53 protein-coding genes and 1 pseudogene are annotated in these 50,176 nt (G+C 66.4%); 22 read left to right on the top strand and 32 right to left on the bottom strand.

Annotated features, from left to right (window positions below; translation table 11 throughout):
• The coding region (locus A5622_RS18935; protein WP_156748922.1) for an LLM class flavin-dependent oxidoreductase at positions 1-361 on the bottom strand (361 nt) is incomplete at its 3' end.
• Positions 362-503: 142 nt separating this feature from the next.
• Here A5622_RS18935 and A5622_RS18930 point away from each other — a divergent pair.
• Genes A5622_RS18930 through A5622_RS18920 form a run of 3 tightly spaced genes read left to right on the top strand, consistent with a single transcriptional unit; the run spans position 504 to position 3,278 of the window.
• Positions 504-1,712 (top strand): FAD-dependent monooxygenase, encoded by a 1,209-nt coding sequence (locus tag A5622_RS18930; protein WP_066880527.1) that lies wholly within the window; start codon positions 504-506, stop codon positions 1,710-1,712.
• A 60-nt stretch (positions 1,713-1,772) separates the two neighbouring features.
• Positions 1,773-2,633 (top strand): LLM class F420-dependent oxidoreductase, encoded by an 861-nt coding sequence (locus A5622_RS18925; protein ID WP_066880525.1) that lies wholly within the window; start codon positions 1,773-1,775, stop codon positions 2,631-2,633.
• A 36-nt stretch (positions 2,634-2,669) separates the two neighbouring features.
• Positions 2,670-3,278: a bifunctional 2-polyprenyl-6-hydroxyphenol methylase/3-demethylubiquinol 3-O-methyltransferase UbiG gene (locus A5622_RS18920; RefSeq protein ID WP_066864237.1), complete on the top strand. Its 609-nt coding sequence runs from the start codon at positions 2,670-2,672 to the stop codon at positions 3,276-3,278.
• 127 nt (positions 3,279-3,405) lie between these two features.
• On the opposite strand, the gene A5622_RS18915 is transcribed toward A5622_RS18920, so the two are convergent.
• On the bottom strand, positions 3,406-5,559 hold the full coding sequence (locus A5622_RS18915; protein WP_066864240.1) for a 3-hydroxyacyl-CoA dehydrogenase NAD-binding domain-containing protein: 2,154 nt from the start codon (positions 5,557-5,559) through the stop codon (positions 3,406-3,408).
• 4 nt (positions 5,560-5,563) lie between these two features.
• Positions 5,564-6,775 carry an acetyl-CoA C-acetyltransferase gene (locus A5622_RS18910; protein ID WP_066880523.1) on the bottom strand — a complete coding sequence of 404 codons (1,212 nt, stop codon included), beginning with the start codon at positions 6,773-6,775 and terminating at the stop codon, positions 5,564-5,566.
• 280 nt (positions 6,776-7,055) lie between these two features.
• Here A5622_RS18910 and A5622_RS18905 point away from each other — a divergent pair, with 280 nt between their 5' ends.
• Positions 7,056-8,237 (top strand): pyridoxal phosphate-dependent aminotransferase, encoded by a 1,182-nt coding sequence (locus A5622_RS18905; RefSeq protein ID WP_066864246.1) that lies wholly within the window; start codon positions 7,056-7,058, stop codon positions 8,235-8,237.
• Here the strand turns inward: A5622_RS18905 and A5622_RS18900 are convergent.
• From A5622_RS18900 to A5622_RS18885, 4 genes are read right to left on the bottom strand one after another with little or no spacing between them, the layout of a single operon-like run.
• A complete protein-coding gene (locus tag A5622_RS18900) occupies positions 8,234-8,674 on the bottom strand; it encodes an SRPBCC family protein (RefSeq protein WP_066864249.1) in 441 nt (146 codons plus the stop codon). The genes A5622_RS18905 and A5622_RS18900 overlap by 4 nt on opposite strands.
• Before the next feature lie 38 nt (positions 8,675-8,712).
• Positions 8,713-9,168 carry an SRPBCC family protein gene (locus A5622_RS18895; protein ID WP_066864252.1) on the bottom strand — a complete coding sequence of 152 codons (456 nt, stop codon included), beginning with the start codon at positions 9,166-9,168 and terminating at the stop codon, positions 8,713-8,715.
• A 58-nt stretch (positions 9,169-9,226) separates the two neighbouring features.
• Positions 9,227-10,414: a CaiB/BaiF CoA-transferase family protein gene (locus A5622_RS18890; protein ID WP_197508046.1), complete on the bottom strand. Its 1,188-nt coding sequence runs from the start codon at positions 10,412-10,414 to the stop codon at positions 9,227-9,229.
• Positions 10,415-10,419: 5 nt separating this feature from the next.
• The gene (locus A5622_RS18885) at positions 10,420-10,863 is read right to left on the bottom strand and encodes an SRPBCC family protein (protein WP_066880521.1); all 444 of its coding nucleotides are present in this window, start codon (positions 10,861-10,863) and stop codon (positions 10,420-10,422) included.
• Positions 10,864-10,930: 67 nt separating this feature from the next.
• On the opposite strand from A5622_RS18885, the gene A5622_RS18880 reads away from it, so the two are divergent.
• A complete protein-coding gene (locus A5622_RS18880; RefSeq protein ID WP_066880536.1) occupies positions 10,931-12,616 on the top strand; it encodes an alpha-keto acid decarboxylase family protein in 1,686 nt (561 codons plus the stop codon).
• A gap of 4 nt (positions 12,617-12,620) precedes the next feature.
• Here A5622_RS18880 and A5622_RS18875 read toward each other — a convergent pair whose 3' ends face one another.
• From A5622_RS18875 to A5622_RS18855, 5 genes are all read right to left on the bottom strand, one after another.
• Positions 12,621-12,806: a bacterioferritin-associated ferredoxin gene (locus tag A5622_RS18875; protein ID WP_066880519.1), complete on the bottom strand. Its 186-nt coding sequence runs from the start codon at positions 12,804-12,806 to the stop codon at positions 12,621-12,623.
• Between the two features lie 10 nt (positions 12,807-12,816).
• On the bottom strand, positions 12,817-13,443 hold the full coding sequence (locus A5622_RS18870) for a fatty-acid--CoA ligase (RefSeq protein WP_066864258.1): 627 nt from the start codon (positions 13,441-13,443) through the stop codon (positions 12,817-12,819).
• Positions 13,440-14,843 carry a FadD3 family acyl-CoA ligase gene (locus A5622_RS18865; protein ID WP_066880534.1) on the bottom strand — a complete coding sequence of 468 codons (1,404 nt, stop codon included), beginning with the start codon at positions 14,841-14,843 and terminating at the stop codon, positions 13,440-13,442. Before A5622_RS18865 ends, A5622_RS18870 begins: the two co-directional genes overlap by 4 nt.
• Positions 14,844-14,881: 38 nt before the next feature.
• The gene (locus A5622_RS18860) at positions 14,882-16,072 is read right to left on the bottom strand and encodes an amidohydrolase family protein (RefSeq protein WP_066864260.1); all 1,191 of its coding nucleotides are present in this window, start codon (positions 16,070-16,072) and stop codon (positions 14,882-14,884) included.
• A gap of 87 nt (positions 16,073-16,159) precedes the next feature.
• A complete protein-coding gene (locus tag A5622_RS18855; protein ID WP_066864263.1) occupies positions 16,160-16,579 on the bottom strand; it encodes a lipoprotein LpqH in 420 nt (139 codons plus the stop codon).
• Between the two features lie 111 nt (positions 16,580-16,690).
• Here A5622_RS18855 and A5622_RS18850 point away from each other — a divergent pair, with 111 nt between their 5' ends.
• On the top strand, positions 16,691-17,446 hold the full coding sequence (locus A5622_RS18850) for an enoyl-CoA hydratase/isomerase family protein (RefSeq protein ID WP_066880517.1): 756 nt from the start codon (positions 16,691-16,693) through the stop codon (positions 17,444-17,446).
• Between the two features lie 71 nt (positions 17,447-17,517).
• Positions 17,518-17,883, top strand: a complete 366-nt coding sequence (locus A5622_RS18845; RefSeq protein ID WP_066880532.1) for a hypothetical protein — start codon at positions 17,518-17,520, stop codon at positions 17,881-17,883.
• Here the strand turns inward: A5622_RS18845 and A5622_RS18840 are convergent.
• Positions 17,799-18,518: a TetR/AcrR family transcriptional regulator gene (locus A5622_RS18840; RefSeq protein ID WP_066864271.1), complete on the bottom strand. Its 720-nt coding sequence runs from the start codon at positions 18,516-18,518 to the stop codon at positions 17,799-17,801. The two genes, A5622_RS18845 and A5622_RS18840, sit on opposite strands and share 85 nt — an antisense overlap.
• Before the next feature lie 194 nt (positions 18,519-18,712).
• On the opposite strand from A5622_RS18840, the gene A5622_RS18835 reads away from it, so the two are divergent.
• Positions 18,713-20,008 (top strand): cytochrome P450, encoded by a 1,296-nt coding sequence (locus A5622_RS18835; RefSeq protein WP_066864275.1) that lies wholly within the window; start codon positions 18,713-18,715, stop codon positions 20,006-20,008.
• Positions 20,009-20,028: 20 nt separating this feature from the next.
• Here A5622_RS18835 and A5622_RS18830 read toward each other — a convergent pair whose 3' ends face one another.
• The 4 genes from A5622_RS18830 to A5622_RS18815 are packed head-to-tail and all read right to left on the bottom strand — an operon-like array spanning position 20,029 to position 22,487.
• Complete coding sequence (locus A5622_RS18830; RefSeq protein WP_066864277.1) at positions 20,029-20,310, bottom strand: cytochrome C oxidase subunit IV family protein; 282 nt, start codon at positions 20,308-20,310, stop codon at positions 20,029-20,031.
• A 4-nt stretch (positions 20,311-20,314) separates the two neighbouring features.
• Positions 20,315-20,893 carry a cytochrome c oxidase subunit 3 family protein gene (locus A5622_RS18825; RefSeq protein ID WP_066880515.1) on the bottom strand — a complete coding sequence of 193 codons (579 nt, stop codon included), beginning with the start codon at positions 20,891-20,893 and terminating at the stop codon, positions 20,315-20,317.
• Positions 20,890-21,705, bottom strand: a complete 816-nt coding sequence (locus tag A5622_RS18820; protein ID WP_066880513.1) for a hypothetical protein — start codon at positions 21,703-21,705, stop codon at positions 20,890-20,892. Before A5622_RS18820 ends, A5622_RS18825 begins: the two co-directional genes overlap by 4 nt.
• The gene (locus A5622_RS18815; RefSeq protein ID WP_066880511.1) at positions 21,702-22,487 is read right to left on the bottom strand and encodes a hypothetical protein; all 786 of its coding nucleotides are present in this window, start codon (positions 22,485-22,487) and stop codon (positions 21,702-21,704) included. Before A5622_RS18815 ends, A5622_RS18820 begins: the two co-directional genes overlap by 4 nt.
• 101 nt (positions 22,488-22,588) lie before the next feature.
• Here A5622_RS18815 and A5622_RS18810 point away from each other — a divergent pair, with 101 nt between their 5' ends.
• Positions 22,589-23,191, top strand: a complete 603-nt coding sequence (locus A5622_RS18810) for a TetR/AcrR family transcriptional regulator (protein ID WP_066864287.1) — start codon at positions 22,589-22,591, stop codon at positions 23,189-23,191.
• A gap of 11 nt (positions 23,192-23,202) precedes the next feature.
• Here A5622_RS18810 and A5622_RS18805 read toward each other — a convergent pair whose 3' ends face one another.
• Entirely contained in the window at positions 23,203-23,586 is a 384-nt protein-coding gene (locus A5622_RS18805) for a hypothetical protein (protein ID WP_197497979.1), read from the bottom strand.
• Positions 23,587-23,806: 220 nt separating this feature from the next.
• On the opposite strand from A5622_RS18805, the gene A5622_RS18800 reads away from it, so the two are divergent.
• The 3 genes from A5622_RS18800 (at position 23,807) to A5622_RS18790 (ending at position 25,818) form a co-directional block, all read left to right on the top strand.
• Positions 23,807-24,529, top strand: coding sequence for a hypothetical protein (locus tag A5622_RS18800; protein WP_066864293.1), 723 nt, complete (start codon positions 23,807-23,809; stop codon positions 24,527-24,529).
• Positions 24,526-25,164 carry a hypothetical protein gene (locus A5622_RS18795; RefSeq protein ID WP_066880510.1) on the top strand — a complete coding sequence of 213 codons (639 nt, stop codon included), beginning with the start codon at positions 24,526-24,528 and terminating at the stop codon, positions 25,162-25,164. Before A5622_RS18800 ends, A5622_RS18795 begins: the two co-directional genes overlap by 4 nt.
• Before the next feature lie 132 nt (positions 25,165-25,296).
• The gene (locus A5622_RS18790) at positions 25,297-25,818 is read left to right on the top strand and encodes a hypothetical protein (protein ID WP_066864299.1); all 522 of its coding nucleotides are present in this window, start codon (positions 25,297-25,299) and stop codon (positions 25,816-25,818) included.
• Between the two features lie 54 nt (positions 25,819-25,872).
• Here A5622_RS18790 and A5622_RS18785 read toward each other — a convergent pair whose 3' ends face one another.
• From A5622_RS18785 to A5622_RS18740, 11 genes are all read right to left on the bottom strand, one after another.
• The gene (locus A5622_RS18785; protein ID WP_066880508.1) at positions 25,873-27,660 is read right to left on the bottom strand and encodes an MCE family protein; all 1,788 of its coding nucleotides are present in this window, start codon (positions 27,658-27,660) and stop codon (positions 25,873-25,875) included.
• Positions 27,661-29,040, bottom strand: a complete 1,380-nt coding sequence (locus A5622_RS18780; RefSeq protein WP_066880506.1) for an MCE family protein — start codon at positions 29,038-29,040, stop codon at positions 27,661-27,663.
• Positions 29,037-30,464 carry an MCE family protein gene (locus tag A5622_RS18775; RefSeq protein WP_066880504.1) on the bottom strand — a complete coding sequence of 476 codons (1,428 nt, stop codon included), beginning with the start codon at positions 30,462-30,464 and terminating at the stop codon, positions 29,037-29,039. Before A5622_RS18775 ends, A5622_RS18780 begins: the two co-directional genes overlap by 4 nt.
• The gene (locus tag A5622_RS18770; protein ID WP_066864312.1) at positions 30,461-31,579 is read right to left on the bottom strand and encodes an MCE family protein; all 1,119 of its coding nucleotides are present in this window, start codon (positions 31,577-31,579) and stop codon (positions 30,461-30,463) included. Before A5622_RS18770 ends, A5622_RS18775 begins: the two co-directional genes overlap by 4 nt.
• Positions 31,579-32,601 carry an MCE family protein gene (locus A5622_RS18765; protein WP_066864316.1) on the bottom strand — a complete coding sequence of 341 codons (1,023 nt, stop codon included), beginning with the start codon at positions 32,599-32,601 and terminating at the stop codon, positions 31,579-31,581. The genes A5622_RS18770 and A5622_RS18765 overlap by 1 nt, the downstream gene beginning before the upstream one ends.
• Entirely contained in the window at positions 32,598-33,860 is a 1,263-nt protein-coding gene (locus A5622_RS18760; protein ID WP_066880503.1) for an MCE family protein, read from the bottom strand. The genes A5622_RS18765 and A5622_RS18760 overlap by 4 nt, the downstream gene beginning before the upstream one ends.
• Positions 33,861-33,879: 19 nt before the next feature.
• Positions 33,880-34,725 carry an ABC transporter permease gene (locus A5622_RS18755; protein ID WP_066864323.1) on the bottom strand — a complete coding sequence of 282 codons (846 nt, stop codon included), beginning with the start codon at positions 34,723-34,725 and terminating at the stop codon, positions 33,880-33,882.
• Positions 34,726-34,732: 7 nt separating this feature from the next.
• Positions 34,733-35,551 carry an ABC transporter permease gene (locus tag A5622_RS18750; RefSeq protein ID WP_066864326.1) on the bottom strand — a complete coding sequence of 273 codons (819 nt, stop codon included), beginning with the start codon at positions 35,549-35,551 and terminating at the stop codon, positions 34,733-34,735.
• Positions 35,541-35,723: a hypothetical protein gene (locus A5622_RS29300; protein ID WP_156748926.1), complete on the bottom strand. Its 183-nt coding sequence runs from the start codon at positions 35,721-35,723 to the stop codon at positions 35,541-35,543. Before A5622_RS29300 ends, A5622_RS18750 begins: the two co-directional genes overlap by 11 nt.
• A gap of 222 nt (positions 35,724-35,945) precedes the next feature.
• On the bottom strand, positions 35,946-37,151 hold the full coding sequence (locus A5622_RS18745; RefSeq protein ID WP_066864329.1) for a CaiB/BaiF CoA-transferase family protein: 1,206 nt from the start codon (positions 37,149-37,151) through the stop codon (positions 35,946-35,948).
• Positions 37,148-38,683, bottom strand: coding sequence for an aldehyde dehydrogenase family protein (locus A5622_RS18740; RefSeq protein ID WP_066880502.1), 1,536 nt, complete (start codon positions 38,681-38,683; stop codon positions 37,148-37,150). The genes A5622_RS18745 and A5622_RS18740 overlap by 4 nt, the downstream gene beginning before the upstream one ends.
• Before the next feature lie 281 nt (positions 38,684-38,964).
• Between A5622_RS18740 and A5622_RS18735 the strand changes: the two genes are divergently transcribed.
• The 7 genes from A5622_RS18735 to A5622_RS18705 all read left to right on the top strand — a co-directional run bounded on the left by A5622_RS18735 (position 38,965) and on the right by A5622_RS18705 (position 45,016).
• Positions 38,965-39,666, top strand: coding sequence for an SDR family NAD(P)-dependent oxidoreductase (locus A5622_RS18735; protein WP_066880500.1), 702 nt, complete (start codon positions 38,965-38,967; stop codon positions 39,664-39,666).
• Positions 39,667-39,719: 53 nt separating this feature from the next.
• The gene (locus A5622_RS18730; protein WP_066864338.1) at positions 39,720-39,920 is read left to right on the top strand and encodes a ferredoxin; all 201 of its coding nucleotides are present in this window, start codon (positions 39,720-39,722) and stop codon (positions 39,918-39,920) included.
• Positions 39,921-39,968: 48 nt separating this feature from the next.
• Positions 39,969-41,333, top strand: coding sequence for a cytochrome P450 (locus tag A5622_RS18725; protein WP_066880498.1), 1,365 nt, complete (start codon positions 39,969-39,971; stop codon positions 41,331-41,333).
• A 121-nt stretch (positions 41,334-41,454) separates the two neighbouring features.
• Entirely contained in the window at positions 41,455-41,850 is a 396-nt protein-coding gene (locus A5622_RS18720) for a hypothetical protein (protein ID WP_066864344.1), read from the top strand.
• 55 nt (positions 41,851-41,905) lie between these two features.
• Positions 41,906-42,790, top strand: coding sequence for a hypothetical protein (locus tag A5622_RS18715; RefSeq protein ID WP_066864347.1), 885 nt, complete (start codon positions 41,906-41,908; stop codon positions 42,788-42,790).
• Positions 42,791-42,807: 17 nt separating this feature from the next.
• Complete coding sequence (locus A5622_RS18710; protein ID WP_369829246.1) at positions 42,808-43,386, top strand: hypothetical protein; 579 nt, start codon at positions 42,808-42,810, stop codon at positions 43,384-43,386.
• A 214-nt stretch (positions 43,387-43,600) separates the two neighbouring features.
• The gene (locus tag A5622_RS18705) at positions 43,601-45,016 is read left to right on the top strand and encodes an alpha/beta hydrolase family protein (protein WP_232003000.1); all 1,416 of its coding nucleotides are present in this window, start codon (positions 43,601-43,603) and stop codon (positions 45,014-45,016) included.
• Positions 45,017-45,021: 5 nt separating this feature from the next.
• Here A5622_RS18705 and A5622_RS18700 read toward each other — a convergent pair whose 3' ends face one another.
• The 3 genes from A5622_RS18700 to A5622_RS18690 all read right to left on the bottom strand — a co-directional run bounded on the left by A5622_RS18700 (position 45,022) and on the right by A5622_RS18690 (position 47,954).
• The gene (locus A5622_RS18700) at positions 45,022-46,197 is read right to left on the bottom strand and encodes an acyl-CoA dehydrogenase family protein (protein WP_066880492.1); all 1,176 of its coding nucleotides are present in this window, start codon (positions 46,195-46,197) and stop codon (positions 45,022-45,024) included.
• Positions 46,181-47,179: an acyl-CoA dehydrogenase family protein gene (locus tag A5622_RS18695; RefSeq protein WP_066880530.1), complete on the bottom strand. Its 999-nt coding sequence runs from the start codon at positions 47,177-47,179 to the stop codon at positions 46,181-46,183. The genes A5622_RS18700 and A5622_RS18695 overlap by 17 nt, the downstream gene beginning before the upstream one ends.
• 145 nt (positions 47,180-47,324) lie before the next feature.
• Positions 47,325-47,954, bottom strand: a complete 630-nt coding sequence (locus A5622_RS18690) for a nitroreductase family protein (RefSeq protein ID WP_066880490.1) — start codon at positions 47,952-47,954, stop codon at positions 47,325-47,327.
• A gap of 293 nt (positions 47,955-48,247) precedes the next feature.
• Here A5622_RS18690 and A5622_RS18685 point away from each other — a divergent pair, with 293 nt between their 5' ends.
• The 3 genes and pseudogenes from A5622_RS18685 to A5622_RS18675 all read left to right on the top strand — a co-directional run.
• Complete coding sequence (locus tag A5622_RS18685; RefSeq protein ID WP_008253716.1) at positions 48,248-48,640, top strand: carboxymuconolactone decarboxylase family protein; 393 nt, start codon at positions 48,248-48,250, stop codon at positions 48,638-48,640.
• Between the two features lie 76 nt (positions 48,641-48,716).
• A complete protein-coding gene (locus A5622_RS18680; protein WP_066880488.1) occupies positions 48,717-49,610 on the top strand; it encodes an NAD(P)-dependent oxidoreductase in 894 nt (297 codons plus the stop codon).
• Between the two features lie 247 nt (positions 49,611-49,857).
• Positions 49,858-50,176: pseudogene (locus A5622_RS18675) on the top strand (amidohydrolase); the annotation flags it as partial.

Below are 50,176 nucleotides of genomic sequence, written 5' to 3'. Positions count from 1 at the left end.
ATTCGTGTTCGTACCAGCCGCCGCCGATACCCATCTGGATGCGGCCACCGGAGATGATGTCGGCCGTCGCGGCGACCTTGGCCAGGTAGACGGGGTTGCGGTAGCTCATCGCCGTGCACATCTGGCCGAGCTTGATCCGCGAGGTGGTCGCCGCGTAGGCGGCCATCAGCGACCAGGCCTCGTGCGTGGCTTCCCCGGTCGGCACGGGCACGGTGTGGAAATGGTCGTAGACCCAGAGTGAATCCCAGCTGCCCTTGTCCGCGTGGTCGGCCAGCTCGCGCATCACCGCCCAGTGGTTCTCCGGTTCGATGCCGACCAGATCCATTCGCCAGCCCTGCGGGATGAAGAGACCAAAGCGCATACCCGGACTGTAGCCGCAACCCCGCGGCCGTCACCCGCCCAGCGCGTCGAGCGCGGCCGCGACCGACTTCGCTCGCGACACCTCGTGCGGAGCATCGGGGGACTTACGCTTACCGAACGTTAAGTAAGTATGGGAGATCGTCATGCGGATCCTCGTCTCGGGTGCCAGCATCGCGGGCCCGGTCCTGGCCTACTGGCTGACCCGTCACGGCTTCGACGTCACCGTGGTGGAGCGCGCACCGACACTGCGCAAAACCGGCGGCCACGCCGTCGACTTGTTCCGTCCGGCAATGGAGATCTCGGCGAAGATGGGCGTCCTGCCACGCATCGAGGCGCGGGCCACCGGAACGGACCGGCTGACGATGCACCGGGAAGGCCGGACGAAGCCCACCCGGATCGACCTCACCAAGATCTACGCGGCCACCTCCGACCGGCACGTGGAGATCATGCGCGACGACCTCAGCGAGATCTACTACGACGCCGCGCGCGACGACGTCGAGTACCTGTTCGGTGACTCCATCACCGGGATCGAGCACGACGGCACCGTGACCTTCGAGCACGGCCCAGCGCGCACCTTCGACGTGATCGTGGGCGCCGACGGGCTGCACTCCAATGTGCGGCGCCTGACCTTCGGTGAAGACGCCGAGCTCACCCGCTTCCTCGGCGGCTACCTGTCGGTGGTCTCGGCGCCCAAGGCGCTGGTCGCGCCCGGCGAGATGGTCGCCCACATCGGGGTCGGGCGCTTCGCCGGCATCTACACCGCCGATCACCTGGACGACGCGCGGGCGGTGTTCATGTTCCGCAGCACGGCCGAATTGGATTACGACCACCGCGATGCGTTGCGGCAGAAGCGATTACTGCACGAGGCGTTTACCGGGATGCACGAGCAGGTGGACGGCTGGCTAAGCGAACTGGAGCGCACCCCCACCTTCTACTTCGACTCCATCACCCAGCTGCGCACCGATCGGTGGTCGCGCCGCCGGGTCACCCTGGTCGGGGACGCCGGATACTGTCCGGGGCCCGCGGTGGGCGGCAGCACCAGCCTCGCCGTCCTCGGCGCCTACGTGCTGGCCGGCGAGCTCGCCGAGGCCGACGGGGACCACCTGCGCGCCTTCGCCGCCTACGAACTCCGGATGCGCGAACCGGTGCACCGCAGCCGGTCGTTTGCCCGCGGTGCGGCCAAGGGCGTCATCCCCGGTTCACGAATCGGCCTGTGGGCGTTGACCCGTGGGGCCCAGCTGGTCTCGGCGATGCCCGGACCGCTGTCGCGGTCCTTGGCGAAGCTCAACACCAAGGGCGTGCGGATGCACGACTCGATGCCGGTCCCCGAGTACACCTTCAGCGACGTCTGACAGCATGTTGCGTAGAGCCGCGGACCCGAGTCACCGCGCGCCACCACGGGAAGGCTGCAGATGGAACTGACCGGTGTTGGGATCTGGAGCAGTCAACTGCGCTACGGCGACCCGGCCGAATCCGCCGACGCCGCAGCGGAACTCGACGACCTGGGCTTCCCCGCGCTGTGGATACCGGATGTCGGCGGTCCGGTGTTCGACGCGGTGGGTCATCTGCTCGGCGCGACCAAGCGAACCGTGATCGCCACCGGGATCCTGAACCTGTGGATGCATTCGCCCTCCGAGGTCGCCGACTCCTACGCGGCCCTGACCGCCGAGCACGGTGACCGCTTCCTGCTGGGCATCGGCGTCAGCCACGCGCCGCTGATCGATGCCGGCCAACCCGGTCGCTACCGCAAACCGCTGGCGGCAACGGCGGCGTTCCTGGACGGCTTGGATGCCGCGCCGCGGCCGGTGCCCATCGAGCGCCGGGTCCTTGCCGCGCTCGGCCCCAAGATGCTGACCCTGTCGGCGACCCGCGCCGGGGGCGCCCACCCGTACCTGGTCACCCCCGAACACACCGCCTCCGCCCGTGCGACTTTGGGCCAGGGCCCATTGCTGCTGCCCGAACAGACGGTGATCCTGACCGACAGCGCCGAGGAGGCCCGCCAGATCGGAACCGATTGGCTGCGCGCGTATTTGGCCTTGCCCAACTACGCCAACAACCTGTTGCGCAGCGGCTTCTCCGAGGACGACCTGTCGCAGGTGAGCGACCGGCTCTTCAACGCGATCATCGCGTGGGGCGACGAAGAGGCCATCATGCGCCGCGTCGCCGAACATCGTTCCGCTGGCGCCGACCACGTCTGCGTCCAGGTGCTGCTGGCCGATCCCCGCGCCTTCCCGCGCGAGGAATGGCGCCGGATCGCCGCCGCCTCTCGGTAGGGTGACCGGCCGCGTCGACGCGGCCTAGGGTGAGCTATGGCTTCCAAACAGACGCTGTTTCGGATCTTTTACCGCATCGGTTTCACCCCGTGGGACGGTCATCCGCTCGCCCAGAGCGTGCGCGATCTCGTCGAGGGCACCCCCGACGCCGCCGCGCTCCCCGCAGGGTCGGCCCTGGAGGTCGGCTGCGGCACCGGCGACTGCTCCATCTACCTCGCCCAGCACGGCTGGAAGGTCACCGCGGTCGACTTCGTGGCCAAACCGCTCGAGCGCGCCCGCGCGAAGGCACAGGCTGCGGGCGCCACGGTCGACTTCGTCCAGGCCGACGTCACGCAGTTGAGCCGGACGGGCATCGGCACCAACTTCGGGTTGATCGTCGACAACGGGTGCCTGCACAACATGAGCGACGCGGATCGCGACGCCTATGTCCGCGAGATCAGCGCCCTTGCCGCACCCGACGCCCGCCTGCTGATCGTCGCGTTCGTGCCCGGTGGCCGGGTCGGCGTGCGCGGGATCGACCGCGCCGAGATGGAACGTCGATTCACCCAGAGCTGGACGCTGCTGTCGGCCGGCGCCGAACGCGAGCTGGACCGCGCCGAGAAGACGCCGGCGTGGTACTACCTATTCGCGCGCCGCGACACGTAACCTGTTGCGACGACACGCCGTGGCGCTTCGCAATGGCTTAAGTCTCGGCGCAGCGGCCGAGCCGCCGTACGCATAAGCCCCCGAAACCACGAGGTTTCGGGGGCTTATGCGCTTGCGTTGGTGCGGGCTAGGTCAGCGACGCCGGCGGCAGGAACCGGTCGCCGTAGCGGGCCGCAAGCTCCTTGGCCCGGGCCACGAAGGCTTCCTTGCCGATGCCGTGCTTGCCCTCGTAGCCGACGATGAACTGGGCGCTACCACCGGTGTAGGGCGGGAAGCCGATGCCCATGATCGACCCGATGTTGGCGTCGGCGGTCGACGTCAGCACGCCCTCGTCCAGGCACTTCTGCGTCTCGAGCGCCTCGGCGAACAACATGCGATCGATCATGTCCTGCAACGGAATATCGGCGCTGCCGGACTTGAACGTCTCGCGCAGGCCCGGCCATAGCCGGGTGCGCTTGCCGTCGACGTACTCGTAGAAACCCGCGCCCTTCAGCCGCGACGGGCGGCCCAGCTCGATCATCTTCTCGACGACGGCCTCGGCCGGGTGCGGCTCGTAGGTGCCGCCCGCGTCCTCGACACCCTTGCGGGTGGCCGTGGCGATCTTGTGCATCAGCTCCAGGTTGAGCTCGTCGGACAGCTGCAGCGGCGGCGCCGGGTAGCCGGCCTGCGAACCGGCGTGCTCGACGCTGGCCGGCTCCACGCCCTCACCGAGCATGGCGAGCGCCTCGTTGACGAACGTGCCGATGACGCGGCTGGTGAAGAAGCCGCGGCTGTCGTTGACGACGATCGGGGTCTTGCCAATGGCCAGCGTGTAGTCGAACACCCGGGCCAGCGCCTCGTCGGAAGTCTTTTCGCCCCTGATGATTTCGACCAGCGGCATCTTGTCGACCGGCGAGAAGAAGTGGATCCCGATGAAGTCCTCCTGGCGCTTCACGCCGGTCGCCAGACCGGTGATCGGCAGCGTCGAGGTGTTCGACCCCAGCAGTGCGTTGGGCTCGACGATGTCCTCGATCTCCTGGAACACCTTGTGTTTGAGTTCCTGGTTCTCGAACACCGCCTCGATCACGAAGTCGACGCCCTTGAAGGCCTCGGGGTCGGCGGCCGGGGTGATCCGGTCCAGCAGCGCCTTGCTCTTCTCCTCGGTGGTCTTGCCACGCTGAAGCGCCTTGGCCTCAAGCTTTTCCGAGTAGCCCTTGCCCTTCTCGGCGGCCTCGAGGCTGACGTCCTTGAGCACCACCTCGAAGCCGGCCTTGGCCGAGACGTAGGCGATACCGGCGCCCATCATGCCCGCACCCAGCACACCGATCTTGTTGATCTTGACCGGTTCGATGCCGTCGGGCCGCGACCCACCGCCGTTGATGTGCTGCAGGTCGAGGAAGAACGCCTGAATCATGTTCTTGGCGACCTGGCCGGTAACCAGCTGGGTGAAATAGCGGCTCTCGATGCGGCTGGCGGTGTCGAAGTCCACCTGCGCGCCCTCGACGGCCGCGTCCAGGATGGCGCGCGGCGCCGGCATCGGTGCGCCCTTGAGCTGCTTCTTGAGCAGCGCCGGGAACGACGGCAGGATGCCGGCCAGCGCGGGGCTGGCGGGGGTGCCGCCGGGCATCTTGTAGCCCTTTTTGTCCCATGGCTGGGTGTATGAGTCGGGGTCGTCCTTGACCTGTTTGATCCAGGCCTTGGCGGCGGGCACCAATTCGTCTACCGAGCCGACGATTTCGTCGACCAGGCCGATCTCCTTGGCCTTGTCGGCCTTGAACCGGGTGCCCTGCGACAGGATGTTCATGAAGGCGTTCTGGATGCCGAACATCCGCACGGTGCGGGTCACCCCGCCGCCGCCGGGCAGCAGGCCCAGCGTGACCTCGGGCAGGCCGACGACCAGGCCCTTGACGTCCGCTGCGATGCGGTGGTGACAGGCCAGCGCGATCTCCAGACCGCCGCCCAGCGCCGCGCCGTTGATGGCGGCCACCACTGGCTTGCCCAGCGTCTCGAGCGCACGCAGGTCGCGTTTGACCGACTCGACGGTGTCGAACGCCTCCCCGGCGTTCTCCGGGCCGAGGTTGATCATGCCCTTCAGGTCACCGCCGGCGAAGAAGGTCTTCTTCGCGCTGGTGATCACCACACCGGTGATCGAATCCTTCTCGGCGGCAAGGCGTTCTACAGCGTTGTGCATGGACTCGCTGTAGTGCTCGTTCATCACGTTGGCCGACCCGGTGGGGTCGTCCAGGGTCAGGGTGACGATGCCGTCGTCGTCCTTGTCCCACTGAATGGTGTTCTCTGCCATGGTCTTAAACCCTCTCGATGATGGTGGCGACACCCATGCCGCCGCCGATGCACAGCGTGATCAGCGCGCGACGCGCGTTGCGGCGCTCGAGCTCGTCGACCATGGTGCCGGTGATCATGGCGCCGGTGGCGCCCAGCGGGTGGCCCATCGCGATGGCGCCACCGTTGACGTTGAGCTTCTCGTCGGGGATGTTGAGGTCCTTCTGGAACTTCAGCACCACCGACGCGAACGCCTCGTTCAGCTCGAACAGGTCGATGTCGTCGATCGTCAGGCCCGCGCGGTCGAGCACCTTCTGCGTGGCCGGGGTCGGGCCGGTGAGCATGATGACCGGGTCCGAGCCGCTGGTGGCGGTGGCCACGATGCGTGCCCGCGGCGTCAGGCCCTGCGACTTGCCCGCGGCTTCCGAACCGACCAGCACCAGCGCGGCGCCATCGACGATGCCCGAGCTGTTGCCGCCGGTGTGGACGTGGTTGATCTTCTCAACCCAGTGGTACTTGGTGAGCGCGACGTCGTCGAACCCGCCCATCTCACCGATCCCGTCGAACGCGGTCTTCAGCTTGCCCAGGCCCTCGAGCGTGGTGTCGGGCCGCATGTGCTCGTCGTGGTCGAGGATGACCAGACCGTTCTGGTCGCGCACCGGCACCACCGACTTGGCGAAGTAGCCGCCCGACCACGCCGCGGCGGCCTTCTGCTGGCTGCGCAGCGCGTAGGCGTCGACGTCGTCGCGGGAGAAGCCCTCGATGGTGGCGATCAGGTCGGCGCCGATGCCCTGGGGCACGAAGCCGATCTGGTAGTTGGTCTCGGGGTCGGTCGCCCAGGCGCCGCCGTCGGAGCCCATCGGCACCCGGCTCATCGACTCGACACCGCCGGCCAGCACCAGGTCGTCCCAGCCGGACCGGACCTTCTGGGCGGCGGTGTTGACGGCCTCGAGACCGGAGGCGCAGAACCGGTTGAGCTGCACGCCGCCGGTGGTCTCCGGCAGGCCGGCGGCCAGCACCGCGGTGCGGGCGAGATCGCCGCCCTGGTCACCGACCGGGGACACAACGCCCAGGATCATGTCGCTGATCAGGTTCTCGTCCAGGTCCGGGAACCGCCGGCGCAGCTCGTCCACCAGGCCCACGACCAGGTTGAGCGGCTTGACCTCGTTCAGCGAACCGTTGCGCTGCTTGCCCCGCGGGGTGCGGATGGCCTCATAGATAAAAGCTTCTTCGGACATGACGACTTCCTGTTCTGACGAATAGGGTTCGAATCCGTCTTCGAGATAGATTCCGCCCCACCCTAACAGGGTCCCCGGCCAACCTGTTGGTTGGGCAAGATCGCGCAGCTCAGAGGCACCGAGTGACGCACGCCACGCGTCGGCTTGCGGGGTCGGGCGGCCGCCCCGGCCGAACGTGCGACTACGTTCACGCTCGGCGACGAGTGTGCGCCTAACTTCACGCTGGCTGGTGGGCGTCCCGGGCACTGGCCGTGGCCGGCCACGCCTAAGCTCGACCACCATGACGGTGGAGCGACTGCGCCCCTACGCGACCACGGTGTTCGCCGAGATGTCGGCGCTGGCCGCGCGCATCGGAGCGGTGAACCTGGGCCAGGGGTTTCCCGACGAGGACGGCCCCCCGGCCATGCTCAAGGCCGCCCAGGAGGCCATCGCCGACGGCGTCAACCAGTACCCCCCGGGCATCGGCATCGCGCCGCTGCGCCACGCCATCGCCGCCCAGCGCCGGCGCCGCTACGGCATCGACTACGACCCCGACACCGAGGTGCTGGTGACGGTCGGGGCGACCGAGGCCATCGCCTCGGCGGTGATCGGCCTGGTCGAGCCGGGCTCCGAGGTCCTGCTGATCGAGCCGTTCTACGACTCCTACTCGCCGGTGGTGGCGATGGCCTCCGCGCAACGGGTGGCCGTGCCCCTGGTCCCCCACGGTCGCGGCTTCGCCCTGGACGCCGACGCGCTGCGCCGGGCGGTTACGCCCCGGACCCGGGCGCTGATCGTCAACTCACCGCACAACCCGACCGGCACCGTGCTGCGCGCCGAAGAGTTGGCGGCCATCGCCGAGGTGGCGGTCGCGGCCGACCTGCTGGTGATCACCGACGAGGTCTACGAGCATCTGGTATTCGACCGCCACCGACACGTGCCGCTGGCCGGCTTCGACGGCATGGCCGAGCGCACCATCACCATCTCCAGCGCGGCCAAGATGTTCAACTGCACCGGCTGGAAGATCGGATGGGCTTGCGGCCCAGCGCATCTGATCGCCGGGATGCGCGCGGCCAAACAGTACCTGAGCTATGTTGGCGGCGCGCCGTTCCAACCGGCGGTGGCGCTGGCCCTGGACACGGAGGACGCATGGGTGGACGACCTGCGCGCCACGCTGCAGGCCAGACGCGATCGGCTGGCCGCCGGGCTGATCGACGTCGGGTTCGAGGTGCACGACAGCGCCGGCACGTACTTCCTGTGCGCCGATCCGCGTCCGCTGGGATACGACGACAGCAGCGAGTTCTGCGCGGCGCTGCCGGAAAAGGTTGGCGTTGCCGCGATCCCGATGTCGGCGTTCTGTGACCCCGCTGCGACGAGCGGTCCGGCCGACGTGTGGAATCACTTGGTGCGCTTCACCTTCTGTAAACGTGACGACACGCTCGACGAGGCGATCAAGCGGCTGGCCGCGCTGAAAGACGCCGGTTAGCCGGCAGTGCCCATCACGCGCTTACGCAGACCCTCCAGCGCGGCGTGCAGGATTTTCTTGCGGGCCCGGGCGATCCAGAACTCCGGTAGCGGCGCCCACGGTTCGACGGTGATGGTGAAGCGCACCCTGGTCTTGTCCACGCCCAGCCGGCTCAGGTTGTACTCGCCGTGCTGACCGTGCTGCTGCGCCGTCTTCCGGGCGTCCCACACCATCCAGTCTGGGCCCCAATGGTATTCGAGCAATTCCGTGTCGTGGATGCCGGTCACCGAGATCGTGACCTTCACGTGGTGGGGGCGGCCGTCGGGATGCTTGTCGACGACCTCGACCCGCTTGTGGACCGACGACCACGAGGGCACGGCATCCATATCGGCGAGCGCCTCCATGATGACTTCCGGAGGCGCGTCGATGATGATTTCCGACGATGCTTGAACGGCCACTACTACTAAGTTAACGCCAGCGCAGCCACCGGCGAAGGCTATTCGGTCCCGGGGGACTCCCTGTCGCCCGAGACCAGGTCGCGCAACCCCTTCATGGAGGCGTCGAGAACGCTCTCGGCGGCCCGTCGCACGATGAACGCGGGCATGGGCCGGCCGGGTTCGACGGTGATGTCGAAGCGCACCCGAGTCTGGTCGATCCCTTCGGGTTTGAGGGTGTATTCGACGTGCTGCCCATGCTGCTGAGAGGTCCCCGTGGCGTCGTAGACGACCCAATCGGGACCCCAGTGATATTCCAGGACCTCCTTGTCGACCAGCCCGAGAATCTTGATGGTGGTCTTGACATGGTGGGGCCGGCCGTCGGGATAACGGTCGATCACTTCGATGTGTTTGTGCAGCGGCGACCACGATGACAGGACGCCGACATCTGTCAGCGCCTCCATGACCACTTCTGGCGGCGCGTTGACGACGAATTCCCGTGATGCTTTTACGGCCACTGAAGATCAACTTAGCAACGCCGATCCCGCTGCGGACGGATTCGGCGTAACCAGTTCCCTACCAGTTGATTTCGGCAAGCGGTGTGGTTTTCGCCGGCGGCGGTCCGACCGGTCCGGCCGGGGTCCGCGAAAAGCGTGGGGCGGGCGCGGCCTGGTCGGCGCCATGGGCGGTGATCACCGTGGACCGCGTCCGCAAGTGCTCGTCGGTGGCGGCCTCGCTCCACGTCAGCACTGCGGTGACGCACGCGTCGGTGCCGGCGAACGTCTGTGCCCACTCGTCGCGCGTGCGCCCGGCGAACCGCCGGGTGAAGATCTCGCGCATCCGCGGATACGAAGCTTTGTCGTGTTGGGCCGGCACGTCATCGGGTGACAGGCCAAGCCCATCGAGCAACGCCGCGAAGAATTGCGGCTCGATGGCGCCGACGGCCACGTACTTACCGTCGGCGGTCTCGTAGCAGCCATAGAACGGGGCGCCACCGTCGAGCAGAAACGATTCGCGCCGGTCGCGCAGTGCCCCAGTGGACTTCATGGTCCACATCATCTGGGACAGCAGGCTGACACCGTCGACCATCGCCGCGTCGATCACCTGCCCGGTGCCCGTGCGTTCGCGTTCGTAGAGGGCGGCCGCGATGCCGATCACCACCAGCATCGAGCCGCCGCCGAAGTCGGCGACCAGGTTCAGCGGCGGCATCGGTGGCCGGTCGGCATATCCCAGCGCCGACAGCGCACCGGTCTGCGCCAGGTAGTTGATGTCATGCCCGGCGGTCGCGGCCAGCGGCCCGTCCTGGCCCCAGCCGGTCATCCGGGCGTAGATCAGCCGCGGGTTGAGCGCCGCGCAGTCGTCGGGCCCGATGCCGAGCCGCTCGCAGGTTCCGGGCCGGAAGCAGTCCAGCAGCACGTCGGCCTTGGCGGCCAGGCCCAGCAGCGCCTGCGGCTGCGCCTTGACGTCCAGGTCGACGATCCGCTTGCCGCGATGCAGCAGATCACGACCCTCGGCCGGCATCGCCACGCCTGTTTGGTGGCGACCCGCTTCGCCCGGCTTCGCCGCGCTCGCGATCGCCACGCCTGTTTGGTGGCGACCCGCTTCGCCCGGCTTCGCCGCGCTCGCGATCGCCACGCCGCCGGGCCGGCGCACCCGCACCACGTCCGCACCCAGGTCGGCGAGCAGCATTCCCGCGTGCGGCCCGGGACCGATGCCACCGAGTTCGATGACGCGCACCCCCGCCAGCGGCCCGCCACCGCCCACGGCGGCTAGTTACCCTTCTTCACCTGGAGCACCCGCTCGCGCAGCGCCTTGGTCGCCGAATCGATGGTTCCCTTCACGGCACGCTTGAGCACGAAGCCCGGCAGCGGCACGTTCGGGTCGGCCAGCAACTCGAACCTGACCAGGGTCCCTTCGCCCTGCGGCACCAGGGTGTACTTTCCGTCCTGCGCCTTCTGCTGCGAGGAGCTGACCAGCTTCCAGCTCACCACGTTGTCGCCCCAGGTGTAGGCCACCACCTGTTCATCGGTGATCCCGGCGACCTTGACCTTCATCCGCACTTGGCGGGGGCGCCCGTCGTCGCCGGTGTCGAGGATCTCCGCACTCTGATGCGGCTCCGACCAGTCGGGCATCGCTTCGAAGTCGGCGATGACGTCCAGAATCTCCTGGGGACTGGCTTCGATGACGATGTCGCGGGATTCTTTGAGTGCCATGGCCCGCACGATACTGGCACCGCGTCTCACCCGGAACGGATTGAACTTCGAGCGTACCGTCGTGCCTGTGACTGATGCCGCGACCGATACCGCATACACCGTCGGTGACTACCTGTTGGACCGTCTCGCCGAGCTCGGCGTCTCGGAGATCTTCGGTGTTCCCGGCGATTACAACCTGGAATTCCTCGACCACATCATCGCCCATCCCCGCATCCGCTGGGTCGGCAACGCCAACGAGCTCAACGCCGGCTACGCGGCCGACGGATACGGTCGCCTGCGCGGAATGTCGGCTTTGGTAACGACATTCGGCGTCGGCGAGCTCTCGGCGGCCAACGCGATCGCGGGCAGCTACGCCGAACAGGTACCAGTCGTGCACATCGTCGGCGGCCCGTCCAAGGACGCCCAGGGCACCCGCCGGGCGCTGCACCATTCGCTCGGCGACGGGGACTTCGAGCACTTCTTCCGGGTCAGCCGCGAAATCACCTGCGCCCAAACTAATCTCATGCCCGCGACGGCCCGCCGCGAGATCGACCGGGTGTTGTCGGAGGTGCGTGAGCAGAAACGCCCCGGCTACATCCTGCTGTCCACCGACGTGGCGCGCTTCCCCACCGAGCCGCCGGAGGCGCCGTTGCCCCGCTACACCGGGGGCACCAGTCCCCGCGCGCTGGCCATGTTCGTCGAGGCGGCGAGCGCACTCATCGGCGACCACCAGGTCACGGTGCTCGCCGACCTGCTGGTGCACCGGCTGCAGGCGATCAAGGAACTCGAGGCGCTGCTGGCCGCCGACGTGGTGCCGCACGCCACGTTGATGTGGGGCAAGAGCCTGCTCGACGAGAGCTCACCCCACTTCCTGGGCATCTACGCCGGGTCGGCCAGCGCGCCGGCGGTGCGCGCCGCGATCGAGGACGCGCCCGTGCTGGTGACCGCCGGCGTCGTGTTCACCGACATGGTCAGCGGCTTCTTCAGCCAGCGCATCGACCCGGCCCGGACCATCGATGTGGGCCAGTATCAGAGCAGCGTGGCCGGGGAAGTCTTCGCGCCGTTGGAAATGGGCGCCGCGCTCGACGCGCTGGCCACCATCGTGGCCCGGCGCGGGGTCTCGTCGCCGCCGGTGGTCTCGCCGCCCGCCGAGCCGCTGCCGCCGCCCCCGCCCCGCGACGAACCGCTGACCCAGAAGATGTTGTGGGACCGCCTGTGTGTGGCCCTCACACCGGGCAACGTGGTGCTCGCCGACCAGGGCACCTCCTTCTACGGCATGGCCGACCACCGGCTGCCGCAGGGCGTGACGTTCATCGGTCAACCACTATGGGGCTCAATCGGTTACACGTTGCCCGCCGCGCTCGGGGCGGCCGTGGCGCACCCGGACCGCAGGACGGTGTTGATCATCGGCGACGGCGCGGCGCAACTGACCGTCCAGGAGCTGGGCGCCTTTTCGCGCGAGGGCCTGACCCCCGTCATCGTGGTGGTCAACAACGACGGCTACACGATCGAGCGGGCGATCCACGGCCAGACCGCGCCCTATAACGACATCGTGAGCTGGCAGTGGACGGACGTTCCCCGGGCGCTGGGCGTCAGCGACCACTTGTCGTTCCGGGTGCAGACCTACGGCGAGCTCGACGACGCCCTGACCGCAGCGGCGCAGCACCAGGACCGCATGGTGTTCGTCGAGGTGATATTGCCACGGCTCGAAATCCCCAACCTGCTCGTCGACCTCGTCCGACCGACGTCACCGGACGGCAGCCCCCGGCGCTGACGCCCTAGCGCGAGTTCGGGGTTCGCTCCGGGCTGGAGGAGCGCAGGATGGCCTGCACCGTGCGCCGGCAGCGACCGCAGTCGGCGCCCGCCCCACAGGCCTGGGCGACTTCCTTGGTCGTCGACGCCCCGCATTCCACGGCCTCGGTCACGGTTTGGCTGGTGACGCCGTTACACAGGCATACGAACACCGGCGAGCCCTCAGTCCGCCCCGATGCGCATCATGTCGAAGAATCGGCCGACGAACAGCGGCGGGTAGGCACCGATGCCCGCGCCGGACATCCATTGCGCCGCGGCATCGGGGTGGTCGATCCAGCGCCGCGCGCTTTCCTCGTCGGGAAACTCCTGCAGGATCAGCACCTCGTGATCGTCGTCGAAAGCCTGGAATACCCACGTCTTTCGGATTCCGGCGGTGGTGAATCTGTCTATCGCCGTGCCGACTTCGGAGGTCAGCAGGGACACGTCGTTGACCGACGCGATGGCGGCAACCACGACGCCCGGTGCCGCAGGGGTTTTCGGTGGCTGCGCGATGAACCTGTCGACGATCTCGCCGGCGAAGACCGCGGGTATGTCCTCGACGCCGGCCTCGTCGAACCAGTCGAAGAAGACCCGGGAGCGCAACAGCTCCACGATCGGCTCCCTGCTGTGGACGCCGATCATCACCAACACCCGCCCGTGGTCATGTGTCGAGGTGTAGACGAGCACATGGTGTGCACCGATGTCGGCCAGGGCGGCCTTATTGCGTTCCAGCAGGGGCCAGACCCGGGTCGGGTCGGGGACGCGATAATCCGACGCGATCACCATTGAATGAATGTCGCCGTTGTTCACCGCAGTTGGTCCTTCATCACTTTCCCTGTGGCGTTGAGTGGAAGTGAATCAAGGAACTCTACCGCGCGCGGCACTTTGAACCCGGCCATCCGGTCCCGGCACCAGCCGATCAGCTCTTCGGCGCTGACATCGGCATTACGGACCACGAAAGCCTTGCCCACCTGGCCCATCCGCTCATCGGGGACACCGATGACGGCCGCCTGCGCGACGGCCGGGTGGCTGAGCAGGAAGCCCTCGATCTCGGCCGGGTAGGCGTTGAATCCACCGACGATGAACATGTCCTTCTTCCGGCCGACGATGCGCAGCCGACCGGCCTCGGTGAATTCCCCCAGATCCCCGGTGTGCAGCCACCCCTCGCCGTCGATCGCTTGGGCGGTGGCCTCCGGTTCGTCGAGGTACCCCTGCATGACTCCGTAGCCACGGACCAGCACTTCGCCGTCGTCGGCGATGCGCACCTCGACCCCGTCGCACGGCACGCCCGCGGTGGTGGCCACATCCTCGAAGGAGTCGCCGGGCAGCGAAAGGGTGACGTTGCCGGCTTCGGTCAGGCCGTAACCCGTCATCAACGTCTGGAAGGGCAGCTCGTCATGGATGCGCCGCACCAGCTCGACGGGAATGTCCGCGGCGCCGGTCACCCCCGCACGCAACGACGACAGCGTGGACTTGTCCCCCACCGTCAGCAACGAGTGATACAGCGTAGGCGGTCCGGGAAGCATTGTAATGCGTTCGCGTTCAATGAGATTCACGACGGTGTCGACGTCGAACACCGCGACGGGCAGCATCGTCGCACCGCGCAGGAAAGAGGTCACCAGGCCGGCCTTGAGCCCGAAGGTGTGGAAGTACGGGTTGATCTGGAGATAGCGGTCGCCCGCGCGCAGGTCCGCGAGCGTCGCCCACTCCTCGTACATGCGCAGCGTCTGGCCGTGATTCAGCATTGCGCCCTTGGGGCGCCCGGTGGTGCCCGAGGTGAAGATGATGTCCGAGGTATCGGTGCCGCGCACCGGACGCTCGAACGGTGAACCGCTGGACAGGAAGTCGGACTTCAGGTCGATGACCGGCACCCCGGCGGGGGCGCTGTAATCCTGGTTCAGAAAGCCCTTCTGGACCAGGACCGCCTTCACCTTGCTGCGGCCGATGATGTCACCGGCCTCTTCGGTCTTGAACCGGGTGTTGACCGGGACGAGCACACCGCCCGCGGTGAGCAACCCGAACGCGGCGATGATCCACTCGGCCGAATTCGGTGCCCAGATCGCGACCCGGTCGCCCTTTTCGATGCCGAGGTCAGCGAAAGCGCCTGCGGCGCAACGAATTCGCTTGACGACTTCGGCGAAAGTCAAACGCAGCGGACCGTCGACGACTGCTTCCGCATCGCCGAAGCGGTCCGCTGCGCTCAAGACCATCTCGGGGATGGTCTGCCATGCCTGGTTTGGCCGGTCGGTCACACCGTGACGAGCCGACCGAGGTTGCCGCCCATGATCTTGGCCTGGTCGTCAACGGACAGGTGCGACAGCGCGTTGACGTAGTACGTCGGCTCCGCCAGGCCCTCCGGGTGCGGCCAGTCCGAGCCGTACAAGACCTGATCCACACCGACGAGGCTGATCAGGTCGTCGATGCCGTCCTCGAAGAACGGGCTGACGTGGATCCGGTTCTTGACCGTCTCGACGGGGTCGCTCGGGAAGGCCTCCGGGGCCTTCCGGAAGACCTCGGCCAGGCCGTCGAGCAGCGGGGTCATCCACTTCGAACCGGCCTCGACGATCGCGACCTTCAGCTTCGGGTGGCGGTAGAGCGCGCCGTGGATCACCCACGAGCCCACCGCATCCTGGATCGGGCGCCATTCGTTGAGAATGTTCATCGCATTCGTCTGGAACGGCAGCATTTCCTGTTCGGCGCCGTCCCACTCGGAGGTGTAGCGCGAGTAGCCGCTGTCGCTGGAGTGCATGCCGACCAGCACGTCGTGCTCGACGACCCTTTCCCAGAATGGGTCGAACTCGGGCACCGCGAACGACCGCGGGCCGCGGAAGCCGGGGACGGGAGCCGGGCGGATCAAAATGGCGCGGGCGCCGCGCTTGACCGCCCACTCCAGTTCCTCGATCGCCTTCTCCACGATCGGCAGCGTGATGACCGGCGTAGTAAAGATGCGGTTCTGGTAGTTGAAGCCCCAGACCTCGTCGAGCCACTCGTTCAACGCGTGAACCAGGACGTGGATGGCGACCGGGTCGTCGCGCAGCCGCTCCTCGAGCAGGCTGGCCAGCGTCGGGAACATCAGCGTGCGGTCCAGGCCCAGCTCGTTCATCTTCTCCAGCCGCGGGCCGGGTTCGAAGAACGCCGGTATCGCGCGCATCGGCTCGCCGAACAGCTCGCGCTTGGATTTGCCGTCCGGGTTACCGAACTTGAAGTACTCCTCCCAGGCACCCGGCCGGGCGACGACCTCGAAGGTCGGGTTGGGAATGTAGTTGCTGATTTGGCCGCGGATGGCGATCTTCGTCCGCCCGTTGACCTGCACGTACTGGACATAGTCCTTGTACGCCTTGGGCAAGAACTTGGTCAGCGCTTCCGGCGGCTCGTACAGATGGTTATCCGCGTCAAAGATCGGAAACGGGACGTCTTCCCGGTGCGACAACTGCCCCATGAAATCCTCCTTCTTGATTTGTGAGAATACTATTCTCTACAGGCGCCTAACCGCAACGTGCCCCCGCCGAACCGCTGTTCGACGAGGTCAGCACGACACGTAGATCTTGTAGGTGGCGGTGGCCGGTTCCCCGGGCTTGTCGGTCTTGTAGCCGTTGGCGGTGCCGCTGACGGTGAATTTGTCGCCCGTCATGCTCATGTCGCCGGTCCCGTCGCCGCCCCGGGAGTACATCCCGGTGAAGCCGCCCACATTCTGGATGTGCACCGACTCGACCGTCGCCGGTTGCGCGCTCTCGTCGACGATGAGCTTGGCGCCGGCAAAATCGCTACCGATGTCGATGGTCCGGGTCCATTCGCGTTGCCCGCACTTGACGATATGAAAATTCCGGTCGTTGCCGTTGACGGTGACGGATGCCGTGCCGGCGAGTTGGGTCGGCGGTCGCGACGTGCACGCCGCGACCAAGGTAATGGTCAGGACCGCAGTGGCGGCCGCGATGGGACTCCGCACCGAGTCACCTCAATTCTCGCCGGCGAAAGTTCTTGGGCTGCAGCGATGATGTTATTCTCGCCAAAAGAGAATGCCAATATCGGGTTCTTGCCGAGGAGCGATAACAAGAACATGGTGGACCTGGAGATCGACGACGGGTTGGCCGTGGTCACCATCGACCGCCCGCACGCGCGCAACGCCATTGGCCTGGACACCATGGACCAGCTGGAGAAGGCGCTCGACGCGGCGGCGGATGCGCAGGCGCTGGTGATCAAGGGCGCCGGGGACAAGGCCTTCGTCTCCGGCGGTGACCTCAAGGAACTGAGCGCGCTGCGGACCGAGGAGGACGCCGCGGCGATGGCCCGGCGGATGCGGTCCATCTGCGACCAGCTGGCGGACTTCCCCGCCCCCGTCATCGCCGCGCTCAACGGTCACGCGTTCGGGGGCGGCGCCGAAGTCGCGGTCGCCGCCGACATCCGGGTGGCCGCCGACGACATCAAGATCGCCTTCAACCAGGTGCAGCTGGAGATCATGCCGGCCTGGGGCGGAGCCGAGCGGCTGGCCGCGCTGGTCGGAAAGAGCAAGGCGCTGCTGTTGGCCGGTTCGGGAACCGCCCTCGGCGCCGCCGAGGCCGAGCGGATCGGCCTGGTGGACCAGGTGCTGCCCCGCGCCGTCTTCGACTCACCCGACGAAGGATGGCGAGCGGTCGCGAGGTCGCTGGCCCGCCGCCCGGCGACGGAGATAAAGCGCGTAATCCGCGGAGTTTCTCCTGATGAGGCGATAGCATCCTTTGCGCGACTATGGGTTGCCGACCCACACTGGCAGGCCGCAGAACGGGTCATGAACCGCAACACCAAACCGCGCCCGGCAGCCGGAGGAGCGTCATGACCATCAACTTGAAGACGGTGCTGGGCGTCGGCCCCGCCATCTCGTTGGCCTGTCTGTTGGCCGCGGCGGGAGTGCTGGCGGGAAGCGGGCGGGCACACGCCGATGACCCCGTCATGCATCACGTCAGGTACACCGTCACCGCGCAGAATCCGATTTACACCAGCATCTATTACCTGGACCATCAGCCGGCCAAGTTTTCCGATTACAGCCACAACCCCTATTCGTTCACGCCACACGTCGACGTCGACCTCGCCCCGGGCAAACCGTGGGGCTTCGATCTGGACATGTCGGACCCCGATCATTACGCCATGGTCGTGGCGAGCACGGGCACGGAGCCCGGCACGCCGGGGCTTCACTGTGAGCTGGCGGTAGACGGCGCCGTCGTCGTATCCAAGGACGGCCCCAAAGGCGTGCTCTGCTCGCTGCGTAACTGGTGAACCAGCCAGGTCTCCGGCACACCCTCGATCGGTTGCGGTTCGCCTTCCAGGCGGCGCAGGTAGTTTTCGACCAGCTCCACCGTCTCGGCATGGCCGGCGGACATGCCGATCGCCTGCTCGAGCACCAGAAAGCGCGAGAGGCTGCTCATCAGCACCGTCCACACCACCGGGGGGATGTCGATGTCCTGGCCCTCGTCTTGAATCCTGGAGCCGTAGCGCTCCAGCGCCGTCGCCACCGCTTGGCGCTGTTCTTCGCGGAAACGCTCTGCGTAATAAGCGATTTCGGCCCGCATGTCCTTGCGGTGGTTGGCCAGCGCCATGAATTCCATGGAAATCCGGGTGAAGGCGGGGTCGGTGCCGAATCGCCACAGCGCCCACAGCGGCTGTGGCAACTTCAGCATTTGCGCGTGCGCCTCGAGGGCCTCTTCGGCCCGGCGGCGGAACACCTCGAGGAACAGCTCTTCCATGGTGCGGAAGTAGTAGTGCACCAGCTGGGGTTTCAATCCCGCCCGGCCCGCCAGCCGGCGCGACGTCACCGCGGCATACCCCTCTTCGAGCATCAGCTGCTCGGCAGCATCGAGCAACAGACCACGGTTTTTCGCGTCCGGCGCCCCGATCCTGCGGGCCGATGTCATGTCCCTGCTCCGTACTGTGTGCCATCCCGTGCCGACCACACGGATCGTATCGTGGCGCGGCGTTGCGATCTTGACCCTGACATTACCGCCATGCTAAGCAGGTGCTCAGCATATTTTCGATCTCGTAATCACGCGGCGATACCGCTTGCCCCGGTACACCACCGGTTAACCCAGCCCAGGGGGACGCACTGAAGATGAGCAACTTCGAGACGATTGACTTCTTCACCGATCCGACTTTGGTCCCGGATCCGCATCCGTACTTCGACTACCTGCGGAGCCAAAACCCCGTGCTGCGGCTGCCGCACTACGGCGTCGTCGCCGTCACCGGCTATGACGAGGCCTGCGAGATCTATAAGGACCCCGACACCTTCTCCAACATCGTCGCGCTCGGGGGGCCGTTCCCGCCGCTGCCCTTCACGCCCGAAGGCGACGACATCAGCGCCCAGATCGATGCGCACCGCAGCTCCTTCCCGATGAACGAGCACATGGTCACGATGGACCCGCCGGATCACACCAAGGCCCGGTCGGTGCTCGCCAAGCTGCTGACCCCGAGCCGGCTCAAGCAGAACGAGGAGTTCATGTGGCGCCTCGCCGACCGTCAGCTCGACGAGTTCCTCGGCATCGGTGAGTGCGAGTTCATCGCCGAATACTCCAAGCCGTTCGCCACTTTGGTGATCGCCGACCTGCTCGGGGTGCCGGAGGAAGACCACAAGGAGTTCCGCACCGTCCTGGGCGCCGACCGGCCGGGCGCGCGGGTGGGCGCGCTGGACCACGAATCGGTGGGCATCAACCCCCTCGAGTGGCTCGACGACAAGTTCTGTCACTACATCGAGGATCGGCGCCGTGAGCCGCGCGGCGACGTGCTGACCTTCCTGGCCGAAGCGAAGTACCCGGACGGGTCGACGCCCCCGGTGATAGAGGTGGTCCGCTCGGCGACCTTCCTCTTCGCCGCGGGGCAGGAAACCACGGCCAAGCTGCTCAGCGCCGCCCTGCAGGTGCTCGGTGACCGGCCCGACATCCAGCAACAGTTGCGGGATGACCGCAGCCTGATTCCCGGGTTCATCGAGGAGTCGCTGCGCATGGACAGCCCGGTGAAGAGCGACTCACGCCTGGCCCGCAAGGCCACCAGCATCGGCGGTGTCGACATCCCCGCCGGCACCGTGGTCATGATCCTGCCGGGCGCCGCCAACCGCGACCCGCGCCGATTCGACAACCCGCACGAATTCGACCTGCGCCGCAAGAACGTTCGCGAACACATGGCGTTCGCCCGCGGTGTGCACTCGTGTCCCGGCGGTCCGCTCGCCCGCGTCGAGGGCCGTGTCTCGATCGAGCGGATCCTGGACCGCATGCCGCACATCGAAATCAACGAAGCCCATCACGGGCCGGCCACCGAGCGCCGCTACAGCTACGAGCCGACGTACATCCTGCGGGGCCTCAGCGAACTGCACCTGACGTTCACCACCGCCGACGCGGTCGCGCCGGTCGCCTAGGGGTTCGACGCTCGCGAGCGCTACCGGACCTGCAGTCCGACGAAGTAACTGCCGAGCAAGACCACCGCGATCAGCACCACCCACGCGTCGGTGAGTCGGCACAGCAGGACCGGGGCGTCTCGCACCTCCATGAACTCGCGAAAGATGATGCGCACCTTGACCAGTGCGATGACGATGACGCTCGACGTGACCACGGCGCTGGACTTCAGCAATCCGCCGGCGGAGTGGTCGATCCCCAGATAGGCCAGCGTCAACGCGGCCAGGATCACCCAGACCAACAACAGCCTCTTGTTGAGTTTCACTGGCTCACCTCACCACGTAGAGCAGCGCAAAGATCAGCACCCACAGGAAATCGATGGTGTGCCAATAGGTTGCGCAGGTTTCGACAACGTTTTGGTCCCGCCGCGCCGGGCTCAGAAGTTGGTAGACGATGACGCCGAGCACGACGAAGCCGATCAGCAGGTGCACGAAGTGGATGCCGGTGAGGAAGAAATAGAACATGAAGAAGTCGTTGCTGTCGATGCCGTTTCCGGCGTGGACCAGTCGCGCCCACTCGAGCACCTTGAACGACAGGAAGACTGCGCCGAATGCGGCCGTGATGAAGACATCCCGGAGCGCCGGCCGGTAGGCGCCGGCGCGCGCCGACTGCACACACCGCGCCACCGACCATGAGCTGAGCAACAACACCAATGTGTTCAAGACCCCGACGCGCAGGTCGAGCTGAGCCTGTGAATGCAGGAACAGGTCGGGGTTGCGGCCGCGGGAGAACAGGTAGAAGCCGAAATACGCGGTGAACACCAGGGTTTCGAACAGGACGAACGCCCACATGTCGGGCTGGCCCGGCACAGCCCTCGCGCGCGCCGGCTTGCCGGCCAGGCCGGTCACTGCGCCACCGGACCCTTGGCCGGCAGGTCCGGCAGCACGCCGGTCCCGAAGTCTTCGCGGCGGATCATCTGGAACAGCATGACGATGAACGTGACCTGGTAGATGCCGAACACCACCATATCGAGCCACCACGCGATCTCGCCATCCCACGCGAACACGCCGCGCCGGAAGATCCAGCACGGCGCCACGACCACCTCGGTCAGCGCGTTGCACAGGTTGAGATAGCCGAACCACTTGGGAAATACCCGATTCTTGTCGAGCAGGATCGCCACCATCCAGATGAGCGAGCCGATCAGAAACACCCCCATCGTTCCGTCAAAAGACAGGAACGCGAAGTCATACAACCAGCCGATCACCCGGGGATCGCGGTCCGGTCGCAGCGTGCCGACGATCAGCGCGATGTTGAGCAGCAGCATGCCGGGTACCGCGCTGAGCGAGTAGATGAGCAGATACGAGTAAGCGAACGCCCGGCTGACCGACATGCGCCGCATCGAATAGGCGATGAGGGCGTTGTTGACCGCGATCATGCCGCTGATGGCGAAGATGACGCCGAAGCCGACGGGTATGCCGAGGCGACGTTCGGCGAACCAGTGGACCTGTGTCGCGAGATCCCAGGTGGGTTCCGGCGGCGGCTGGACCTGCGCCACGATGAAGAACATGGGGAAGAAGAGGCCGTAGAACACCATGAGCACCCCCCACGCCAGCCACAGCTCTCGCTTGGGGTCGCGGCGCAGGTGCCAGCCGATCCGGTGATGCAGCGGGCCCGCGGGCGGCGTGGCCGGGGACGGCGGCGGTGTGATCACCGCGCTCATGCGGTAGCCAATTCCGTTGAGCAATCACGGCTTTCGGCCCGCTCGCGATAAACGGCTCGACCCAGGACAACGCCCATCACGATGATCCACAGGGCAATGGCGGCGTTTTTCACCCAGAACGAGAGCAAGCCGTCCCACGCCAGCGGGCCGGTCAACGCCACGCCGACGAAGGACGCCGGCGCCAGCGCGGCCGCCACCAGCAGGTTGAAGTGGGCCACCCAGCGGTTGAACACCGGGCGCGACTTGTCATCGAAATAGATTGCCAGGGCCAGGATTACGCACTGCCCGATGAAGAACGGGACCAGAATGGTGAAGGTGATCCAGCCGAGATCGTTGAGCAGCTGGGTCAACTCGGGGCTGCGCTCCGGTCGAAAGGCGGCCAGCAGCCAGCAGACGTTGGCAACGAGAAACAACGTCGGACCACCGGCCGCGCACCCGAGCATCGCGTAGGAAAAGATCGGCGTCCGATGCGCCATGCGGCGAATCTGCAGCACGATCAGGGCCAGGATCGGCACGAGGCACACGCCGAACCAATTGAACAGGATCATGCTGGAACGGATCTGGGGAATATGCGCCGGATCGCGGTAGAACGCGGCCACCTGTTCGGCCGACATGGTGGGTGACATCGGCGGGTTGAACCCTGGAAACAGGAAGAAGGACGCGATCCACAGGATCAGCGCCGCGGGCAATGTCCAGAGCAGAATCAGCTCGCCATCGGTCCGCCGCGCGGCGGTTCGCACCGATTGGGTACCGTCCCCGTCGTTTCCGCCGACGTCGGACATCGGCACTCCTTCCCCGCACGAAATCGCCGCCGAAACCCGGCTAGTGAGCGAAGCTAGCCGATCGGCTAGCCAGGGTCAATAGCGTCGTCTAGTCTCGGTGCGTGGGAACAGCGCGGCAGCCGGACACCGGTGAGCAATTCTGGCTCATCGAGCACAGTCCTGCCCGGACACGGGTACTCGATGCCGCGCTGGATCTGATCGCCAACCACGGCGTGAGCGGTACGTCACTGCAGATGATCGCCGACGCCGTCGGTATCACGAAAGCTGCTGTCTACCATCAATTCCGGACCAAAGAGCAGATCGTGATCGCCGTGACCGAGCGCGAACTCGGCCGGCTCGAGCCCGCGCTGGAGGCGGCCGAAGCGTACGACGACGGGCCCCAGGCTCGAGATGCGTTGCTGGTGGGCGTGATCGAGATGGCCGTTCGGGACCGCCGGCTGGTGCGCACGCTGCAATTCGATCCCGTCGTCGTCCGGCTGCTGGCCGAGCACAAGCCGTTTCAACATTTCATGGACCGTCTGTATCGGGTGCTGCTGAGCGATGCGGGCCTGGACGGGCGGATCGAGGCCGCCATGTTCTCCGGCGCGCTGAGCACCGCGGTCATGCATCCGTTGGTGGCCGACATCGACGACGAGACCTTGCTCGAACGGGTTACCGATTTGAGCCGGCGCCTGCTCGGTCTGCCTCGACCATCCCGCGACTGACCGCGCCGCGGCTACGTGTCGGCGCGGACCCAGCTCGAGATGCCGTCGTGCGCGATACAGATCAGGAACAGACCATCGGGCGCCTGCGCGACGTAGTTCAGATAGTTCGTGCAGTCGGAGTTTTCGTCCTTGACACCCGCCATCGGCGGTGAGCGGAACCATCGCGGCTGGTATCGCCTCGGCGAGCCGCAGAACATCAGCCGGCCCGGCTCCGAGGCGAAGGAGACGTATCCGTCGGCGACACCGAAGGCGTAGTAGGTGGTGTTGTCACACGGTGCGCCGAGAACCTGATGGGGCATGATGCCCGGGGTGCAGGCTGGGTAGTCGCAGACGGTCGGCCCGGCCGAGGCTGGCGGCGCCGCCACCACCCCGGCGCCGAGCAACGCGGCAACCATAGCCACGATTGATCGCACCCGATTACTCTGCCACACCTGAAAAGAAAATTCTCCTGGTTGGAGAAGATCACCTGGGCCGAACGGTGTTCGGCGACGCGCCATGCCGAAACACCGCGGTGGCCGCTCCCCGGCGAGCCGGCATTTCCGCATGTAAGGCCTCGGGTGGGCGGCCGACCGACGACGGCATTGAGCCCGGGCGGCGGTGATAAGCTGCTTCTCCGTGCACGATCCGGAGGGGCCTGACGCCGACCCACGTGAGGACGCGGCGCCAGACGAAGTTGCCCGGGCCGAAGCGCGGGCCGAGGCGGCGCGGGCACGCCTGTCGCAACTGCGCCGGGCCGCCGAAACCGGGAGCGTGGACGACGAGGACGATGCCTCCCAAGACGCCGAGCAGCGCCCCGCGAAGACCCGCAAGCGGCTACGCCTGCGGCGTCCGGGACGCCCACGGTGGCTGCGGCGTCCCAAGCGGAAAACGGTAGCGGTCGGCGTCGGCTCCGTGCTCTTCTCGGCCTCTGTCGCCGCGACCGGTTACATGCTGTGGCAGCACCACATCGGCGTGCATAATCGCCAACTCGCCGCGGAGTTCAGTGCGGCCGCCCGGCAAGGGATCACGGCTTTCATGTCAATCGACCCCGCTCATGCCAAGGAGGATGTCCAGCGCGCGATCGATGCCTCCACCGGCGACCAGAAGAACCAGCTGGCTGTGCTGTCGACCCTGATCGTCAATAAGGCCGAGGAGACGAAGGTCGGCAGCACGGTCACCGTCGAAGCGGTCGCCGTCCAATCGTTGAGCGACAATTCGGGAGTCGTGCTGGTGGCGGCGAAGACCACTCCCACTGGGCCGGATAACGCCAAACCGCCGCCGGCCTTGTTTCGGCTCAGCGTCAACATGGACCGCGACGGCGGCCAGCTCAAAATGTCGAAAATCGAATTCCTGCGATGACTGTCGAGCATGGCTCGTCGCCGGACGACACCGAAAAGATTGACGGAGTCCAGACTTCATCCGCCGAGGAGAACGACGGGCCGCCCGCTGGCGAGGACCCGGCACGCGCGGGCCGGCTGGCGGTGATTCGGCGCCGAGCCCGCCCGTATTTGGCACGGTGGCGTGCGATCGTCGCGACGGCGTTGGTGGTTGCCGCCGTGGGAGTCGCCGCAGGCGTGTACTTCTTCGTGTACCGGCCGGACCAGCAGGTCAATGACGCGGCGGCGGGCCGGGCAATCCGGGCGGCGTCAGACGGTGCGGTGGCGGCGCTGTCGTATTCCTACGACCATTTGAACCGCGATTTCGACAACGCGAAATCACATCTCACCGGCGACTTTCTGGCCTATTACAGCAAATTCGCCGACGAGGTCGTCGCGCCGGTGGCGGAGAAGGGACAATTGACGGCGTCCGCCAAGGTGATTCGGGCCGCGGTCTCGGAATTGCATCCCGATTCGGCAGTCGTGCTGATTTTCGTCGACCAGACGACGGCGAGCGTGCACAAGAAGGATCCCGAGAAAACGCAGAGCAGCGTCCTTGTCACGCTGAAAAAAGTCAATGGGTCCTGGCTGATTGCAAAATTCGACCCGTCCGGATAAGCGGGGTAGATCTTGTCCCAACCGTTACCTGGCAGGCCGAAGCGGTGTAACGTCATCGGTCGAGAACGCCGCAACCGACGGCGAAAAGGCGCCTATAGGCACTCTCGGATTACGCGCTTCGAGGAGCACCTGATGCGTTCAGTCAAAACACTCACCACCGCAACGCTGGTTGCTGCCACCGCATTCGGCGGTTTGAGCGCTGCGCCCACTGCCCAGGCGATAACCAAGGAAGACGTGGCCCTCAACGGAACCTACCGCGCCACGTCCATCGGCGATTGGGCCCAGCGAAATGACCAGTACTTCGGCGAACCGACGGTCTACCAGGTATGGACCATCAGCTCGACGTGTGACTCGACCTTGGAATGCCATGGCACGGTGACGAGCGACCAGGGATGGACCGCGCCCCTATATATGAAAGATGGGGAGATGTGGAAGGTGAGGCGCGAAGTTCCGAACTGGGAGCGGTGCGAGGACGGTACGGCGTTCCCCGGGCAGCAGCAATACTTCTTCTTCCCGGTGAACGACAACGGCGGCTTTCAAATCGGATCACGGGTCCTCTCGGGCAAGGACAAGACGGTCGGTCCGAGCGGTGCGTGCGGACAAAACAATTGGCTCGATATCACGATGCCGTTGCGGTTAGACCAGCTCTCCTGACCGGCCGGGCGTAGCTTCGTCGCCACGCCCCCTGGGCCGCTTCGGCTGGCGAATTCAGGTGGGCAGCATGTCCTTCCACGTCTTGGGCGCTTTCGGAGCGACGAGATCCGACTGCTGATACAACTTCCCGTCCGGACCGACATAGCGACCGGTGTGCGGATCGTACTTTGCCACCACGACCGAGGGCGCGGGCTTAGATCCGTTGGCTCCGAACGAGCTTGGCGCGGCCTGGGGTCCGCCGCCGCCAGCCGTGTCGGCCGGTACGGGATCGGCCGGTGCAGAGTCGGCCGGCGCGGGACCGGGAGCAACGAGCGGGGCTAACGGCAGTGCCGGCGGCGCGGCCGGCGGCGGGGGAAGTTCTCCCGCCGCAGGGACGTCGAGTGGCGCAATGGGCGGAAGGTCCGCCGACATTCGCGACATCGGCGCCAGCGCTGGTCCCGACGACGGCAACGGGGGGGCGGCGGCCCCCACCGTGCCCGGCGGCGGATTTTCTCCCCGCGGCCCCGCAGGGGCACCGCGCGGCACCGCCCCCGGCGGCAGCGGCGTTCCCTCGACCGGTCCGAAGATCCTGTCATTGGTGGTGATTCGGTCATCGGGTGGCACACCCTGGGCGATCAGGTTGGGATCCAGCGGGTAGGGACCGAGGGTGTGCTGGCGCATCGCCAGCGGCATGTACGGCTTGTCGCTGTTGCAGATTTCTACGGTCGGGGCGCGCTTACCCGGGTGACCCATGCAGGGATAGTTGCGGGCACCGCGCACCGCGATCGGTGAATCCTGCGGCAGTTTGCAATACAACCCGTCCGGTGTGTCGATGTCGGTCAGGTCGTCCGGGGACCGCCAGGTGTTGGGTGGCATGAAGCCGACCGTACAAATGGGTGGGTCGTCGACCGTGGCCGCGAAGTCGCCGTAAGCCCTACCGTCCGGGTGGTTTTCACCCTGAGCGGCCTGCTCGATGGCAACGCCCGACGGCAGCAGGACCAGCAGCTGCTCGATGGAAGGGTGATAGGTGACGCCGATCTGCCCGATGGTGGTCAGGTTGGCAAGCAGCACCGGCAGCGTCGGTTTGATCTGTTCGAGAAGCCGCGACGCTTCATTCGCGGCGTCTGGGCCCTTCTCCAGGATGGTGCGGAAGTGAGAATCGTTGTTCACCAACGTATCCGAGATGCCGGCGAAGCTGTGCGCCCACGTTCGGATCGAATCGGTGGTTCGCGCCTGGGTGTCCAGCAGCGGTCCGGTGTCCTCGGTGAGGGCTCGGGTGCGGTCGACGACGCCGTTGGCGTCGCGGGACAGCGTCTTCGAGGAATCGATCAGTGACCCCAGGTCGTAACCGGAACCGTTGAAGCCCTGGAAGGACTCGTCCAGCAATTGGCCGAGCTTGGTCTTCGGGATGCTTTGGACCAACGCGTTGACCTGCTCGAGCATCGGGCCGACCGGCTGCGGAATTGTCGTGTCGCGCACGGCGATAACCGACCCGTCGTGCAGATATGGCGGCGAATTCGTCTTGGGCCGTAGGTCCACGTACTGCTCACCCACGGCGGAGACACTGAGCACCTGCGCGGTCAGGTCCGACGGGACCTTGGGTGAAGTGCTAAGCGACAGCGTCGCTTTCGCGCCGGTCGGCGTCAAACCCACCGAGGTGACCTTGCCGAGCTGAACCCCGCGGTAGGTCACATTGGAAAACCGGTACAGGCCGCCGGTGGCCGGTAGCTCCAGCGTCACCGTCATCCGGCCGATGCCCAGCAGTGTCGGCGCTTGGATGTAGAACAGGACCATCGAGATCACGCCGATGGTTCCGGCGATCACGAACACCGCCAGCTGGATCCGAACGAAGCGCGTCAGCATCTATCCACCCGCTCCCGTTCCGGGCGCCTCCGCGGGCACCGGCGATTGACCAAGACCCGCGTCGGGCACCGGGGCCGCACCCGGTGGCGGCCCGGGCAGCGGGCCCGCGTTCGGCGGCGGCCCGGGCAGCGGGGCCGCGTTCGGCGGCGGCCCGGGCAGCGGGGCCGCGTTCGGCGGCGGCCCGGGCAGCGGGCCGTAAGCCGACGACGGTCCGGGCACCGCACCCGGCGGTGGTGGCGGCAACGGCAATGCGTTGGGATCGATCCACGGCGGCCTCAGCGGGTTATGCAACGGATCGAGTGTGTAATTCAAGCGATACGGGTCCCCGGGCACCGGTGGTACGGGCATATCCAGCTGCCCCCAGTGGGTTCCCAGGAACAATCCCTTCTTGAGCCGCGGGATCGTGAGGTCGAAATCGAAATGCAGGTTGAAGAAGTCACCTCGGACCGCGCGGTCGACGAAGTTCTGGGTGAACGGGAACACGAACGATGCCGCGATGGCCGCGCCGAAGTCCGGTCCGACGTCGGCGAGCGCCTTTATGGTCGGCTCCAGGTTTTTGAGGTTCGTGACCAGGTCGGCCTGGGAGTCGTTGATCAGCCGGGTGGCGGTGTTGCTGAACACGCGAAGATGATCCAGGGCGGCCGTCAGGCGCGGCCGCTCCTTGATCAACACCTCCAGCGCCGGCGGTATCTTGCGCAGCGCGTCGGTGACCACGTCGCGTTGGTCGGCGAAGGTGGCGGCCAGCCGATTCAACGCCTGGATGGAGGCGACGAGGTTGTCGCGCTGGTCGTCCAGCGTGCCCACGAACGTGTCCAGGCGGGTGATCAGATCGCGCACCGCGCCCTCGCGCCCGGACAGGGCGGCAGAGAAATTGTGGATGACCTCGCCGATCTGTCCCAATCCGCCGCCGTTGACGACCGCGCCCAACGACGACAGCGTCTGCTCCGTCGACGGGTAGGCCGATGACCGGCTGAGTGGGATGGTGGCGCCGGGCTGCAGCCGTCCGCTGCCCTGCTGACCGAGCGGTGTGTTGAGCTCCACATGCATCGAGCCCAGCAGGCTGGTCTGACCGACGGTGGCTACCACGTTGGCGGGGACCACGACATCGCGCTTGACCGAGATCTCGACGTCGGCGTGCCAGCCTTGCACCCGCATCGTGCCGACGCTGCCGACGACGACGTCATCGATCATCACGGGCGAATTCGATTCCATCGTCCCGACATTCGGAAGTTCGACGTGGTAGATGTTGGCTCCGGGACCGCGTCCGACCGCACCGGGCAGCGGTAGCGAATTCAGGCCGTGGAATGCGCAACCCGTCGTCGTCAACGCCACGCAACAGCCGACGGTGAACACCCGCCGAGCGACCACTCGAGCGATCATTGTTGTGGCCCCTCGTCTGGGAGCAGCATGCCCGACACGGACGGCGCCGGTGGTGGCGGCACCGGTGTCGACGGCGGCGGTGGCAGCGGCATTGCCGCGCCCGGTATCCGCTCCGGCGGCACCGCCCCCGGCGGTCCCACCGGATCACCCGGCAGGCCGGTATAGGCCGACACCTCAGGCGGGATCTCGGGCGGTCCGGGTTTCGGGCCCTCGCCGCCGGGCGCCAAGCGCGGTTCGGTGTAGAGAACCCTGGCCGGGTCGACCGACTTGGATATGAACGGGTTGATCGGAATTGGCGAATTGTTCCAGCTCGTCTGCCGCAGCCCCGGCCCCAGGAACAGGGAGCACAGCTTGCCCGATTCGACCGCGGTGATGTTCTCGATGGCACCGATCTGCGTGCAGCCCGGAGTGGACAGCAGAACCTGACCGCCCCACGTGGGATTCGACATATTCATCAGCCCGAACCCGCCGACGATGGTTCCGGTGTCCGCGTTGTAGTCGTTGAAGAAGTTGCCGAACGCGTTCGGCGCGCCGTGCAGAATGTTTTCCAGGGCCATGTGGTGATCGACCAGGTTCTGCGTGACATCGGCCAACCGGGCGATCTGCTCGCTGGTCTGGTTGCGCGTCCCGGCGATGAACCGCCGCACCTCGCCGACCGCCGTCGACAGATCGGTCAGCGCCGCATCCAGATCGGATTTGCTGTCGTTGACCACGCTGGTGAGCGTTGCGAGGCGACCGTTGAACTGCTCGATCTGCACGTTGCTGTCGCGCAGCGCGCCGACGAAGGTCTGCAGGTTCTTGATGATGTCGACGATGTTGCCGCTGCCGTTGGCGAGGATCCGGCCCACCCCGGACAGTTGAGCGAGCGTTTGCCGCAGCTTGTCGCCGTTGCCGTCGAGCGCGTCGGCGGCACTGTCGATGAACCGGCCCACCGATGTGCCCGAGACCCCGCTCTTGGGTCCCAAATCCGTTGCCAGGCGCATCAACTGGGTTTTGACTTCATCCCACTCGACCGGCACCGCGGTCCGTTCGACGGGGATGACCGCCCCGTCGCGCATGACCGGCCCACTGTCGCGATAGGCCGGCGAGAGCTGGACGTAGCGAGCGGCCACCAGATTCGGCGCGACGATCACCGCCTTGGCGTCCGCCGGAATGGGCACGCCGCGGTCGACCTTGAGGACCATCTTGGCCTGGGTGCCCTGCGGCTGAATGGATTTGATGTTGCCGACCTTGACACCGGACACCCGCACCTCGTCATGGGGATAGATCGCGGTGGCGGTGGTGAAATACGCGGTGATCGTGCGTGGCCCGAAGAACGTGTTCCGGACGACCATGGCGGCGCCGGCAATGATCAGCCCGACCAGGACGGCCGCCGTCACGGCCGCCAGCCGCTTGCGCGGAATCCGGGAGATCCGGGAGCTCACTGTGATCCTCCGATCCGTCCGCCCAACGTGCAGCCAGGGCACTGTGGAATGAGGTTGTACGGCCAGGGGGTTAGGGCCCGAGGTACCGGTGACGGGAAGCCGGGACCCTTGGAGGTATCGAAGGTGCGGAATCCCCAGAGGTAGTCGAACAACTCCTGGAAGAGTTGCGGAACAAGGAAGTTCGGGGCGAACGCCTGGTAGGCGTACATACCGGAGATTGCCTCGCCGACTGTGATCTGGAATTTGGCGAGGCCCGGCAGCGCTTTGCCGATGTTGTCGCGGTTCTTCTCCAGGACGCCGGTCACCCGGTTCAGCCGCTCCAGAGTAGGTGCGAGTGTGGCTTCGTTGTCGTGCACCAACCCCGTGAGCTGCTTGGCCACCACCGAGGTGTTGGCCAGCAGGTCGACGATCTCTTGCCGGCGTGCGACCAGCACCTGGAGCAGGGAATCGGAGTTGAGGATGAGCTTGTTGACCTGCATGCTGCGTTCCGAAAGTATCCCGGTGACGTCGCCGGCGCTCTTGAACAACTCGCCCAGGTTCTTGTTGCGGCTGTTGAGGGTTCGCGATAGCCGGGTGAGCGCGTCGAAGGCCGGCCCCATCTGGGGTGCGATCTGGTCGAGCGTCGCCGCCAGCGTGTCCAGCGACTGATTCAGCGCGGTGGTGTTGGTGCCGGCCGTGTCCGACGTCAGGTCACTGACCGCTTCGCTCAGCGAATAGGGAGAAGACGTGCGCGAGACGGGGATCAGCGTCATCGGGTGCATCGTGCCGCTGCCGGCGGACTCCACCGTCAGCATTCGCTCGCCCAGCAGCGTGCCGGTGCGGATGTGCGCGGAAGTCTCGGAGCCGAGCAGGATGTTGCCCTTCATCGCGAACGTCACCAGAGCGTCGCCATGGCTGAGCTTCACATCCGAGACGGAGCCGACCTTCATGCCCGACACGATCACGGGGTTGCCTACCGCCAGGCCGCCGGCTTCGGTGAACAGCGCCTGGTAGCGCACCATCGTCGCCCATTGGATGAATCGGTCGGGCGACAGTCCGACCAGGATGACCATCACCGCCAGGACGACGCCGATGAGTCCGGGCTTGACGAGCCCAGCTCCGCGATACTTGAGCATTAGGGTTCCGTGCACCTTCCTGCATCTGACCTGAAGATGTTGGCGCGCACGGTCTTACCAGAGAGATCCGTGCCGCGGAGCCCGAACTGGCAGAGGTAGTACGGGATGGTGGCGCCGTTCACGCCGAGCCGGACGAGCTTGCGGTAGTTCTGCGGTGCCTTCGCGATCGCGGCGTCGAGGCGGTCCCTGTCGCCATCGAGGATCGGCGCCAGCCGGTTCAACTGGGCGATGGTGCCCGACAGCGGCGGGCGGGCCTCGGCCAGCAGATCCGCCAGCGAGGCCGTTCCCTTGTCCAGGGCGTCAATGGCGGACCCGATCGTGTCCCGGTCACCCGACAGGCCGCTGACAAGCTGCTCGAGGCGATCGATCGCGCCGGAGAACTGCTTGCCGTCCTTGGCAACCGTGCCGATCACGATGTTGAGGTTGTCGATCAGTTGCTGCACGGTTTGGTCGTTGTCGGCCAGGGCATTTGAAAACGAGGTCGTTTTGGAGAACAGCGACTCGAGTGTTCCGCCCTGACCCTGGAAGACCTGCAACAGTCCTGACGTCAGCTCGTTGACATCGCGCGCATTCAGACCCTGCGTAACGGGTTTCAGCCCGCCGAGCAGCAGATCGAGGTCGAGCGCCGGAGCGGTGCGGCTGACCGGTATCTGACCCCCTGCCGGCAGCCGCTTGGGCGAGCCGGGACCGTCGACGAGTTCGAGGTAGCGATCGCCCACCAGGTTGAGGTAGCGGACCGCCGCCCTGCTGCCCTCGGTGAGGACGACGTTGCGGTCGGCGTCGAACTTCACCACAACCTTCTTGTCCGGCTGCAGCGACACACTGTTGACGGTGCCCACCCGGATCCCGGCGACCCGCACCGATTGGCCCGGCTTGAGACGCGAGACGTCGGTGAACACCGCCGAATACTCGGTCACAGAACCCGTCCGGTACTGGCCGAAGATGAAGAACAGGAAGGCGGTAAGCATCGCCATCACGACCGCAAAGATCGTGAACTTGATCAGCGTTGCGCGCGTTCTCATCCGGGCTGTCCGATCTGCGCGGAGTTACGTGGCGGTCCGGCGATCGGCCCGTACAACAGCTGCTTGAGGAGATCGGAGTTGATCAACAGCTGCGGGTTTCCGTAGTTCACGGGATTCGCGCCGGTATCGGCAATCAGCTGCGGTGGGGCCGTGTTGAACGGCAGCTTCGGCAGACCGACGCACTGCGGGCCGCCCGTCGCCGCAACCTTGGGCAGGTTCGTCGGATAGCGGTAACGCTCGGCGCCCCACGTGAGGCTCGCCGAGATGTTGATGCTGGGTTCCGACAACGGCGCCCCATGCGATATCTGTACGAGCCCCGCGAAAGCGCAGTTGAGCGCCGGAGCGTACTCATTGGTCAGATCGGTCGTCGGCACCAGCAGATGCAAGACATTTGTCAGCGGTTGGCGGTTCGTCGACAACACGTCATTGCCGATGTCGGCCAAGCCGATCGCGCTGATCAGCAACGCATCCAGGTTGTGCTGTTCATCGACAAGTGTCTTGCTGATCCGGGTCGCATTGGCGGCGGTCTTAATGAGGTCGGGTGCCGCGTCGGCATAGGCGTTGGACACCGCCGGCAAGACAGCGAGGTCGTGCCGGAACGCGGGCAGGCTCGGCTCCAGCCTGGCCAGGAACGAATCCAGGTCGCTCAGCGACTGGCCAAGCTGTGGACCCCGCCCGCTGAACGCCTGTGCCAGCGCACCCAGCGACTCGTTGAGCTTGGGCGGGTCGATGTGGCTCAGCACCGACACCAATTGCTGGAATACGGTGTTGATTTCGACCATGACGTGCTGGCCCCGCAGCGTCTGGCCGCTGCGTAGCCGTTGGGCCGAGGGCTGGTCGGGCGGGACCAGCTCGACGGACTTCGCGCCGAATACCGTCGACGAGGCGATATTGACGAGCACGTTGCCGGGGATGAAGTGCATCTGCGACGGGTCCATCGCCAAGTGAATGGCGGCCTCACCGTTGGGCAGCGGCTGGATTGAGGACACCTTGCCCACCTGCACGCCGCGCATCTTGACCTTGGCGTCGGGGTTCATGACCAGGCCGGCTCGTTGCGAGATGACCGTCACCGGCACGGTGGTGGTGAAGGAGCCCTGAAACAGACCCACCGCGACGGCGAAGATCAGACCGATGATGAGGACGGTGGCCAGTCCGAGCAAGGGTGGCAGGTAGTTGCGCCCGGCCGGCGGCCGCGCATGGCCGGTGCGCGCCGGTCGCCCCCCGACCGCGCCGCGACCCGCCGGAACATTCTGCGTCATTGCTGTTTCACCTCCTCTGCTAACCGGACAGGTTGAAGTTGCCGTTCGTACCGTAGATAGAAAGCGAGACCAACAGGGTCACCGAAACCACGACGATGAGCGAGGTGCGCACCGCGTTGCCGGTCGCGTTGCCGACGCCGGCCGGTCCCCCCGAGGCGAAATAGCCGTAGTAGGTGTGGATCAGCAGGATGGTGAGCGCCATCAGAATCGCCTGCAGGAACGACCACAACAAGTCGATCGGATTCAGGAACGTGTTGAAGTAGTGCTGATACAAACCCTGCGACTGTCCCAGTAGGAACGTGGTGGTGAACTGGCTGGCCACGAACGACAGGATGACGGCGATGCTGTACAGCGGCGTGATCGCCATCATTCCCGCCAGGATCCTGGTGCTGACCAGGTAGGCGACCGGCCGAATGGCCATGCTCTCCAAGGCATCCACTTCTTCGTTGATCCGCATGGCACCGAGCTGAGCGGTCACGCCGGCGCCGAAGGTGGCCGCCAGACCGATTCCGGCGACCACCGGTGCCGCGATGCGCACGTTGATGAACGCGGCCAGAAAGCCCGTCAGCGCCTCGATGCCGATGTTGCCCAGCGAGGTGTACCCCTGGATGGCCAGGGTGCCGCCCGCCGCCAGCGTCAAGAAGCCGACGATCACCACGGTTCCGCCGATCATCGCCAAAGTGCCCGCGCCCATGCTGATCTCGGCGACCAGTCGAATGACTTCGCGCGTGTAGTGGGTGGCAGCGAAGGGCACCCCGGCGAGCGCCTTGCCATAGAACAGGGTGTGATCGCCGATCCGCCCCATCAGGGCGACTGGCCTCTCGAGTTGACGGGTCAGACGCGGATATGCGGCCCTCAGTGCCATGGCAGCCCTACTTCGCCGTCATCTTGATGCCGATCGCGGTGACCACCACGTTGACGACGAACAGCGACATGAAGGCGTAGACGACGGTTTCGTTCACCGCGTTGCCAACGGCCTTGGCGCCACCGCCGGTGATCGACAGGCCCCGGTAGCAGGCGACCAGGCCGGCGATGAGGCCGAAAAGCGCTGCCTTGACGCACGAAATGATCACCTCGGGAACACCGGTGAGCAACGTGATGCCCGCGGCGAACGCGCCGGGGTTGACGTCTTGGACAAATACCGAAAAGACGTAACCGCCAAGGACGCCGATGATGACCACCAGGCTGTTGAGCAGGAAGGCGACCAATCCCGATGCCAGCATGCGCGGTGTGACCAGACGTTGCACCGGGTTGATGCCCAGCACCTCCATCGCGTCGATTTCCTCGCGGATCGTCCGCGCCCCCAGATCCGCGCACATTGCCGTAGCGCCGGCACCCGCAACGATCAAAACCGTGACCAGCGGGCCGAGCTGGGTGACAGCACCGAACGCGGCGCCCGCACCGGAGAGATCCGCCGCGCCCAGTTCGCGCAAAAGGATGTTGAGCGTGAAGCTGACCAGGACGGTGAACGGGATGGCGACCAACAAGGTGGGAGCCAGCGACACCCGCGCGACAAACCAGGACTGCTCCAAGAACTCCCGCCACTGGAAGGGCCGGCGGAACAGGTACTTGACCGCGTCGGCGGACATCGCGAACAGGGCGCCGACGGCGTGCATGGGCCCGGTGAAGTCGAATTTCAGTTTCAGCTGCGGTAATCCCGCTGACCAGTGGTCGGCGCCCTTAGTTGCCATCGGCGTCAGGCCCTTTCCACGCTACGAGACCGGCAGTCTTGTTCTGGCGCAACGGCTGCGGTAAGTTCAGCAGAATTGACGGCCGTAAACGCCCGCTGACGAGGGCGAAATGCTCAGCGGGCAGCCAATTTCCGGCATCGACCTTGGAAGTGACAGCCGCGACCTCGCTCACGCCAGACCTCCGTTCTGTTGCGTGAGTTGGCGCTGCAAAACGAGGGGCCCCACGTCTTGAAGCGTCCGGCGATTATGACTCATGCCGCGTCCGGGCGGAGCGAAAAATGCATAACCGTTATCGCGCATTCCGCGATTGGTGCACGGGCGCAAGGCGACTGCGTCCCAACGCAAGCGACGGTCGGCTCAAGCATGTCGCTGCTGACTCCAGTCCAAATAGTGCTCACGTGACGGCGCCGGCCGTCTTGAGTTCGATGATGCGGTCCCAGTCGAGGCCGAGCTCCATCAGGATCTCGTCGGTCTGCTCTGCGAATCCGGGGGCTGGCCCGGTCTGTGGCGCTGCGACGTCGAACTGTACCGGGTTGGCCACCAGCTCGAGTTCGCCCGCCCGCACCAGGTACTCGTTCGAGCGGATCTGCGCATCCTCGGCCGCTTGCAGGGTGTCCTGCACGGGCGCCCACGGCCCGGAGAGCGTGGCGAAGCGCTCGCTCCACTCGGCCAGCGTGCGGCCGGCGATGGCCTTGGTCAGCAGCTCGACCGCGTCCGCGGTGTTGGCGGCGATGTTCTCCACGGTGTCGAAGCGCGGATCATCGGCCAACTCGGGCAGGTCGACGTGGCGGCACACGTCGGCCCAGAACTTGGTGGGCTGCATCATCACGAAGGAGATGTAGCGGCCGTCGGATGTCGTGTACAAACCCACCAGCGGGTTGTTGGGCGCGCCGTGCACGCCCGGCGGCGGCGATTCCAGCCGCTGGTTCAGATGCTTTGTCAGCGCGACCGTGTGCCCCAGTGACCACAGCCCGCTGCCCAGCAACGACACGTCGACCACCGACGGTTCGCCGGTGCGCTCGCGCTTGAGCAGCGCCGCCGCGATGCCGCCGGCCAGGTTGGTACCCGAGATGGTGTCGCCGTACGCCGGTCCGGGCGGCGCGATCATGCCCGGCATGCCGGCCGGAGTGATGGTGGCGGCCGTACCGGCCCGGCACCAGAAGGCGGTCATGTCGTAGCCGCCTTTGGTCGACTCTTCGCCGCGCGGGCCGAGCGCACTGCCGCGCGCGTAGACGATCTTCGGGTTCACCGCCCGGATGTCATCGACGTCGATGCCGAACTTGCGCCGGTGGTCGGGCAGGAAGCTGGTGAGGAACACATCCGAGCGGCGGGCCAGCTCATAGAGCACCTCCTTACCCTCGGGCACCGACATGTCCAGCCCGATGCTGCGCTTGCCGCGGTTGGCGTGCTCGATGTTGGGGTTGGGATCGCCCTCGACGCGCAGCATCCCGGTCTGTCGCAGTCCACGTTGCGGATCACCGGTCACCGCGTGCTCGACCTTGACCACGTCGGCACCCCATTCGGCGAGCACCGCACCCGCCGAGGGCACGAACCCATACATAGCGACTTCGAGGACGCGGATGCCTTCGAGCGGCCTCATGCGCCGGCTCCTTTCGCTGAGACGGCGGGCACGGCGAAGGTCTTGCGCTCGAGGAACTCCTCGAGCCCGGCGACGCCCATCTCCCGGCCCACGCCCGACTGCTTGAAACCCCCGAACGGGCTGTCCGCGCCGAAGTAGTTGCCGCCGTTGATGGAGAAGGATCCGGTGCGGATGCGGCGCGCCACGGCCAGCGCGCGGTCCTGATCGCGGCTGAACACCGCGCCCGCGAGCCCGTAGATCGAGTTGTTGGCGATGCGCACGGCGTCGTCGTCATCGTCGAACGCGATCACCACGAGCACCGGCCCGAAGATCTCGTCCTGGGCGATTTCGCTGTCGGGATCGACGTTGGTCAGCAGCGTCGGCGCATAGAAGTAGCCCGGGTCGAGTCGCTTGCCCCCGGTGACCAGGGTCGCCCCGGCGGCCACGGCGCGCTGCACCATGCCGTCGACCTTGTCCCGCTGTTGCTCGTTGATCAGTGGTCCCATATAGGTTTTGGGATCGGCCGGGTCGCCGTGGCGCACCTTGGCGAAGTTCTGCGCGATCAGTTCGACGATTTCGTCGTGGTGCGACCTGGGCACCAACAGCCGGGACGTGAGCGCACAGCCCTGGCCCGCATGGGTGACCATGCTGAACGCCGCGAACAGGGCCGCGTTGGCGAAGTCGGCGTCATCGAGAATGATCGCCGCCGACTTGCCGCCCAGCTCCAGAAAGACCCGCTTGACGGTGTCGCTCGCCGCGGCCATGATCTTGCGCCCGACCGCAGTCGAGCCGGTGAAGGTGATGACGTCGACGTCCGGGCTGGTGGTCAGGGTTACCCCGGCAGCCGGGTCCGACGAGCTCAGCACGTTCACGACCCCGGCCGGAATGTCGGTGTGATTGGCGATCAGCTCGCCGAGCGCCAGCGTGACCAGCGGTGTGTCCGGGGCGCCCTTGAGCACCACCGTGCATCCGGCGGCCAGCGCCGGGGCGAGCTTCGCCAGCGCGAGCTGGTTGGGGTAGTTGTAAGCGATGATGGCGCCGACCACCCCGGCGGCTTCCTTTTCCACCCAGCGGTGGTGGAGCATGCCTCGCGATTCTTTTTCGCCCAGGTCCTCGGTGAACTGATAGGTGCGCAGCAGGTCCGCGTAGAAGCGCACGATGCCGATCGGCTCGTCGAGCTGAGCGCCCTGGGTCAGCGCGCGGGTGGCGCCCACTTCGGCGATGGTGAGGTCGCGCAACTCCTCGGCGTGGTCGACGAGCGCCTGGTGCAACTGGTCGAGGCAGCGGATCCGCAACTCGACGTCGGTGGGCCAGCTGGTCTCGTCGAACGCCCGCCGGGCGGCCGCGATCGCCGCTTGAGCTTCCTCGCCACCGGCGTCCGGCGCATGCCCGATCACAGCACCCGTTGCGGGGTTGATCGAGGGGAACGTCCTGTCGGCGCTGACCAGCCGGCCATCGATCAACAGACGGCGGTCGACGTGGGACTCAGGCGCGGCATCCGCGACGGTCACTGTGGTTCCAGTGGCGGGCTCTGCCGTGTCCTGGGCAGGCATTCCGTACCCCCTAGTGTGGTGGCGATCACGATAATTTCATTCTCTTCCCCGGCGAATCTTACATTCGACTTTCGATAATTCAAGAAAGTCTCAGGAATGAGATCGGGGGTGCTGACCAGGGCCGCAACCGGCCGTACACTGCCGGCCAGGGTCTTTCCCGCAGGCCGGACGCGGTGTTAGGCGCATGTTGCACGGCGCTCCGCGCGGAGAGTAGGGTTCTCATAATTGTAAGGGAGATTCTTTGTGACTGAAATGGCCCCCTCCGGAGCAGAGGCCTCTACATGAAGACTGCGGTAGTCACCGGCGGCGGATCCGGCATCGGCCTCGCCGTCGCGCAACGCCTGCGGGCCGACGGTTTGAACGTCGCCTCCATCGACCTGCGGCCGTCCGAAGCCGATTTCGCCTTCACCGCCGACGTCACCGATCGCTCGCAAGTGGACGCGGCGCTGTCGGCCGTCCGCGCGCAACTCGGGCCGGTGACGGTTCTGGTCAACGCCGCCGGCCTCGACGGGTTCAAGAAGTTCAACAACATCACCTTCGAGGATTGGCAGCGGGTGATCGACGTCAACCTCAACGGCGTCTTCCACACCGTCCAGGCGGTGCTCCCCGACATGGTCGAGGCGGGATGGGGACGCATCGTCAACATCTCGTCGTCGAGCACGCATTCCGGTGCGCCCTACATGAGTCATTACGTGGCGGCCAAGTCGGCGGTCAACGGCCTGACGAAGTCGCTCGCACTCGAGTACGGGCCCAAGGGCATCACGGTCAACGCGGTGCCGCCCGGCTTCATCGACACCCCGATGCTGCGCGCCGCCGAGAAGAACGGATTCCTCGGTGACATCGACGAGACCATCGCGCGGACGCCGGTGCGCCGGATGGGCACGCCGCAAGACATCGCGGCGGCGTGCGCGTTCCTGGTGTCCGAGGAGGCCGGCTACATCACCGGTCAGATCTTGGGCGTCAACGGCGGTCGCAACACCTGAGCGGTGGCGATTCGTCGGCGGCGCCCGGTAACCAGTGTGAGAGGAGACAACCCGTGAAGGTCTGGGTGGATTCACAGCGGTGCCAGGGCCACACCCTGTGCGCCATGATCGCGCCGGAATCGTTTCAGCTCAGCGACATCGACGGCAGCTCGTCGGCGGTCGACGAGGTGGTGCCCACCGACCGCGAGGACCAGGTCCGTGAGGCCGCGCAGTCCTGTCCGGAGCAGGCCATCATGATCACCGACGACGCCTGAGCCGCTATCGGATCCGTAGCTACGGCAAACACATAGGGAGACAGAGCATTGAGCGTCGACGACGTCGTCAATGACAGCGACCGCAAGAAGAACCGGTACCACTTCGACCGGCATTCCGCGGAATACCGGTCGAAGTTCAAAGCGATCACCGAAGAGATGCACGCCAAGTGCCCGATGGCCTGGACGGATACCTATGGCGGCCACTGGGTTGCGGCCGGCAGCCACGAGGTGTTCGAGCTGGCCCGCTGCCCCGCCGTCTCCAACGATCACGACATCCACGGCGAACGCCGCGGCTACAAAGGCATTTCGATCCCCACGGCCAGCCGAGTCAGCGCGGTGCGCGGCGGGATCCTGGAGATGGACGACCCCGAGCACCGCATCTACCGAACCGTGCTCAACCCGTACCTGTCGCCCGCGGCGATCAAGCGCTGGGAACCGTTCATCGACGACGTGACGCGCGCCTGCCTGGACGAGAAGATCGAAAGTGGCCGCATCGACTTCGTGGACGACCTGGCCAACATCGTGCCCGCCGTCTTCACGCTGGCGATGCTGGGCATCCCGCTGAAGAAGTGGAACCTGTACAGCGAGCCGGTTCATGCCGCGGTGTACACGCCCGAACACTCCCCCGACATCGAGCGCGTCACCGCGATGCACCGCGAGATGGGCCTCGACATGGTCAACAATATGATCGAGATCCGCGCGAACCCGCGGCCCGGAATCGTCAACGGCCTACTCCAGATGCGCATCGACGGTGAGCCGGCCCCGGAGCTGGAAATCTTGGGGAACCTCGGCCTGGTCATCGGCGGGGGCTTCGACACCACGACCGCGCTGACCGCCCACTCGCTGGAATGGCTTTCGGAACACCCGCAGCAACGACAGCTGCTCAGCGACGAGCGCAAGACCCTGCTCGACCCCGCGACCGAGGAGTTCTTGCGCTACTTCACCCCGGCGCCCGGAGATGGCCGGACCTTCTCCGAGGACACCGAGCTCGACGGCACCCAGTTCAAAGAGGGTGAGCGGCTGTGGATTTCGTGGGCGATGGCCAACCGCGACCCCTCGGTGTTCCACGACCCGGACCAGATCATCCTCGACCGTAAAGGTAACCGGCACTTCAGCTTCGGGCTGGGCGTGCACCGCTGCATCGGCTCGAACGTGGCGCGCACCGTGTTCAAATCCATGCTCACCGCGGTCCTCGACCGGATGCCCGACTACAAATGCGATCCGGAGGGCACCGTTCACTACGAGACCATCGGCGTCATCCAGGGCATGCGCAAGCTGCCGGCCACCTTCACGCCCGGCCGCAAGATCGGGGCCGGCCTCGACGAAACACTGGAGAAGCTTCAGCGCATCTGCGACGAACAGGAACTCGCCCGGCCGATCACCGAACGCAAGGAAGCCGCGGTCATCGACTGAGCCGTTCAGAATTTCGCGAGTCGGCCTGTTCAGCGTGACCGCGTCTTATATTTGAGCCAAACGCGTGCGCAGAGAGGGAGACGCATCGGTGAAGACTTTCGCAATCAGCCTTGCGCTTGCCATGGCCGCGCTGACTCTCACGCCGAGCGCCCGCGCGGACATGCTGTATTCCAATTACCGGGTGGACACGAACCGGGATCCCGGCCACAGCTGGATCTGGTCGATCAACCCGTGCGTTAATTCAGCGCCGGGATGCCTGCAGGTGTACGCAACGCCGCAACCCAACGGGCAGGCGGCGCCCTGGCGGGGAGAGGCCCATCTGACCGATGGCCGCTATGTCATGGCCGCTGACGACCCCTTCGGTGTGCGTTGCGTGGTCCAGTTCTTTCCCTCGCATGACGTCTACTCGTGGGATCCGGTGACGCTGGCGGGTCAGGTCGACTCGACGTTCGACACCGGCTGCGGCGGCGGACCGGGGGGCGCCAACAGCTGGCCGTTCTCGCTCGTGCGATGGTAGCCGCGTGAGAGGTACAGGAGTCGGTCGATCATGACGGCGACGGGCAGCAGGCACGATGGCTGACGAGAAGAAGGCGCCGGTGGATTCGGCCACCTCGAAGGCCGACGTGCAGGCGTTGCTCGAGGAGGCCGAGGCCGAGGCCGCCGAAGCCGAGGCGCTGGCCGCCGCGGCCCGCGCCCGCGCTCGCGCCGCCCGCCTCCGGCGCGAAGCGCTGGCCCAGACCGAGACCGAGACAGCGACCGCGGCCACAACCGAGCCCGAGACCGCCCAAGAGGCGCCGGCCGCCGAAGAAGACGGAACCGACACCGCCGAGCCGGAGACCGACGACGACGTCACCGAAACCGTCGAGGCAACCGGCACCGAAGCAGCCGAGAACGAGCGCGAAGCCTCCGACGAAACCGCCGAAGGGACAGAAGCGCAAGCCAAGTCGGCCCGCTCTCGGCGGCGTCTGCGGCTGCCCTCGTGGTCCGTGGTGTGGAAGGCGGCGGTCATCCTGCTCATCTGCGCCTTCCTCGGCGCCAGCGGATACATGGTGTGGAACCACAATGAAACGATCGAGCGCAACCACCGCGCCGCGAACATTCTCGCGGGCGCCCGACAAGGTGTCGTCAACCTGACTTCCATGGACTTCAACAAGGCCAAGGAGGACGTCCAACGGGTGATCGACAGCTCGACCGGCCCGTTCCGGGACGACTTCCAAGCGCGCGCAAAGGATTTCACGACCGTCGTCGAACAGTCCAAAGTGGTCACGCAGGGAAGCGTGAACGCGGCGGCCGTGCAAACCATCAACGGGGATTTTGCGTTGGTTCTCGTCGCGGCCACCTCGCACGTCACCAACGCCGCGGGCGCCAAGGACGCACCACGCAATTGGCGGCTGAAGGTGACCGTGAAAAACGACGGCGGGCAATACAAGATGTCCAACGTGGAGTTCATTCCGTGAGCGAGGACCAGCCCGGCATCGACACGGCCGTCGACACTGCCGACGACTCTGTCGACCACGACTCTGTCGACCAAACCGACCGCGACGAAAGTAGCGCTCCACCTGCGCGGCGCAGGGTGAAAGTCGTTCCCGTGATTCTGATTGTGCTGCTGCTGCTTTCCGGCGGCACGGCGACCTGGCTGTACTTCAAGCAGTACCGGACCGACAAACAGACCGACGCCAGCGTCGCGAGCGCGGTCGCCAATGCGGCGTCCGACGGAACCGTCGCGTTGCTGTCGTACTCGCCGGAGTCACTCGACAAGGACTTCGCCAACGCCAAGACCCACCTGTCCGGGGACTTCTTGTCGTACTACAACCAGTTCACCGAACAGATCGTCGCGCCGGCAGCCAAGCAGAAGTCGCTGAAAACCAACGCCCGGGTGTTGGGGGCCGCGGTTCAGGAATTGCACCCGAATTCGGCGGTCGTGCTGGTGCTGGTCGACCAGAGCACCACGAGCAAGGACATTCCCGACCCCGCAATGGCTTCCAGCAGCGTGCTGGTGAGTTTGACCCGAGTCAACGGCGCCTGGCTGATCACCAAGTTCGATCCGGTCTAGGCCGTTTCAGCTAGTTCGACCGTTGCGTGTGAACCCATGGCTTTCACTGTGAGCTGAGGGCGCCGACACGCCGGCGGCGGCCGCCATGGATTCACACTCGACACCGTGGATTCACACTCGACGCAGCGAACCTGCGCCGCCGGGCTCCGGCCGCCAGGACTGTGCCCAAGGATTCACCAAGGATCCGCCGAGGCCGGCATTCGATCCTTTTCTCATGCCGCTCAATCGCCGGCACCCGGGAGGAGGAATCGCCATGTCGCTACTGGGCAACCACATATCTCTGATGCACGGTTGGGTCCCGATCACGGCCCAGATCGTCACCCCGCTCACCCTGGCGGTTGCCACCGGCTGGCGATCGCGTCGTTGGCGCCTGCTCTGGCTGCCCGCCGCTGCCGTCGCCGGGGTCGGCACGGCGCTCGGGGCGCGCCGCTGCATCAGCGCGGCGGCACCGGACGCGCTATACGTCTGGATCGCGTTGGTCGGTGTGGCCATGGCGGTGCTGATCCTGGGCTGGCGCGGTGCGCGGTGGTGGCGGCGCGGACTATCCATCCTGGCCGTGCCGCTGTGCCTGCTCTGCTCGCTGCTGGTGCTCAACCAATGGGTCGGTTACTTCCAGACCGTCCAGAGCGCGTGGAATCAGTTCACCTCGGTTCCGCTGCCCGACCAGGTCGACAAGGCCACGGTCACCACACTGGCGGCGAAGGGCTCCAAGCCGCCGCACGGCAGCCTGGTGCCGGTCGTGATCCCCGAAGACGCTTCGCAATTCAAGCACCGTGAGGAACTCGTCTACCTGCCGCCGGCCTGGTTCGCCAGCTACCCGCCGCCGCAGTTGCCGACGGTGATGATGATCGGCGGCATGGTCAACACGCCCGCCGACTGGGTGCGCGCCGGCGGCGCCGTGGACGCCGTCGACGCCTTCGCGGCCGCGCACGGCGGCAACGCGCCGGTGCTGGTGTTCGTCGATCCGGGCGGCGCCTTCGACAACGACACCGAATGCGTCAACGGAAACCACGGCAACGCGGCCGATCACCTGACCAAAGACGTTGTGCCCTACCTGGTCTCGAACTTCGGTGTCAGCCCCGACCCGTCCCGCTGGGGTGTCGTCGGCTGGTCGATGGGCGGAACCTGCGCGGTGGACCTGACCGTCATGCACCCCAACATGTTCAGCTCGTTCGTCGACATCGAGGGCGACCTGACCCCCAACACCGGGACCAAGGAGCAAACCATCGCCAACCTATTCGACGGCGATGCCGACGCGTGGGCGAGATTCGACCCGACCACGGTGATCAACCGCCACGGACGCTACACCGGGGTATCCGGTTGGTTCGCCATCTCGTCGGGTGATTCACCGCGCCGCGACGTCACAACCGTGGACACCGCCGCAATGGCCGTCGCCGGTCGCGCCGCCGCCGCCGACCCGGGCAACCAGGCCGCGGCCGCCTCGTCCCTGTGCGGGCTGGGCCGAGCCAACGGCATCGACTGCGCGGTGGTGGCCCAGACCGGAAAGCACGACTGGCCGACCGCCGGCATGGCGTTCTCCACCGCGCTGCCGTGGCTGGCCGGCCAGCTGCACACCCCGGGTGTGAGTCGGATCGCCTTGCCCAGCAACGGCTCTCAGCAAGCCCTATGACCGCGCTAGCCGCGCGGCAGGCCGAGTACCCGCTGGGCGATGATGTTGCGCTGGATCTCCGACGTGCCGCCGGCGATGGTCCCGGAGAAGCTGCGGGCGTAGCGCTCGAACCAGCTGGCGAAGTAGTGGTCGAGGTTCATGTGCGCGTACGGGCCCGTCAGTCCCGGGTGCACCAGTCCGTCGGATCCCGCGGACGTCAGCGCCAGTTCCATGCCACGCAACTCGGCCTCGGAGCCGAGCAGCTTGAGCACCGAGATCGCGGCCACATCATCTTCGCCACGCGCGGCGCGCGCCAGAGCCGCCGAACCCAGCAGCCGTAGGGCCTGCTTGTCCATGATGGTGCTGGCGTATTGGTCACGCTCGACGTCGGTGCTCGGATGGAAATCGTCGATCATGTTCTCCAGGCGATCGGCGAAACCCAGCCACATCATCGTGCGTTCATGTCCCAGCGAGCCGTTGGCCACCCGCCACCCCTGGTCGAGCTCCCCGACCAGGTTCTCGGCCGGCACCCGAACGTCGGTGAAGAACACCTCGTTGAAATCGAGATCGTCGGCACCGCAGATCGACGGGAACGGCCGGCGCACCAGCCCCGGGGTATCGGTGGGGATGATGAGCGCGCTGATTCCCTTGTGCTTCGGCACATCCGGATTGGTCCGCACGAACGTCAGCAGGATGTCGGCGTCGTGGGCCCCCGAGGTCCACACCTTCTGGCCATTGACCACGAAGTGACCGCCGTCCAGCACCGCGCGAGTGCGCAGCGACGCCAGGTCGGAACCCGCGCTCGGTTCGCTCATGCCGAGCGAAGCGGTGATCTCGGCCCGCAAAATCGGCACCGCCCAACGCCGCTTCTGCTCGTCGCTGCCGAACGACAACAGCGATGCCCCAACAATATTCACGCCCTGCGGGTTGAAGCTGTGGTAGATCCGCCGGCGGCTCAGTTCCTCGAGATAGACGAACTGCTGAATGACCGTGGCGTTGCGCCCGCCGAATTCCGGCGGCTGGCTGGGCAGCAGCCAGCCGTTGTCGAACAACAGCCGCTGCCAGTCGCGGGCCCACTGCGGCATGTGTGAGACCGACCGGGGGCGTTCGAGCGTTTCGCTTGCGGGAGGCAGGTTTTCGTCCAGGAACGCCGAGAACTCCGCCCGGAACTCCTCGACGTCGGAATCAAAAGTCAGCTGCACGGTATTCCTCCGCGATCCGCGCCCGGTGCTCCGCCGCGCCGCCGAGCATCAACTCGCCCGCCTTGGCTCGTTTCAGCGCGAACTGCAGGTCGTTCTCCCACGTGAATCCCATTGCGCCATGCAGCTGTAGGCCGTGCCGGAACACCAGCGACTGGCATTCGCCGGCCGACGCCTTGGCCATCGCGGCCGCCAGCCGGCGGCGCGGATCGTCGGCCGCGATCGTCAACGCGGCGAAGTAGGCCAGCGCGCGCGCCCGTTGCACGGCGACGTGCATGTCGGCGGCCTTGTGCTGCACGGCCTGGAACGAGCCGATCGCCACGCCGAACTGCTGGCGGCTACTCACGTGCTCGAGCACCAGGTCGAGGATGCGTTGGCAGGCGCCCACCATCGTGATCGCCATGCCGGTCAACGCGAAATGGTGAGCGCGTTCCGCGTCGACGGTCAGCCGGTCACTGTCGGGCACCCGAACCTCGGCGAACGACAGGTCGGCGACGTGCAGTACCGGATCGAACACCGCCGCGCGCCGGGCCGACACCTGACCGGACGCGACCAGGAACACCCCGGCGTCGGTCACCACCGCCAGCCGATCCGCGCGATCTCCGTCGAGCACGTGCCGCGCGGTGCCTTCCAGGACCCAACCCTCGGCGTCGCGGTGCGCGGCGACCCCGCTATAGACCGCGGTGCCCGACTGGTGTGGGTCGAAGCGGTCCGCGGCGAGCGGCGCGAACTGGCTCATCGTCGCCAGGTAAGGGGTGGGGTCGGTGGCGTGGCCGAGCTGCTCGAGCACGATGGCCAACTCGACGGCGCTGTCCGCATCGCTGAGCTCGGTCCAGCCCTGGTCTACATACGATTTCCACAACGGGCTCGGGTCGACGCCCTCTTCGACCACGCTGCGCACCAACGACGGCGGGCACTGCTTCGCGACGGCGTCGCGCACCGTGTCCTGCCACAGTCGCTGGTCAGCATCGAACTCCAACAGCATCCGCGCCGCCTCTCGTCGTGACTGTCACGGCGAGAATACCATTCTCGGTTGCGGAAGTAATAATCTCTGAATCCGGGCATGGGGTATCAAACAGGCCATCCCGCCGCGCGCCCGGTTCGCCGGGCCAATGGCTTCGAGCGCCCAGCTAGCCGGGGGCTCGGGCACCGTCGAGGACGCCGTCGGCGGCTTGGTCCCAGCGGTCGAGGTTGACGAATTCGGCCAGCGGACGCCGGCGCAGCGGGCCATGTTTGCCCTTCGGCCACCCCACCACGATGTGGCCGGCGATCATCCAGCCCTCGGGTACCCCGACGGCTTCCCGCAGCAGCTGCTCACCGCCGTACGAGGCCCAGCTGGTCAGGCAGGCACCCAGGCCCTGGGCCCTGGCGGCCAGTAGGAAGTTCTGCATGGCGGGAAAGATCGAACCGCCGAGCAGCAGTTCGGACGCCGTCGGGTAATGCGCCTGGGCGAACAGGACCGAAGTGAATTCACCGGCGCGGTCGTGCAATTCGTATGTCGCACGGTAGGTGCGCGCTCGACGGCTGTTGTCGTCGTCGGCGGGCCGGTTCATGCCGTAGACCGGCTCGATCACTTCCAGCGCGTGGGCCGCGGCCTTGGCCACCACCGCCCGCTGCTCGGGCGATCGCAGCACAACGAATCGCCAGCCTTGCGCATTGGCGCCCGAGGGGGCCCACCTGGCCGCCTCGAGACACCGCGCCAGGGTCGCATCGTCCACCGGCTCGTCGGTGAAGCGCCGGATGGTCCGGGCCGTCGACATCACTTCCCAGATGTCAGCGCTTGCTCCGGTCACTGCTTCTCCTCTACGTCCAGAGTCGCCCAGGTCGGCACCGTCAGTTCGTATTCCTTGCGGCGCAAGACTTTTGGTTACCGCGACGTTGAAGCACCCGTCCGGCGGCAATGAGAACAGAAAGTGGACAGCTTCATTAGAACCTCGACTGTAGACCCCGCCGAGCGACCACGGTGCAAGACTGCGCTCAGGCAATCGGAACCTCGCCAGCGCACGCGCGACTACATCGAGGGCCGCTGCCCCGAATTGAAGGGAGATGTGCATTGGATCGCGAAACCTACCAGCGGGGGCTTGACATCCGCTCCGAGGTGCTGGGCGAGGAGTATGTCAACCGCGCGTTGGCCAACGCGGACGACTTCACCGGGCCCCTGCAAGACCTCGTCACCGAATACTGCTGGGGTGCCGTCTGGGGCCGCGAGGAACTCCCGCGCAAGACCCGCAGCATGCTCAACCTGGCGATGATCTCGGTGCTCAACCGGCCCAACGAATTACGCACACACATCAAGGCGGCGCTGACCAACGGTGTCACCCGTGAGGAAATCCGCGAGGTCTTCCTGCAGGTGGCCATCTACGCCGGCGTGCCGGCCGCCGTCGACAGCTTTCGCATCGCGGGTGAGGCGTTCGGCGAACTGGACCGGGATAGTGGCGACCGCTAGCGCGGCGGAGCCGGGCGCCGGGGGCACCTCCCGCTTGCGGGGGCCGGGTCGCCACCATCGGGGTAAGGGACCCAACATGAAGATCGGGTTCATCGGACTCGGAAATATGGGCCTTCCCATGGCATCCCGCCTCCTCCGGGAAAATCACGACGTCGTCGCCTTCGACACGAGCGGCGAGGCACTCGAGCGCGTCGTCGCCCTTGGCGCCCGCCCGGCGTCGTCGGCCAAGGAGGTCGCCGACCGCGCCGAAACGGTGCTGGCCAGCCTGCCCACCCCGAGTGTGTCGCTGGAGGTGGCGACCGGCCCGGCGGGCGTGATCGAGGGGGCGCGGGTGCGGCGCTACGTCGACTTGTCCACTGTCGGTAGCCAAATGGCGGTGCAGATCCACGCGATGCTGGCCCGGCGCGACATCGTGGCGATGGACAGCCCGGTCAGCGGCGGTGTCAGCGGGGCCGAGAAAGGGACGCTGGCGCTCATGGTTTCGGGCCCGCGCGACGAATTCGACCTCGTGCGAACCGCGCTCGAAGCGCTCGGCCGGCCGATGTATGTCGGCGACAAGCCCGGCGCGGCGCAGACGATGAAGCTGGCGAACAACATCTTGGCGGCCAACGTCTTGGCCGCCACCGCGGAAGTCGTCGTGATGGGCGTCAAGGCCGGCCTCGACCCCGCCGTGATGATCGAGGTGCTCAACGCGGGATCGGGTGCGACGAGCGCGAGCCGCGACAAGTTCCCCCGCGCGATCCTGTCGCGCACCTTCGACTACGGCTTCGCCACCGGGCTGATGCTCAAGGACGTGCGGCTCTACCTCGATGAAGCGCGGGCGCTTGGCGTTCCCGCCGAGGTCGCCGAGACGATCGGCCGGCTGTGGGAGGCCCTTGCCCGCGACGAGGGGCCCGAATCCGACTTCACGACGGTGATCAAACCGTTCGAGCGGGCCGCGGGCGTGACGGTGGGCGGGGCATCGGACTAGCCCATCGCCCCGGCCGCCGCGGCGACGAGCCCGCGATCGCGTCCCTCTCCCACCTCGGAGAATGGTATTATCCGCAAAGAAGAACCATACTTGCTCCGACGACCACAAAACGCGTGCCACCAGCGACGATGAATAAACGAAATGCTTACCGGAAACCCGTTGATGGACCACCGAACGAAATGTTAGATTGGCTATCATCTGACCTCGCGCGGCCGGCTTTCGCCGCCGCAGCCGAAGGGTGGCTCTTGTGATCACACACGCCGACGGAACCAGCACCCCGTTGATCGACGCCAGCGTGCACATCTTCTTCCCGTCCAACAAGGCCCTGCGCAAGACCCTGCGCGAGCCGTTCAAGAGCCGCGGCTTCCCCGATTACGAGATGGACTGGTACGGCGCCCCAGGCGGTGAGTACGCGCCCAACACCGAGGGCCCGGACCGCCAGTACCCGGGTTCGGACCCGGATTTCGTTGCCAATGAACTGTTTTCGAAGCGCGGCGTGCAGGGCGCTGCCCAGGTGCCGGTCCGGCATGATGCCGCGCGCCATCGGGTGCAGCACCGCCACATCG

Origin of the sequence: Mycobacterium sp. 1245801.1 (genome assembly GCF_001673055.1) — a bacterium.
Lineage (GTDB): Bacteria > Actinomycetota > Actinomycetes > Mycobacteriales > Mycobacteriaceae > Mycobacterium > Mycobacterium europaeum_A.
The sequence above is the reverse complement of the archived record's forward strand: the minus strand, read 5'-3'. Positions and strand labels throughout refer to the sequence as shown.

Coding starts and splice junctions, on each gene's coding strand:
- A5622_RS18930 (WP_066880527.1), top strand. CDS start 504: ATGCGGATCCTCGTCTCGGGTGCCAGCATCGCGGGCCCGGTCCTGGCC.
- A5622_RS18925 (WP_066880525.1), top strand. CDS start 1,773: ATGGAACTGACCGGTGTTGGGATCTGGAGCAGTCAACTGCGCTACGGC.
- A5622_RS18920 (WP_066864237.1), top strand. CDS start 2,670: ATGGCTTCCAAACAGACGCTGTTTCGGATCTTTTACCGCATCGGTTTC.
- A5622_RS18915 (WP_066864240.1), bottom strand. CDS start 5,559: ATGGCAGAGAACACCATTCAGTGGGACAAGGACGACGACGGCATCGTC.
- A5622_RS18910 (WP_066880523.1), bottom strand. CDS start 6,775: ATGTCCGAAGAAGCTTTTATCTATGAGGCCATCCGCACCCCGCGGGGC.
- A5622_RS18905 (WP_066864246.1), top strand. CDS start 7,056: ATGACGGTGGAGCGACTGCGCCCCTACGCGACCACGGTGTTCGCCGAG.
- A5622_RS18885 (WP_066880521.1), bottom strand. CDS start 10,863: ATGGCACTCAAAGAATCCCGCGACATCGTCATCGAAGCCAGTCCCCAG.
- A5622_RS18865 (WP_066880534.1), bottom strand. CDS start 14,843: ATGGTCTTGAGCGCAGCGGACCGCTTCGGCGATGCGGAAGCAGTCGTC.
- A5622_RS18860 (WP_066864260.1), bottom strand. CDS start 16,072: ATGGGGCAGTTGTCGCACCGGGAAGACGTCCCGTTTCCGATCTTTGAC.
- A5622_RS18850 (WP_066880517.1), top strand. CDS start 16,691: ATGGTGGACCTGGAGATCGACGACGGGTTGGCCGTGGTCACCATCGAC.
- A5622_RS18840 (WP_066864271.1), bottom strand. CDS start 18,518: ATGACATCGGCCCGCAGGATCGGGGCGCCGGACGCGAAAAACCGTGGT.
- A5622_RS18835 (WP_066864275.1), top strand. CDS start 18,713: ATGAGCAACTTCGAGACGATTGACTTCTTCACCGATCCGACTTTGGTC.
- A5622_RS18820 (WP_066880513.1), bottom strand. CDS start 21,705: ATGAGCGCGGTGATCACACCGCCGCCGTCCCCGGCCACGCCGCCCGCG.
- A5622_RS18815 (WP_066880511.1), bottom strand. CDS start 22,487: ATGTCCGACGTCGGCGGAAACGACGGGGACGGTACCCAATCGGTGCGA.
- A5622_RS18805 (WP_197497979.1), bottom strand. CDS start 23,586: ATGGTTGCCGCGTTGCTCGGCGCCGGGGTGGTGGCGGCGCCGCCAGCC.
- A5622_RS18795 (WP_066880510.1), top strand. CDS start 24,526: ATGACTGTCGAGCATGGCTCGTCGCCGGACGACACCGAAAAGATTGAC.
- A5622_RS18790 (WP_066864299.1), top strand. CDS start 25,297: ATGCGTTCAGTCAAAACACTCACCACCGCAACGCTGGTTGCTGCCACC.
- A5622_RS18785 (WP_066880508.1), bottom strand. CDS start 27,660: ATGCTGACGCGCTTCGTTCGGATCCAGCTGGCGGTGTTCGTGATCGCC.
- A5622_RS18780 (WP_066880506.1), bottom strand. CDS start 29,040: ATGATCGCTCGAGTGGTCGCTCGGCGGGTGTTCACCGTCGGCTGTTGC.
- A5622_RS18770 (WP_066864312.1), bottom strand. CDS start 31,579: ATGCTCAAGTATCGCGGAGCTGGGCTCGTCAAGCCCGGACTCATCGGC.
- A5622_RS18765 (WP_066864316.1), bottom strand. CDS start 32,601: ATGAGAACGCGCGCAACGCTGATCAAGTTCACGATCTTTGCGGTCGTG.
- A5622_RS18760 (WP_066880503.1), bottom strand. CDS start 33,860: ATGACGCAGAATGTTCCGGCGGGTCGCGGCGCGGTCGGGGGGCGACCG.
- A5622_RS18755 (WP_066864323.1), bottom strand. CDS start 34,725: ATGGCACTGAGGGCCGCATATCCGCGTCTGACCCGTCAACTCGAGAGG.
- A5622_RS18750 (WP_066864326.1), bottom strand. CDS start 35,551: ATGGCAACTAAGGGCGCCGACCACTGGTCAGCGGGATTACCGCAGCTG.
- A5622_RS18745 (WP_066864329.1), bottom strand. CDS start 37,151: ATGAGGCCGCTCGAAGGCATCCGCGTCCTCGAAGTCGCTATGTATGGG.
- A5622_RS18740 (WP_066880502.1), bottom strand. CDS start 38,683: ATGCCTGCCCAGGACACGGCAGAGCCCGCCACTGGAACCACAGTGACC.
- A5622_RS18735 (WP_066880500.1), top strand. CDS start 38,965: ATGAAGACTGCGGTAGTCACCGGCGGCGGATCCGGCATCGGCCTCGCC.
- A5622_RS18720 (WP_066864344.1), top strand. CDS start 41,455: ATGGCCGCGCTGACTCTCACGCCGAGCGCCCGCGCGGACATGCTGTAT.
- A5622_RS18715 (WP_066864347.1), top strand. CDS start 41,906: ATGGCTGACGAGAAGAAGGCGCCGGTGGATTCGGCCACCTCGAAGGCC.
- A5622_RS18705 (WP_232003000.1), top strand. CDS start 43,601: ATGCCGCTCAATCGCCGGCACCCGGGAGGAGGAATCGCCATGTCGCTA.
- A5622_RS18695 (WP_066880530.1), bottom strand. CDS start 47,179: ATGCTGTTGGAGTTCGATGCTGACCAGCGACTGTGGCAGGACACGGTG.
- A5622_RS18690 (WP_066880490.1), bottom strand. CDS start 47,954: ATGTCGACGGCCCGGACCATCCGGCGCTTCACCGACGAGCCGGTGGAC.
- A5622_RS18680 (WP_066880488.1), top strand. CDS start 48,717: ATGAAGATCGGGTTCATCGGACTCGGAAATATGGGCCTTCCCATGGCA.